At 61.3% G+C, this 57,671-nt stretch carries 50 protein-coding genes, 1 tRNA gene and 1 pseudogene (2 of these 52 only partly in view); 23 read left to right on the top strand and 29 right to left on the bottom strand.

What is annotated here, in order from left to right:
* Positions 1-982 carry the 3' portion of a class I SAM-dependent methyltransferase gene (locus QMO82_RS23520; RefSeq protein ID WP_183609952.1) on the top strand. It extends 35 nt beyond the left edge of the window, so only the last 982 of its 1,017 coding nucleotides appear in the window; the start codon falls outside the window, past its left edge; the stop codon is at positions 980-982.
* A gap of 101 nt (positions 983-1,083) precedes the next feature.
* Here QMO82_RS23520 and fabI read toward each other — a convergent pair whose 3' ends face one another.
* From fabI to fabA, 3 genes are read right to left on the bottom strand one after another with little or no spacing between them, the layout of a single operon-like run.
* On the bottom strand, positions 1,084-1,890 hold the full coding sequence (fabI, locus tag QMO82_RS23515; protein ID WP_183609951.1) for an enoyl-ACP reductase FabI: 807 nt from the start codon (positions 1,888-1,890) through the stop codon (positions 1,084-1,086).
* Positions 1,891-1,894: 4 nt separating this feature from the next.
* Positions 1,895-3,127, bottom strand: a complete 1,233-nt coding sequence (gene fabB / locus QMO82_RS23510) for a beta-ketoacyl-ACP synthase I (RefSeq protein WP_183609950.1) — start codon at positions 3,125-3,127, stop codon at positions 1,895-1,897.
* A gap of 44 nt (positions 3,128-3,171) precedes the next feature.
* Positions 3,172-3,687, bottom strand: a complete 516-nt coding sequence (gene fabA / locus QMO82_RS23505; RefSeq protein WP_025417454.1) for a 3-hydroxyacyl-[acyl-carrier-protein] dehydratase FabA — start codon at positions 3,685-3,687, stop codon at positions 3,172-3,174.
* Positions 3,688-3,988: 301 nt separating this feature from the next.
* Here fabA and irrA point away from each other — a divergent pair, with 301 nt between their 5' ends.
* On the top strand, positions 3,989-4,408 hold the full coding sequence (gene irrA / locus QMO82_RS23500; protein ID WP_183609949.1) for an iron response transcriptional regulator IrrA: 420 nt from the start codon (positions 3,989-3,991) through the stop codon (positions 4,406-4,408).
* A gap of 24 nt (positions 4,409-4,432) precedes the next feature.
* Here irrA and QMO82_RS23495 read toward each other — a convergent pair whose 3' ends face one another.
* Positions 4,433-5,068 (bottom strand): trimeric intracellular cation channel family protein, encoded by a 636-nt coding sequence (locus QMO82_RS23495; RefSeq protein ID WP_183609948.1) that lies wholly within the window; start codon positions 5,066-5,068, stop codon positions 4,433-4,435.
* Positions 5,069-5,239: 171 nt separating this feature from the next.
* On the opposite strand from QMO82_RS23495, the gene QMO82_RS23490 reads away from it, so the two are divergent.
* Positions 5,240-5,713 carry a hypothetical protein gene (locus QMO82_RS23490; protein ID WP_183609947.1) on the top strand — a complete coding sequence of 158 codons (474 nt, stop codon included), beginning with the start codon at positions 5,240-5,242 and terminating at the stop codon, positions 5,711-5,713.
* Between the two features lie 3 nt (positions 5,714-5,716).
* Here the strand turns inward: QMO82_RS23490 and QMO82_RS23485 are convergent, their stop codons facing one another.
* Together QMO82_RS23485 and QMO82_RS23480 are read right to left on the bottom strand one after the other, a co-directional pair.
* Positions 5,717-6,505 carry a YdcF family protein gene (locus tag QMO82_RS23485; protein WP_183609946.1) on the bottom strand — a complete coding sequence of 263 codons (789 nt, stop codon included), beginning with the start codon at positions 6,503-6,505 and terminating at the stop codon, positions 5,717-5,719.
* Positions 6,506-6,573: 68 nt separating this feature from the next.
* A complete protein-coding gene (locus QMO82_RS23480; RefSeq protein WP_183609945.1) occupies positions 6,574-7,296 on the bottom strand; it encodes a YoaK family protein in 723 nt (240 codons plus the stop codon).
* Between the two features lie 236 nt (positions 7,297-7,532).
* Here QMO82_RS23480 and QMO82_RS23475 point away from each other — a divergent pair.
* A pseudogene (locus tag QMO82_RS23475) lies at positions 7,533-7,762 on the top strand (DUF2798 domain-containing protein).
* A gap of 56 nt (positions 7,763-7,818) precedes the next feature.
* Here QMO82_RS23475 and QMO82_RS23470 read toward each other — a convergent pair.
* The 3 genes from QMO82_RS23470 to QMO82_RS23460 form a co-directional block, all read right to left on the bottom strand.
* Positions 7,819-8,058 (bottom strand): GIY-YIG nuclease family protein, encoded by a 240-nt coding sequence (locus tag QMO82_RS23470; protein ID WP_183609944.1) that lies wholly within the window; start codon positions 8,056-8,058, stop codon positions 7,819-7,821.
* Between the two features lie 120 nt (positions 8,059-8,178).
* A tRNA-Ala gene (locus tag QMO82_RS23465) sits at positions 8,179-8,254 on the bottom strand.
* A gap of 152 nt (positions 8,255-8,406) precedes the next feature.
* Positions 8,407-8,790, bottom strand: a complete 384-nt coding sequence (locus QMO82_RS23460; protein WP_125846734.1) for a TIGR02300 family protein — start codon at positions 8,788-8,790, stop codon at positions 8,407-8,409.
* Between the two features lie 337 nt (positions 8,791-9,127).
* Between QMO82_RS23460 and cmk the strand changes: the two genes are divergently transcribed.
* Together cmk and rpsA are read left to right on the top strand one after the other, a co-directional pair.
* The gene (gene cmk / locus QMO82_RS23455; protein WP_183609943.1) at positions 9,128-9,775 is read left to right on the top strand and encodes a (d)CMP kinase; all 648 of its coding nucleotides are present in this window, start codon (positions 9,128-9,130) and stop codon (positions 9,773-9,775) included.
* Between the two features lie 176 nt (positions 9,776-9,951).
* Positions 9,952-11,655: a 30S ribosomal protein S1 gene (gene rpsA / locus QMO82_RS23450; RefSeq protein WP_064681614.1), complete on the top strand. Its 1,704-nt coding sequence runs from the start codon at positions 9,952-9,954 to the stop codon at positions 11,653-11,655.
* A gap of 94 nt (positions 11,656-11,749) precedes the next feature.
* Here the strand turns inward: rpsA and QMO82_RS23445 are convergent, their stop codons facing one another.
* The 3 genes from QMO82_RS23445 to QMO82_RS23435 form a co-directional block, all read right to left on the bottom strand.
* Positions 11,750-13,300, bottom strand: coding sequence for a hypothetical protein (locus tag QMO82_RS23445; protein WP_183609942.1), 1,551 nt, complete (start codon positions 13,298-13,300; stop codon positions 11,750-11,752).
* A gap of 229 nt (positions 13,301-13,529) precedes the next feature.
* Positions 13,530-14,156, bottom strand: coding sequence for a ribonuclease D (locus tag QMO82_RS23440; protein ID WP_183609941.1), 627 nt, complete (start codon positions 14,154-14,156; stop codon positions 13,530-13,532).
* A 172-nt stretch (positions 14,157-14,328) separates the two neighbouring features.
* On the bottom strand, positions 14,329-15,138 hold the full coding sequence (locus QMO82_RS23435) for a MerR family transcriptional regulator (protein ID WP_183609940.1): 810 nt from the start codon (positions 15,136-15,138) through the stop codon (positions 14,329-14,331).
* 165 nt (positions 15,139-15,303) lie between these two features.
* Here QMO82_RS23435 and QMO82_RS23430 point away from each other — a divergent pair, with 165 nt between their 5' ends.
* Positions 15,304-16,584 carry a 4-aminobutyrate--2-oxoglutarate transaminase gene (locus tag QMO82_RS23430; RefSeq protein ID WP_183609939.1) on the top strand — a complete coding sequence of 427 codons (1,281 nt, stop codon included), beginning with the start codon at positions 15,304-15,306 and terminating at the stop codon, positions 16,582-16,584.
* A gap of 65 nt (positions 16,585-16,649) precedes the next feature.
* Positions 16,650-18,131: an NAD-dependent succinate-semialdehyde dehydrogenase gene (locus QMO82_RS23425; protein ID WP_183609938.1), complete on the top strand. Its 1,482-nt coding sequence runs from the start codon at positions 16,650-16,652 to the stop codon at positions 18,129-18,131.
* Positions 18,132-18,179: 48 nt separating this feature from the next.
* On the opposite strand, the gene QMO82_RS23420 is transcribed toward QMO82_RS23425, so the two are convergent.
* A complete protein-coding gene (locus tag QMO82_RS23420) occupies positions 18,180-18,389 on the bottom strand; it encodes a SlyX family protein (RefSeq protein WP_183609937.1) in 210 nt (69 codons plus the stop codon).
* Positions 18,390-18,569: 180 nt separating this feature from the next.
* Between QMO82_RS23420 and uxaC the strand changes: the two genes are divergently transcribed.
* Both uxaC and QMO82_RS23410 read left to right on the top strand, forming a co-directional pair.
* Positions 18,570-19,985 carry a glucuronate isomerase gene (uxaC, locus tag QMO82_RS23415; protein WP_183609936.1) on the top strand — a complete coding sequence of 472 codons (1,416 nt, stop codon included), beginning with the start codon at positions 18,570-18,572 and terminating at the stop codon, positions 19,983-19,985.
* A complete protein-coding gene (locus tag QMO82_RS23410) occupies positions 19,982-21,439 on the top strand; it encodes a mannitol dehydrogenase family protein (protein ID WP_183609935.1) in 1,458 nt (485 codons plus the stop codon). Before uxaC ends, QMO82_RS23410 begins: the two co-directional genes overlap by 4 nt.
* A 6-nt stretch (positions 21,440-21,445) precedes the next feature.
* Here QMO82_RS23410 and QMO82_RS23405 read toward each other — a convergent pair whose 3' ends face one another.
* From QMO82_RS23405 to QMO82_RS23375, 7 genes are all read right to left on the bottom strand, one after another.
* A complete protein-coding gene (locus tag QMO82_RS23405) occupies positions 21,446-23,896 on the bottom strand; it encodes an FAD-dependent oxidoreductase (RefSeq protein WP_183609934.1) in 2,451 nt (816 codons plus the stop codon).
* Positions 23,897-24,772: a choline kinase family protein gene (locus QMO82_RS23400; RefSeq protein ID WP_183609933.1), complete on the bottom strand. Its 876-nt coding sequence runs from the start codon at positions 24,770-24,772 to the stop codon at positions 23,897-23,899.
* A gap of 64 nt (positions 24,773-24,836) precedes the next feature.
* Complete coding sequence (locus tag QMO82_RS23395) at positions 24,837-25,913, bottom strand: ABC transporter ATP-binding protein (RefSeq protein WP_183609932.1); 1,077 nt, start codon at positions 25,911-25,913, stop codon at positions 24,837-24,839.
* A 31-nt stretch (positions 25,914-25,944) separates the two neighbouring features.
* Positions 25,945-27,018 (bottom strand): Gfo/Idh/MocA family protein, encoded by a 1,074-nt coding sequence (locus QMO82_RS23390; RefSeq protein ID WP_183609931.1) that lies wholly within the window; start codon positions 27,016-27,018, stop codon positions 25,945-25,947.
* 23 nt (positions 27,019-27,041) lie between these two features.
* Positions 27,042-27,920 (bottom strand): carbohydrate ABC transporter permease, encoded by an 879-nt coding sequence (locus tag QMO82_RS23385; protein WP_183610052.1) that lies wholly within the window; start codon positions 27,918-27,920, stop codon positions 27,042-27,044.
* A 1-nt stretch (position 27,921) separates the two neighbouring features.
* Positions 27,922-28,881 (bottom strand): carbohydrate ABC transporter permease, encoded by a 960-nt coding sequence (locus QMO82_RS23380; protein WP_179874056.1) that lies wholly within the window; start codon positions 28,879-28,881, stop codon positions 27,922-27,924.
* A 6-nt stretch (positions 28,882-28,887) separates the two neighbouring features.
* Positions 28,888-30,174, bottom strand: a complete 1,287-nt coding sequence (locus tag QMO82_RS23375) for an ABC transporter substrate-binding protein (RefSeq protein WP_183609930.1) — start codon at positions 30,172-30,174, stop codon at positions 28,888-28,890.
* Positions 30,175-30,440: 266 nt separating this feature from the next.
* On the opposite strand from QMO82_RS23375, the gene QMO82_RS23370 reads away from it, so the two are divergent.
* The 5 genes from QMO82_RS23370 to QMO82_RS23350 all read left to right on the top strand — a co-directional run bounded on the left by QMO82_RS23370 (position 30,441) and on the right by QMO82_RS23350 (position 35,780).
* On the top strand, positions 30,441-31,118 hold the full coding sequence (locus QMO82_RS23370) for a TetR/AcrR family transcriptional regulator (protein WP_183609929.1): 678 nt from the start codon (positions 30,441-30,443) through the stop codon (positions 31,116-31,118).
* Between the two features lie 167 nt (positions 31,119-31,285).
* Positions 31,286-32,434 carry a Gfo/Idh/MocA family protein gene (locus QMO82_RS23365; protein ID WP_183609928.1) on the top strand — a complete coding sequence of 383 codons (1,149 nt, stop codon included), beginning with the start codon at positions 31,286-31,288 and terminating at the stop codon, positions 32,432-32,434.
* Positions 32,435-32,437: 3 nt separating this feature from the next.
* On the top strand, positions 32,438-33,601 hold the full coding sequence (locus QMO82_RS23360; protein ID WP_183609927.1) for a dihydrodipicolinate synthase family protein: 1,164 nt from the start codon (positions 32,438-32,440) through the stop codon (positions 33,599-33,601).
* Positions 33,602-33,629: 28 nt separating this feature from the next.
* Positions 33,630-34,460, top strand: a complete 831-nt coding sequence (locus tag QMO82_RS23355; RefSeq protein WP_183609926.1) for a sugar phosphate isomerase/epimerase — start codon at positions 33,630-33,632, stop codon at positions 34,458-34,460.
* A 42-nt stretch (positions 34,461-34,502) separates the two neighbouring features.
* Complete coding sequence (locus QMO82_RS23350) at positions 34,503-35,780, top strand: Gfo/Idh/MocA family protein (protein WP_183609925.1); 1,278 nt, start codon at positions 34,503-34,505, stop codon at positions 35,778-35,780.
* Between the two features lie 30 nt (positions 35,781-35,810).
* Here QMO82_RS23350 and QMO82_RS23345 read toward each other — a convergent pair whose 3' ends face one another.
* The 3 genes from QMO82_RS23345 to QMO82_RS23335 are packed head-to-tail and all read right to left on the bottom strand — an operon-like array spanning position 35,811 to position 39,714.
* Positions 35,811-36,824 (bottom strand): hydroxyacid dehydrogenase, encoded by a 1,014-nt coding sequence (locus QMO82_RS23345; protein WP_183609924.1) that lies wholly within the window; start codon positions 36,822-36,824, stop codon positions 35,811-35,813.
* The gene (locus QMO82_RS23340) at positions 36,821-38,677 is read right to left on the bottom strand and encodes a DUF2264 domain-containing protein (protein WP_183609923.1); all 1,857 of its coding nucleotides are present in this window, start codon (positions 38,675-38,677) and stop codon (positions 36,821-36,823) included. Before QMO82_RS23340 ends, QMO82_RS23345 begins: the two co-directional genes overlap by 4 nt.
* 5 nt (positions 38,678-38,682) lie before the next feature.
* Entirely contained in the window at positions 38,683-39,714 is a 1,032-nt protein-coding gene (locus QMO82_RS23335) for a LacI family DNA-binding transcriptional regulator (protein ID WP_183609922.1), read from the bottom strand.
* A gap of 144 nt (positions 39,715-39,858) precedes the next feature.
* Between QMO82_RS23335 and QMO82_RS23330 the strand changes: the two genes are divergently transcribed.
* A complete protein-coding gene (locus tag QMO82_RS23330) occupies positions 39,859-41,145 on the top strand; it encodes an ABC transporter substrate-binding protein (protein WP_183609921.1) in 1,287 nt (428 codons plus the stop codon).
* A gap of 65 nt (positions 41,146-41,210) precedes the next feature.
* Here QMO82_RS23330 and QMO82_RS23325 read toward each other — a convergent pair whose 3' ends face one another.
* Genes QMO82_RS23325 through QMO82_RS23305 form a run of 5 tightly spaced genes read right to left on the bottom strand, consistent with a single transcriptional unit; the run spans position 41,211 to position 46,612 of the window.
* Positions 41,211-42,179, bottom strand: a complete 969-nt coding sequence (locus tag QMO82_RS23325; protein WP_183609920.1) for a glycoside hydrolase family 26 protein — start codon at positions 42,177-42,179, stop codon at positions 41,211-41,213.
* Positions 42,180-42,182: 3 nt separating this feature from the next.
* Positions 42,183-42,704: a DUF995 domain-containing protein gene (locus QMO82_RS23320; protein WP_183610824.1), complete on the bottom strand. Its 522-nt coding sequence runs from the start codon at positions 42,702-42,704 to the stop codon at positions 42,183-42,185.
* Between the two features lie 38 nt (positions 42,705-42,742).
* Positions 42,743-44,608, bottom strand: a complete 1,866-nt coding sequence (locus QMO82_RS23315; protein ID WP_183610825.1) for a glycosyltransferase family 2 protein — start codon at positions 44,606-44,608, stop codon at positions 42,743-42,745.
* A complete protein-coding gene (gene galE, locus QMO82_RS23310; protein ID WP_183610826.1) occupies positions 44,605-45,588 on the bottom strand; it encodes a UDP-glucose 4-epimerase GalE in 984 nt (327 codons plus the stop codon). Before galE ends, QMO82_RS23315 begins: the two co-directional genes overlap by 4 nt.
* Position 45,589: 1 nt before the next feature.
* Positions 45,590-46,612, bottom strand: coding sequence for a UDP-glucuronic acid decarboxylase family protein (locus tag QMO82_RS23305; protein ID WP_183631851.1), 1,023 nt, complete (start codon positions 46,610-46,612; stop codon positions 45,590-45,592).
* Positions 46,613-46,998: 386 nt separating this feature from the next.
* On the opposite strand from QMO82_RS23305, the gene QMO82_RS23300 reads away from it, so the two are divergent.
* Positions 46,999-47,319, top strand: a complete 321-nt coding sequence (locus QMO82_RS23300; protein ID WP_183631857.1) for a hypothetical protein — start codon at positions 46,999-47,001, stop codon at positions 47,317-47,319.
* A 113-nt stretch (positions 47,320-47,432) separates the two neighbouring features.
* On the opposite strand, the gene QMO82_RS23295 is transcribed toward QMO82_RS23300, so the two are convergent.
* Positions 47,433-48,215 (bottom strand): response regulator transcription factor, encoded by a 783-nt coding sequence (locus tag QMO82_RS23295; RefSeq protein ID WP_183724967.1) that lies wholly within the window; start codon positions 48,213-48,215, stop codon positions 47,433-47,435.
* Between the two features lie 834 nt (positions 48,216-49,049).
* Between QMO82_RS23295 and QMO82_RS23290 the strand changes: the two genes are divergently transcribed.
* The 6 genes from QMO82_RS23290 to QMO82_RS23265 form a co-directional block, all read left to right on the top strand.
* Complete coding sequence (locus QMO82_RS23290; RefSeq protein WP_183609919.1) at positions 49,050-50,003, top strand: fibrinogen-binding protein; 954 nt, start codon at positions 49,050-49,052, stop codon at positions 50,001-50,003.
* 144 nt (positions 50,004-50,147) lie between these two features.
* Positions 50,148-52,193 carry a hypothetical protein gene (locus QMO82_RS23285; protein WP_183609918.1) on the top strand — a complete coding sequence of 682 codons (2,046 nt, stop codon included), beginning with the start codon at positions 50,148-50,150 and terminating at the stop codon, positions 52,191-52,193.
* A gap of 25 nt (positions 52,194-52,218) precedes the next feature.
* A complete protein-coding gene (locus QMO82_RS23280; protein WP_183609917.1) occupies positions 52,219-54,555 on the top strand; it encodes a type I secretion system permease/ATPase in 2,337 nt (778 codons plus the stop codon).
* Between the two features lie 5 nt (positions 54,556-54,560).
* On the top strand, positions 54,561-55,910 hold the full coding sequence (locus tag QMO82_RS23275) for an HlyD family type I secretion periplasmic adaptor subunit (protein ID WP_183609916.1): 1,350 nt from the start codon (positions 54,561-54,563) through the stop codon (positions 55,908-55,910).
* A 133-nt stretch (positions 55,911-56,043) separates the two neighbouring features.
* Positions 56,044-56,535 (top strand): hypothetical protein, encoded by a 492-nt coding sequence (locus QMO82_RS23270; RefSeq protein WP_183609915.1) that lies wholly within the window; start codon positions 56,044-56,046, stop codon positions 56,533-56,535.
* A gap of 270 nt (positions 56,536-56,805) precedes the next feature.
* Positions 56,806-57,671, top strand: the 5' portion of a protein-coding gene (locus QMO82_RS23265; protein WP_183609914.1) for a GNAT family N-acetyltransferase. The gene runs 787 nt beyond the window's last position; only the first 866 of its 1,653 coding nucleotides appear in the window; the start codon lies at positions 56,806-56,808; its stop codon lies beyond the right edge, outside the window.

Raw genomic sequence — 57,671 nt, 5'->3', positions numbered from 1 at the left:
CTTTGCCAGCGGCACAGTCCAGGCGCCCGGCGAGGGCGAGCGCGTGCTTTTCCTCGGCGCCGAGGCAGGCTTTGCGCTGCCGGAGGGTTTTGCCGCCTCGCTCAGCGCCGTCCAGGGCTTCCGGCCGCTCTACCGGCAGCTGCTGGCGCAGCGGATCGAAGCAAAGCCCGAGATCGACGGCGAGGACTACGATGCCGCCCTGGTGCTCTGCACCAAGCACAAGGGCGAGAACGAGGCCAATCTCGCCGCGGCGATCGCCCGCACGCGGCTCGGCGGTCTGATCGTCGTTGCCGGCGCGAAGGAAGACGGCATCCAGCCGCTGCGCAAGCGGATGGAAGGTTTCAATCTCGCAGTCGACTACATGCCGAAATATCACGGCGTCGCTTTCTGGTTCGGCCGGCCGGCGGATGCCGACGAGATCATTTCCAAGCTGGCAAAAGCGCTGGTGCGCGTCGACGGCCGTTTCAATGCCACCGCCGGCATGTTCTCGCATGACCGGATCGATGCCGGATCGGAACTGCTCGCCTCGCGCCTGCCGCAGGATTTCGCCGGCGACGTTGCGGATTTTGGCGCCGGATGGGGCTATCTCTCCGTCGAACTGGCGCAGAGATCGCGTGGACTGACCCGCCTCGACCTCTACGAGGCCGATCACGCGGCTCTGGAGGCCGCCAGAGACAATCTAGCGGAGAATTGCCCGAACGCGCCTGCGCGCTTCTTCTGGCACGATCTGGCGGGCGAGCCGGTCAAGGACAAATACGATCTCGTCATCATGAACCCGCCCTTCCATGAGGGGCACGCAGCCGAGCCGGCGCTCGGCCAGGCCATGATCAAGACCGCCGCATCCGCCCTTCGCGGCGGCGGCCGGCTGATGCTGGTCGCCAATCGCGGCCTGCCCTACGAGCCGGTTCTGGCGGCGAATTTCCGAGAAAGCGGCGAAACCTGCCGCAACGCCCGTTTCAAGGTTCTCTGGGCGAAGAAGTAAGCTCTACGCGGCTTCGACCGATCCGGTCATTCTATCGATAGAACAAAAAGGCCGTGCGCAACATCCGCGCACGGCCTTTGAGTTTCAAATCGGAGCAGCGTTTACTCGACGTCTGCCCTGCGCAGCGTTTCCAGTGTCGGCATCGAGGTGACGTTGAAGCCGGCGTCGACAAAATGGATCTCGCCGGTAACGCCGGCGGAAAGATCGGAGAGCAGGTAAAGAGCCGAATTGCCGACCTGATCGATGGTCACGGTCTTGCGCAGCGGCGCATTACGCTGGTTCCAGGAGAGGATCGCGCGCGCATCGGAGATGCCGGCGCCGGCGAGCGTGCGGATCGGACCGGCTGATATGGCATTGACGCGGATGCCGCGCGGGCCGTAGTCGGCGGCGAGATAGCGCACCGAAGCCTCGAGTGCTGCCTTGGCGACGCCCATGACGTTGTAATTCGGAATGACGCGGGTCGAGCCGTTATAGGTCAGGGTCAACATCGCACCGCCGTCTTCCATCAGCGGAGCGCAGCGCTTGGCGATCTCGGTGAAGGAGAAACAGGAAATGACCATGGTGCGGCTGAAATTCTCCCGCGTCGTATCGGCGTAGAGACCCTTCAGCTCGTTCTTGTCGGAAAAACCGATGGCGTGGACGATGAAATCGAGCTTGCCCCAGCGCTCACTGAGCGCGTCGACCAGGGCATCGACCGAGGCGACATCTTCGACATCGCAGGGCAGCACGAAATCCGAGTTGACCTCGGCAGCCAGCGGCTTGACGCGCTTGCCGAGCGCATCGCCCTGATAGGTGAAGGCGAGTTCCGCACCCTGCGCGGCGAGCGCTTTTGAAATCCCCCAGGCGATCGAATGGTTGTTTGCGACGCCCATGATGAGGCCGCGCTTACCCTGCATGATTCCCGTCATTTTGTTATCCGTTATAACGCTGGAAGACCAGCGTGGCGTTGGTGCCGCCGAAGCCGAAGGAGTTGGAGAGGGCAATGTCGATCTTCGCATCGTCGATCCGCTTGCGCACGATCGGCACGCCTTCGAATTCGGGATCGAGTTCGGTGATATGGGCGCTTTCGCCGATGAAACCGTGCTGCATCATCAGCAGGGAATAGATCGATTCCTGCACGCCGGCAGCACCCAGCGAATGACCGGTCAGCGACTTGGTCGACTGGATATGGGGGATTTTGGAGCCGAATACCTCGCGGATGGCGCCGATTTCCTTGCTGTCGCCGACCGGCGTCGACGTGCCGTGGGTATTGACGTAGTCGACGTCGCCTTTGACCGAGGCAAGCGCCTGGCGCATGCAGCGGATGGCGCCCTCGCCGGAGGGGGCGACCATGTCGTAACCATCCGAGGTTGCGCCGTAGCCGACGATTTCGGCGTAGATCTTGGCGCCGCGGGCCTTGGCGTGCTCCAGTTCCTCGAGCACCAGCACCCCGGCGCCGCCGGCGATGACGAAACCGTCGCGGTTGACGTCATAGGCGCGCGAGGCGGTGTCGGGCGTATCGTTGTACTTGGAGGACATGGCGCCCATGGCGTCGAAGAGGTTGGACATCGTCCAGTCGAGATCCTCGTGGCCGCCGGCAAACATCACGTCCTGCTTGCCCCACTGGATCATCTCGGCGGCGTTGCCGATGCAATGCGCCGAGGTCGAGCAGGCCGACGAGATCGAATAGTTGACGCCGTGGATCTTGAACCAGGTGGCGAGTGTGGCCGATGCGGTCGAGGACATCGCCTTCGGCACGGCGAAGGGGCCGATGCGCTTCGGGCTGTTGTTCTTGACGGTGATCTCGGCCGCCTCGATCAGGGTGCGGGTCGACGGACCGCCGGAGCCCATGATGATGCCGGCGCGTTCATTCTGAGCGTAGTCCTTCTCTTCCAGGCCTGAATCGGCGAGTGCCTGCTTCATGGCCACATGGTTCCAGGCGCCGCCCTGCGACAGGAAGCGCATGGCGCGACGATCGACCAGTTCGGCCAGTTCCGCCGCGCCGAGCTTGGGGCTGCCCCAAACCTGGCACTTGAAGCCGTGCTCGGCGAAATCGCTCGAGAAGGAAATACCCGACTTTGCCTGCCGCAAGGATTCGGTGACTTCGGCGGCGTCGTTCCCGATCGAGGACACGACACCCAGACCCGTGACAACTACCCGTCTCATCTGATCAAACCTTTTTTGTTTCGTGAACCGCTTGAGATGCGGTTTCAGGCCGTCTTGTCTTTAGAGAGACCGACGCGAAGGTCGGCCGCCTGATATATGGTCTCGCCGTCCGCCTTCAGCCAGCCGTCGGCCGTGCCGAGGACCAGACGGCCGCGCATGACACGCTTGAAGTCGATGCCATATTCGATCAGCTTCGTATGAGGCTTGACCATGCCCTTGAATTTCACTTCGCCGGTTGAAAGCGCCATGCCGCGGCCTTCCTCGCCGAGCCAGCCGAGGAAGAAACCGGTCAGCTGCCACATGCCGTCGAGGCCGAGGCAGCCCGGCATGATCGGATTGCCTTCGAAATGGCAGGGGAAATACCAGTCGTCGGGACGCACGTCGTATTCGGCCCTGAGATAGCCTTTGTCGAAGGTCCCGCCGGTTTCGGAAATGTCGGTGATGCGGTGAACCATCAGCATGGGCGGCAGGGGAAGCTGCGCATTGCCGGGCCCGAACAGCTCGCCATGTGCGCAGGCGATGAGTTCGTCGTACGAGAAGCTGGACTGTCTGGTCGTCATAAAGTTTCTTTTTCCCCCCGCCTGAAGCCGATGGATGTGAACGTGTAGTCCAAGTTCTTCAGAAAATGAAGCATCAGCAAGGCAGCTTCATTCATCGCCCCGGACCAGGCTTACGTCATTATTTGGTGGTCGAATACAGGAAGGCCAGGGCCGCGACCAGACCTATTTGCACCAAAAGCCCGTTTTTGCCGCGTTTATCAGGCTCTTGTCCCCATTGAACTATTGAAAGGCTCCGGTGCAAAAGTTATACCGCTTGAAGAAACATGATTGCTTTATGCAGGAATAACCGGAGTTGGTCTTGATGACGGGTGCACTCCCGATCGCAATAGAGGTAAGGCTGCGCGGTGCGGGCCTGCGCCCCACCCGCCAGCGTGTCGCGCTCGGCGACCTCCTGTTTGCCAAGGGCGACCGGCATTTGACTGTCGAGGAACTGCATGAGGAGGCGGTTGCCGCCGGCGTGCCGGTCTCACTGGCAACCGTCTACAACACGCTGCACCAGTTCACCGAAGCCGGCCTCATCCGCGTTCTCGCCGTCGAGAGCGCCAGGACCTATTTCGACACCAATGTTTCCGACCATCACCATTTCTTCATCGAAGGTGAGAACGAAGTGCTCGACATTCCCGTCAGCAACCTGACGATCGGCAATCTTCCGGAACCGCCTGAGGGGATGGAGATCGCCCATGTCGACGTGGTGATCCGCCTGCGGGCAAAGCAGGGCTGACGCCACCCAAGGCCACCCAAGTCTTCACATGACATCGTCGGGATGCCGGCCGGGCTTGTGCCTGTAAGTCGGGAAGGTCCAGCCGAACCACAGGGCGCCGCCGCGCACGGCAAAGGCTGCGACGACACCACAGGCAGACGCCAGATAGAGCGGCATCCCCAGCGCATTGGCGAGCGTGAATACGCCGGCGCCGATGAGGGCTGCGGTCACGTAGATTTCCGGCCGCAACAACACCGAAGGCTCGTTTGCCATCAGATCGCGCAGAATGCCGCCGAAGGTCGCCGTCAGCGTGCCGGTGACGATCGCGATCGTCGGCGAGCCGGTGGCGGCGAGGCCCTTGGCAGCGCCGATCACGCAATAGGCGGCAAGGCCGATCGCATCCAGCCAGATCAGCAGGCGATAGCGCGATTCCAGCAGGTGGGCGGTGAAGAAGACGATGACGCCCATGATACAGCAGACGAGGATATAGGCGGGGTTCAACACCCAGAAGACCGGCACGCGGCCGAGCACGATATCGCGCACGGTGCCGCCGCCCGTTCCCGTCACCATGGCGAAAAACAGAAAACCGATCAGATCCAGCTGCTTGCGCGAGGCGGCAAGCGCGCCTGTCGCGGCAAACAGCGCAATGCCGGCATAATCGAGATAGACGAGCAAGGACATGCGGCCCCCGGAACCGGCGAACAATTTTCGGACAAGAAACACGGCGGCAAGGGCGGCGCAAGGCGGCGCGGCCATAAAGCTGAAGTCTTTGTTCAATGCATGTCGTTGTCCCAAAACCGCTGCACACTTTGGGCGACATGCATTGGGCGCCTTTATCCAAAGAGGAAAGCCGTGAAAACGCTGCTGCTCGCCGTTCTGAATATCGTCCTGCTGCTTGTCATGCCGGCTGTCGCCTTCGGCCAGCAATCGCTGATTTCCGATCCGGAGATCTACGAGAAGAAACATTTCCAGGAGCAGTGCAAGACGGCCGAATTCGCCGACGGCTTCATCACCCGCCAGGACATCAACAATGACGGCCTGATCGATGCGGTGGTCAACGAGGGCCAGCTGACCTGCGACGGGCAGAAGGGGCCGCAATGCAATGACGACGGCTGCACCTATAATTTCTATCTGCAGGTTGCTGAAGGCGGTTATTTCATGATCGCGACGGCGCAGATCTATGGCTACGATTTCGTCCAGCGCTTCGGCAATATGGTGCTGGCAATGAAGATGCATCCGCGCTTCTGCGACCGCACCGAAGGTGATCCCTGCATCGTCACGGCCCGCGTGCGCGGCACGAAATTCGTCACCATCTCGAAGAAGTAAATCTCAGCTCGGATAGAGTTCCGACGTGCGGCCGGCGAGATAATAGCCGACCAGGCCGTACCATTCGCGGATCGCAGTCGCCATGTTCTGCGCATTGAGATTCGGCTGAGTGAAATCGAACCCCGGCCTCACCTCGCCGTCGGTGCGATAATCGGTCGGCCAGGGCACGATATCGATGCCGAGTTTGCGGAAGATGCCGACGGATCGAGGCATATGAAAACCCGAGGTGATCAGCAGGCAATGGGAAAGCCCCTGGCTTGCCAGGAATTCCTTGGTGTTGATGGCGTTTTCGAAGGTGGTGCGCGATTGCCTCTCCTCGATCAGGCGATCCTTGCCGACGCCGAAGAGCGGGAAGAAGCGCGCGGATGCCGCCGCATCGCCTTCATAGATGCCCGAGATGGAACCGTCGCCACCCGATACCAGAATGCGTGACTGCGGAAATTTCTGCGCGAGCCGCAGGGCTTCGACGAAGCGGTCGGCCGCGGGGTTGAACTCTATGCCGTGACGCGCCGTGTTCACCTCGTTTTCGAAGGCGCCGCCGAGCACGATCATGCATTGCAGGTTCTCCGGATCGGCGGCGGGCTTTGCGAAGCGCTGCTCGAGACCTTGCATCAGCAGGTTGCCGGCGGTGGTGTAGAGCGTGATGAAGAGGATGAGGGCCGACCCCGCGGCGCCGAGGATACTTAAGGTCCGCCAGCGCAGAAGGCCGGCAAGCAGGGCAAGGAAGACGAGGAAGAATGCCAGCGACAGCGGCTGAGCGAAAATCCAGACAAGCTTCGAAATGACGAACAAGACGTACTCCTCAAGGATGGGCGGCGATCCTTCCTATCCGATTCGACGATGACAGGAATGCGACGGTTCTATCTCACGCGCTGGGCGGCCGATCGGTGCGGCGCGAGCTTCTGGTTGAAGCGCCGCTGCAGCGGCCTGGGAATGAACATGGCGGCAAGCGCCAGCGCCATGGCGAAGAGGGAGACCAGCCATAGCGCAGATGCTCCGGTCAATCGCGTCAGCAGGGCGCCGACAATGGCGCCGAGCACCATGCCGCCCCAGGGCACGATCTGGATCGTCCATTCGATATGGCGGTCGCCGATGATCCAGCGACCGATGCCGCGGCCGAAGCGCGACAGGGCACCTGTGACATAAGTCAGCCCGATCGGCAGGCCTTCGATGTGCTCGACTGCCGCGTTCACCATCCCCATGGAAAAAACGATCATGTAGAACCGCTCGAACAGCATGTTCTGCACCGTCATCATCGAGGCCAGCGCCAGGACGAGACCGACGCAGCCGAGCACCACGAAGATTCGGCGCTCTGATACATGAGCGATGACGACGCCAGCCGCATTGCCGAGCACGAAAACGACGATGGCGGAGATCAACACCGCCGCGTGATAAAGATTGCCCTCGCTCAAGGCCAGCGCGGCCCGCGTCGTGTTCCCCGTCATGAAGGAGACGAAATCGCCGGTCAGCAGAAGACCGGTCGCATCGGTCATGCCGGCCAGAAACGAGATCGAGCCGACGAGGGCGAGTCCGGTTAAGGTTCGTCGGGTGCGGATGAGACGGCGGCGTCTTGCTCTGGTCATTGCTCAAGGGTCCTGAAGCCGAATCGCTGAGATTGCGGCAACAAGGATAATTCCTTTCGTTGAGGAATTGGCAAAGACGATCGGAAGGGATGGGGCGGACTTGAACGGCAAGGCATTTTCGGCCATGGAGATGGCGTTGCTTCAGATCGACGCTCCGTAAGCGTTTACGTCAATCAACGCGCAACCCGCCGGTCGGCGCTGCGCAATTGTCTGATCGGCATCTTACGGAGATCAAAATGCCCAAAGGCAAACTCCCCAAACGCTACAATACGATCGTCATGCCGCTCATCCTCTCGCTGCTGATGACAGCTCGGCGATCAGCATCCTAAGAGCACAAGGCCTGACCGCGCCTGCCCTTGCGATGTGGCCGTCGGCATGGGCGCTCTCCTGGGCGATCGCCTTTCCCGTCCTGTTGTTGGTGCTGCCGGTGGTGAAGCGGGTCACGGCTGTTATCGTCGAGATGTGAGGAGCGCGAGGCGCCAAGCGGGCTGTGGGGGCGGCCTGCCGGAGTTGAGGTGTCGGCTACAGTCGTTTCTTTGCGAATGCCCTGCCCGAAGCAGACTTCAGATATTTCTCAAAAGCAAAGGCCTGTGTTTCATCGGAGAAAGCGAGATACGTCTTGAGAGACCAAGGGGCATATTTCGAGGTATGAGAGACCGCTCCGGCGTTGTGTTTTGCCAGGCGCGACTTCAGGTCACTCGTCACGCCAACGTAATAGCGATCCGGAAATTCGACACTATGGAGAATGTAGACATACTTCATGGAGGGATCATAGCCCGCCTACGTTGCTTCGCAACTTCGGCGCGGCAGCCTCCGCTTCCTTCTCGCCCTCGTCCCGTCAAGCCTTCCGGCTTGCCGAGCCGAAGCTCGAAGAGCGTAGGCTGGTGGAGCTAAGCGGGATCGAACCGCTGACCTCTTGCATGCCATGCAAGCGCTCTCCCAGCTGAGCTATAGCCCCATCAAGGTGGTCCGGCTCAGGGCCGGTCCTGGGATGCTCCTCAAGGCGCGTGCCCTGCGGAGTGGCGGCTTATTACTTCCGGTTTTCGGAGATAGCAAGCCTAAAAAATCCGGCCCGGAGAATTTTTTCCTCACCGGGCCGAAATGCAGTCGTCAGACTTCGTCTTCGTCGCCGGTCACGCCGATGATGTCGCTCATGTCGTCGTCGTCATCGTCTTCGTCGGGTGTGAGGAAGGTATCGTCGTCGTCATCGCCTTCGATTTCGACATCGTCGTCGCCGATATCGGGGATGTCGTCGCCGGCGGCGGCGTCATCGGCATCCTCGAGCGAAACCAGTTCGACTTCGGTGTTTTCGGTATCGACTTCCGCAACCTCGTCTTCCTCGGCAACGTCGGCGATCGCCGAGGTTTCTTCGAAGAAGGACAGAGGGTAGGACTTGCCGGTATAAGGAGAGACGATCGGATCCCGGTTCAGGTCATAAAACTTCTTGCCGGTTTCCGGATCGGTACGCTTGGTTCCAAGTTCCGCTTTCGCCACTATAAGCCTCGTGAGAATGACCGAATGCGAGATTCGGCAAATGCCGTTCAAGCCGGCGTTCCATCGGAATTTATAAGCCGGTCCCCTTAATCGCTGTGGCTTCCCATGTCAAAGCCAAACTTTATCATCAGAGCGCCGGGTTTTTCCCGCAGCGGCGGATGACCGGTCGGCGCGGATATGGTAACGAGCCGCAGCGGCCGCAGAAGCGGGCGAAGATTGTCGCCGAAAAGGACGGCATTGCAGAGGAAATGCTACGCCTTTACAAAGGCTTACGCTACGCACGGCTCCGCCTGAGGCCTGCCGCCGTCCGTAAGTCCCCTGCCGCAGGATGGATCACATGACAACCAAGACGTTCACCATCGCCATCGATGGCCCGGCGGCGGCCGGCAAGGGCACGCTTTCGCGCCGGATCGCCGAGCGATACGGCTTCCATCACCTCGATACCGGCCTGACCTATCGTGCGACCGCCAAGGCGCTGCTCGACGCCGGCCTGCCGCTCGACGACGAGGCGGTGGCCGAAAAGATCGCGCGGGAGGTTGAACTTGCCGGACTGGATCGCGATATACTTTCGCAACACGAGATCGGCGAAGCCGCCTCGAAGATTGCCGTCATGCCGGCGGTGCGCCGGGCGCTGGTCGAGGCGCAGCGGCGGTTTTCGGAAAAGGCGCCGGGAACGGTGCTCGACGGGCGCGATATCGGCACGGTCGTCTGCCCGCATGCGCCGGTCAAACTCTATGTGACGGCGTCGCCGGAAGTGCGGGCAAGACGCCGTTTCGACGAGATCCTCGGCAAGGGGGTGACGGCCGATTTCGATGCGATTTTCGAGGACGTCAAGCGGCGCGACGAACGCGACATGGGACGGTCCGACAGCCCTTTGAAACCAGCTGATGATGCGCACTTGCTTGATACGTCGGAAATGAGTATAGAGGCCGCGTTTCAAGCTGCACAATCGATCATCGATGCGGTCTTGAGCCGAAATGCCTAAATTCAAGCGATTTTGCATGCTCTGAGCATGGATCGCTTCTCATACAGCAGCCTGAAATTCCGTCCAAGCGCCGGATTGCCTTCGTGAGAGAGGGCGGACTGGGTTCAGGCCCGTTCAACGCAAACCAACCGGCGCATACGTGTCCGCTTCCGTATCCAGGACACGCAGGAGATTTTATGTCAGTAGCTACCCCCTCCCGCGAGGATTTCGCGGCTCTTCTCGAAGAGTCCTTTGCCAAGAACGACCTGGCCGAAGGCTATGTCACCAAGGGCATCGTCACGGGTATCGAGAAGGACGTCGCCGTTGTCGACGTCGGCCTCAAGGTTGAAGGCCGCATCGCGCTCAAGGAATTCGGCGCACGCGCCAAGGACGGTTCGCTGAAGGTCGGCGACGAAGTCGAAGTCTATGTCGAGCGCATCGAAAACGCGCTTGGCGAAGCCGTTCTGTCGCGCGAAAAGGCTCGCCGCGAAGAAAGCTGGATCAAGCTCGAAGCCAAGTTCGAAGCCGGCGAGCGCGTCGAAGGCGTGATCTTCAACCAGGTCAAGGGCGGCTTCACGGTCGACCTCGACGGTGCGATCGCCTTCCTGCCGCGTAGCCAAGTCGATATCCGCCCGATCCGCGACGTCACCCCGCTGATGCACAATCCGCAGCCCTTCGAAATCCTCAAGATGGACAAGCGCCGCGGCAACATCGTGGTTTCGCGTCGTACGGTTCTGGAAGAGTCCCGTGCCGAGCAGCGTTCTGAAATCGTTCAGAACCTCGAAGAAGGCCAGGTTGTCGACGGCGTCGTCAAGAACATCACCGATTACGGTGCGTTCGTTGACCTCGGCGGCATCGACGGCCTGCTGCATGTCACCGACATGGCATGGCGCCGTGTGAACCATCCGTCGGAAATCCTGAACATCGGCCAGCAGGTCAAGGTTCAGATCATCCGCATCAACCAGGAAACCCACCGCATCTCGCTCGGCATGAAGCAGCTCGAGAGCGATCCGTGGGATGGCATCCAGGCCAAGTATCCGGAAGGCAAGAAGATTTCCGGTACCGTCACCAACATCACCGACTACGGTGCGTTCGTCGAGCTGGAGCCGGGCATCGAAGGCCTGATCCACATCTCGGAAATGTCCTGGACCAAGAAGAACGTTCACCCCGGCAAGATCCTGTCCACGAGCCAGGAAGTCGAAGTCGTCGTTCTCGAAGTCGATCCGTCCAAGCGCCGCATCTCGCTCGGCCTCAAGCAGACGCTGGAAAATCCGTGGGCAGCATTCGCCCGCAGCCATCCGGCCGGCACTGAAGTCGAAGGCGAAGTCAAGAACAAGACCGAATTCGGCCTGTTCATCGGCCTCGACGGCGATGTTGACGGCATGGTGCACCTCTCCGACCTCGACTGGAACCGTCCGGGCGAACAGGTCATCGAGGAGTTCAACAAGGGTGACGTCGTCAAGGCCGTCGTTCTCGACGTCGATGTCGAGAAGGAACGCATCTCGCTCGGCATCAAGCAGCTCGGCAAGGATGCAGTCGGCGACGCCGCTGCATCGGGCGATCTGCGCAAGAATGCAGTCGTTTCCTGCGAAGTGATCGCGGTCAACGACGGCGGTGTCGAAGTGAAGCTCGTCAACCACGAGGACATCACCTCCTTCATCCGCCGTGCCGACCTCGCCCGCGACCGCGACGAGCAGCGCCCCGAGCGCTTCTCGGTCGGCCAGGTGTTCGACGCCCGCGTCACCAACTTCTCCAAGAAGGACCGCAAGATCATGCTGTCCATCAAGGCTCTGGAGATTGCGGAAGAGAAGGAAGCCGTTGCCCAGTTCGGTTCGTCCGACTCGGGTGCTTCGCTCGGCGACATCCTGGGCGCAGCCCTGAAGAACCGCGGCGGCGAATAAGCCTCGCATCCGCCTATGAATTGAAGAACCCGCCGGAGCGATCCGGCGGGTTCTTCATTTTCAGGCGGTGAAAAGCTTTAAAGCGTGTCTTGCTCTATTCCCACCCGACCATCCGCTGATACAGCGCATAGACAGGATCGGCAGCCGTTCCCGGCTGATGCGGCGTCGGCTCGGCATCGATCATCCTCGGCGTCCGGCGTTCGGGTGCCGCACTGGCCGCTTCGGCATCGGGCGTGGCATCCTCGCTGCCGGACTGGGCCTGCTGATCATCTTCCTGATGCTGGTCCTGGGGCGCGCCGCCATGATGATGCTGGTGGCTCGTTTCGCCTGCCGTCTCGTTCGACGGCGTATCCTTGGCGAACTGATAGGGCAGCTGGGTATAGGCAAGGCCGTCCGGCATCCGTGCCGCGAGCGGCACATAGGCAGCCTCGACCGTCTCTTGCATCGGCATCGTTTGCGGCTGCGCGGCAATGTCCTTCGGTTGCCGGACAGCCGGAGCCGCGATCTCGCCATCCATCTGCGACGGGCGGGGTGCTGCCGACTGGCGAGCATCCGGCACTGCGAACTCGGCCGGCTGCCGGATCAAGGTTTCGGTCGCGTCGCTGATGACGGCTTCATCGAGGATCGTATCGATCTCCACTGCCGCTTCGACGGCAACATCCTCCAGCACGGTTTCGACGTCCTGCTCGCGAATGATGGTGGCGATCATCTCGGAGGCCTCTTCGGTCATCGAGGCGACAATGCCTGTCCAGTTCCTCGGAATGACAGGATCGCCCTTTTCCGACATCGCGCGGGGCTGGACGGCAGGCGGCTCGGTCGTCTGCCCGACGTCGTCGGTTGCGGCTGTCTCCGTCGATAGAGCTTGCCTGGCCTCGATCTCCTGCGGCGCGGATTTTTCCGACACGACTTCCCTTGCCGTTACCGAAGCGGTCTGAGGCCGATTTTCAAGCTGCGGCGTGGGATCACCAACTTCCGCGGCTTCGGCGATGACCGCTTGCTCGGCGGTCGCAAGCTCTGCAGCCTCGACCGGGGGATCGGCCGGCACCGGTGCCTTTTCCGCCGCTTGGCGCATGACGGCAGGCAGGCTGTCCTCATGCAGCTGAATCTCGGGGCGGGCTTCGGCGCGCATCGGCGAAGCGTCGTTCTGGCCATAGGAACGCACGACGGCGCGGGCGGCGAGATCACGGTCCTTGTAGCGGACGATTTCCAGATAGGCGACGATCCGGGCTGCTTGCGGGCCTGTCGGGTTCTTCAGGGCTTCGGCGATCATCCTGAGCGGCAGGCTATGGCCTTCGCCGGTGAGCTGGCGCTCGACCTCATCGATCCTGGCGGCCGGCAGCCCCCGGATGGCGTCGGCGAGCCGGGACGCAAAAGCAAGATTGGTCTCGTCCTCGCCGCGATCCAGCGAGATCGAGCGGCCTGCCGCGTCGATGACATCGAAAAGGGCCTCGACCATGCGTTCGCGTGCAGCCAGGAGCAGAATATTGAGCTTTCCGGCAATGGCGGAATTCAGATCGGTGGCTTCGACGGCGTTGACGGGCGCGGGCGCAACCACCGAATGGCCGAGACCGCCGGCGACGATCGCCGCGGTCTGGCCTTGGGACGAAAAGCTTGCATTGGACGCTGCACGAACAGGATTCAACATGGCATGCTCCTTTCGCAAAAAGACTGTGAAAGCAGGCTCCACAAAAGGACCGTGCTCATCCGGCCCCTTGCATTCCAGCAGATCCTCCTGTCCGCATGACGCAATTCCGGCGTCATCGCCAGCGTCATCGAATGCATAAAAATTAACGGGAATTTTAGAAAAGATGCGTTAATGAATCGCTAACGCCCACGGGCAACCCCTGCCCCGCTGTTCTCAGTAGGCAATTTAATCAGCTATGGGCGAAAATATCGGCCTCTTCCCAGCCGAGCAGGTCGAGCTTGGCGCGGGTCGGCAGGAATGCGAAACAGGCCGTCGCATGGTCGAACCGACCGTCGCGGATCAGGCGCGCCGTCAGCTTGTCGCGCAAGGCATGGAGGTAAAGCACATCGGAGGCGGCATATTCGAGCTGGGCCGGAGACAGCGTCTCGGCGGCCCAGTCGGAGGACTGCTGCGCCTTGGAGATATCGACGTCGAGCATCTCCTTGAGATTGTCCTTGAGACCGTGGCGATCGGTATAGGTCCGACAGAGGCGCGAGGCGATCTTGGTGCAGAAGACCGGGGTCGTGGTGACGCCGAAAGTATGGAAGAGCACGGCAATATCGAAGCGGCCGTAGTGAAAGATCTTCTGATGGGTCGGATCTTCGAGCAGGGCGACCAGATTGGGGGCCTCTTTCTGGCCGGCAGCGATGCGGACGACATCGGCGGTGCCGTCACCCGGTGAGAGCTGGACGACGCAGAGACGGTCCCGCCGCGGCACCAGCCCGAGCGTTTCGGTATCGATGGCAATCGCGCCGGTGTAGCGGGCGGCATCAGCTACGGAAATATCGCCTTCGTGATAACGTATGGTGGCGGCCATGAGACAATCTTTCGTTCGAAACTCCCCCTGGCGCTATAGCGCAAAGGCGCAGAGTGCGAAACCGCTTTCCTCTTGCTAGAGCGCCGTGCGTCCTCTCGGACGCACTACCTCTTTTAATCTCCGCATCGTGTTTTCCGAAAATCGATTCCGATTTTTGGGCCGATGCGGTGGCTCAGAAGGTCGGCGGCGTGTTGATCCAGAGAAGCACGGTTTCGCCGTCGTGGCGGTTGCGCCAGGAATGGTAGCGGCGGCTTTCGAAATACAGTGAATCGCCCGGGCCGAGATCGAAGAACTGATCGCTGTCGAGCACCAGTTCGAGCCGGCCGGACAGAACATGCATGAATTCCTCGCCCTCGTGGCGATAGGCGCCTTCGCTGGCAGCACCCGGCGCCAGCACGAAACGATGACAATCCATCATCCTGCGGCCTTCGGCGAGAAGCTGCACCGTGACACCCGGCGTCGTTTCCGGCCAGGTGCGCCATTCCCCGGTGCGGATCATTGCCGGCACCTCGCCGCTTTCCTCGCCGGAGAGGCGGGAGACGGTGGTGCCGTAATATTCGGCAAGGTCGTGCAGCGTCTTGAAGCTGACGCCCTGCGAGGTGCGCTCCAGCGTCGAGAGCGTCGAAGCGGTGATGCCGATATCGCCGGCCACCTGATCAAGCGTCTTGCCGCTCGCATGGCGCAGGCTGCGCAGCTTGCGGCCGAGGCCGGTGCCCTGGCCTGCCTCGGCGCCATCGGCCGAAGGCTCCTCGCCCTCCAGCGCCTCGCGGATGGCTGCGGGATTGAGACCACGCTCGACGCGATACCAGGAGATGCGCTTCAACCGCGCCACATCATCGGCGCTGTATTGCCGATGACCGGTTTGCGAACGGCCGGGAACCAACAGACCCTGGCTTTCCCAGAGCCGCAGCGTCGAGGCCGAAACGCCCGCCAGCCGTGCAGCCTCCGCCACCTTGTAGCGTACCGGCCCGTTCTCGTTCATCCCATATCCCCGATTCCAATCGCCCGCGAGCATTCATCAAAACGCGTGATGTTTGAAGCAAAAAATCCCACTTGTTTTCTTGCAGGAAAAATGTAGGAGTTTTCTATATGTCTTGCAGAATTTATGCAAGATAGTTCTCAAGCTTTTCAAAACAGGAGCGCATCGATGACCGCGACCAGCCTTACGGACCGGAAGAACGCCGCTATTTCCCGCGGCGTCGGCATGACGACCCAGATCTATGCGGATCGCGCAGAAAATGCCGAGATCTGGGACAAGGAGGGCCGCCGCTATATCGATTTCGCCGCCGGCATCGCCGTTCTCAACACCGGCCACCGCCATCCCCGGGTGATTGCGGCCGTCAAGGAGCAGCTCGATCACTTCACCCACACCTGCCATCAGGTGGTGCCCTATGAAAACTACGTGCATCTTGCCGAACGGCTGAATGCGCTGGTCCCCGGCGACTTCGAGAAGAAGACGATCTTCGTCACCACAGGCGCCGAAGCGGTCGAGAACGCCGTCAAGATTGCGCGCGCCGCGACCGGCCGCTCGGCGGTCATCGCCTTTGGCGGCGGTTTTCATGGCCGCACCTTCATGGGCATGGCGCTGACCGGCAAGGTGGTGCCCTACAAGGTCGGCTTCGGCGCGATGCCGGGCGACGTCTTCCACATTCCCTTCCCGGTCGAGCTGCACGGCGTCACCGCCGACCAGTCGCTTCAGACACTGAAAAAACTGTTCGCCGCCGATGTCGATCCGCGGCGCGTCGCGGCCATCATCATCGAGCCGGTGCAGGGCGAAGGCGGTTTTTATCCGGCGCCCGCCGCCTTCATGAAGGCGCTGCGCGAACTCTGCGACCAGCACGGCATCCTGCTGATCGCCGATGAGGTGCAGACCGGTTTTGCCCGCACCGGCCGCATGTTCGCGATGGATCACCACGAGGTGGCGGCCGACCTGACGACGATGGCAAAGAGCCTTGCCGGCGGCTTTCCGCTTGCCGCCGTCACCGGCCGCGCCGAAATCATGGATGCGCCGGGGCCGGGCGGGCTCGGCGGCACCTATGGCGGCAATCCGATCGGGATCGCTGCCGCTCATGCCGTCCTCGACGTCATTGCGGACGAGGATCTCTGCAACCGCGCCAACCAGCTCGGCGGGCGGCTGAAGCAGCGGCTGGAATCGCTGCGCGAGACGGTACCGGAGATCGTCGATATCCGCGGGCCGGGCTTCATGAACGCCGTCGAATTCAACGACCGGACGAGCGGATTGCCGAGTGCCGAATTCGCCAACCGGGTGCGGCTGATCGCGCTCGACAAGGGCCTGATCCTGCTCACCTGCGGCGTCCACGGCAACGTCATCCGCTTCCTCGCGCCGATCACCATCCAGGACGAGGTCCTCGGCGAGGCGCTCGACATTCTGGAAGCCTCGATGCTGGAGGCGAGCGCCGGCAAGTGACCGCACCGGAACCGCATTCAATAGCTGCCGGCAACCGGCAGTCTCATTCCCAATGAGGATATGACATGACTTTCACCACCGCACTGACCAGACACGTTACTTTCTCTTCTCCTCTCCTGCGCGACGCCGGCTATATCAACGGCGTCTGGACCTCAGGCGATGCCGAAAAGACCTTCGACGTGCTCAACCCGGCAACCGGCGAGTTGCTTGGCTCCCTGCCCGACATGGGTGCGAGCGAGACGCGGACGGCGATCGATGCGGCCCATGCCGCCCAGCCGGCCTGGGCTGCCCGCCCGGCCAAGGAGCGCAGCGCCACCTTACGCAAATGGTTCGACCTGATGGTCGCCAATGCCGACGAGCTCGCGGCGATCCTGACCGCCGAAATGGGCAAGCCGTTCCCGGAAGCGCGCGGCGAAATCCTTTATGCCGCCGCCTATATCGAATGGTATGCGGAAGAGGCCAAGCGCATTTACGGCGAGACGATCCCGGCGCCATCCCAGGACAGGCGCATGATCGTCATCAAGCAGCCGGTCGGCGTCGTCGGCACGATCACGCCGTGGAATTTCCCGGCGGCGATGATTGCCCGCAAGGTCGCGCCGGCGCTTGCCGTCGGCTGCACCGTCGTGTCCAAACCCGCCGAACAGACGCCGCTGACGGCAATCGCCCTTGCCGTGCTCGCCGAACAGGCAGGTATTCCCCCGGGCGTCTTCAACGTCATCGTCGGCACCGACGGCCCGGCGATCGGCCGCGAGCTCTGCGGCAATGAAAAGGTGCGCAAGATCAGCTTCACCGGCTCGACGGAGGTCGGCCGCATCCTGATGCGGCAGTGCGCCGACCAGATCAAGAAGGTGAGCCTGGAGCTCGGCGGCAACGCGCCCTTCATCGTCTTCGACGATGCCGATCTCGACGCCGCCGTCGAAGGCGCGATCGCCTCCAAATACCGCAATGCCGGCCAGACCTGCGTCTGCGCCAACCGCCTCTACGTCCAGTCGAACGTCTATGACGCCTTCGCCGCCAAGCTTGCCGCCAAGGTCGCCGCGATGTCGGTCGGCGACGGCTTCATGGCGGGTGTCGAGATCGGGCCGCTGATCGACGAGCAGGGCCTTGCCAAGGTGGAAGACCATGTCAGCGACGCGCTGGCCAAGGGCGCCAAGGTGCTGACCGGCGGCAAGCGCATCGACGGCGCCGGCACCTTCTTCACCCCGACGGTGCTGACCGGCGTGGCGCGCGGCATGAAGGTGGCGCGCGAGGAAACCTTCGGGCCGGTGGCGCCGCTCTTCCGCTTCGAGACGGTCGAGGACGTCATCGCCCAGGCCAACGACACGGAATTCGGTCTCGCTGCCTATTTCTATGCCAGCGACCTGAAGAAGGTCTGGCGGGTGGCGGAAGCGCTTGAGTATGGCATGATCGGCATCAATACCGGCCTGATGTCGTCCGAGACGGCGCCTTTCGGCGGCATCAAGCAATCCGGCCTCGGCCGCGAAGGCTCGCGCCACGGCGCCGACGATTATCTGGAAATGAAATATCTCTGCATCGGCGGCGTCTGATCGTCACTCACGGTGCACCGGGGGCACGCGGCCTTCAGCCGCGTGCCGTCAATAATGCGGCGGGCGGGTGATACCAGGCGCGTCCAGCGACTGCTCCTCCAGCGACAGGAACCGTTCCGTCAGCCGGTCGAGCTTGGTGCGCATCTGCTCGACTGTCTTCCATTGCTCGGCGAGCTGATCGGAAAGCTCTTCGATCGTCTTTGCCTGGTAGGCCAGCATTTCTTCCAGCCGGGTGATGCGGTTCGTCTCGTCGGACATGGATCCTCCTTTGCCGAAACCGGCAGAACAGATGGTCCTCCCAAAGCGGAAATAGGTCGACTCGTCAATGCTTTCCATGCCCGGCGCGGCCATGCGCAAAACTGTACCGTTTGGTTACTAAAAGACCTTGCCGCGCCTGGTGTTGTGGGGTAGGCCGTTATCCATCAGGGAGGAATACTGATGGATGCAGGAAACGGCTTTCTTCATCCGGACCGGCTTTTTCCGGCTGATCCGGCAACACGGACCATCGCGCGCGACCTCTACGAGACGGTGCGCGATCTTCCGATCGTCAGTCCGCACGGGCATACCGAACCCTCCTGGTTCGCCGACGACAAGCCCTTTGAAGACGCGGCCTCGCTGCTGGTCATTCCCGATCACTATCTCTTCCGGATGCTGCACAGCGTCGGCGTCACATTGGACGAGCTCGGCGTGCCGCGGCTCGACCGCAAGCCGGTGGCTGAGGGGCGGGCGATCTGGCGGACATTTGCCGCGCATTATCACCTCTTCCGCGGAACGCCTTCGAGCCTCTGGGTCGATCACGCCATGTCGGCCGTGCTCGGCTGCACCGAGCCGTTGACATCGGACAATGCCGATGCGCTCTACGACCATATCAATGCCCAGCTCGCCCGTCCCGAATTCCGGCCGCGGGCGCTGCATCAGCGATTCGGCATCGAAACGATCGCGACAACCGAGGGGGCGCTCGATCCGCTGGCGCATCACCAGAAGATGGCGGCCGACGGCTGGATCGGCAAGGTCCGCACCACCTACAGGCCGGATAGCGTCACCGATCCGGACGCCGTCGGCTTCCGCGACAATCTCGTCAAGTTCGGGGAGATCACCAGCGCCGACGTCACGCGCTGGGACGGCCTGATCGAGGCGCATCGGCGCCGGCGCGCCTATTTCCGCCAGTTCGGCGCCACCGCGACCGACCACGGCGTGCCGACAGCCTTCACCGCTGATTTGCCGCTTGCGGAAAAACAGGCGCTGCTCGACAAGGCGCTGAAGGGTCCGCTTTCGGCTGCCGACGCGGAGCTTTTCCGCGGCCAGATGATGACCGAGATGGCGGGGCTTTCGGCCGAAGACGGCATGGTGATGCAGATCCATGCCGGCTCACGACGCAATACCGACAGCGGGCTGTTTGCGACGCGCGGCCCCAATATGGGCGCCGATATCCCGACTCGTACGGACTGGGTCGGCGGCCTGAATGCGCTGCTTTCCAGATACGGCCATGCGCCGGGGCTCAGGGTGCTGCTGTTCACGCTCGACGAGACGACCTATGCGCGCGAGATGGCGCCGATGGTCGGCCATTGGCCCTGCCTGATGATCGGCCCGCCCTGGTGGTTCCACGACAGTCCGCTCGGCATTCGCCGCTATCTCGACCAGGTGGTGGAAACGGCCGGCTTCGCCAATATGGCAGGCTTCAACGACGATACGCGGGCGCTGCTTTCGATCCCGGCGCGGCATGACGTCTGGCGCCGCGAAGTCTGCCGCTTCCTCGCCCAGCTCGCCGCCGAGCACCGGATTTCCAAGAAGGACGCCGCGATCGTCGCGCGCGAACTCTCCTATGACAATGCGAAGAAGGCCTACAAGCTGTGAGCGATAGACTACAAAACCTGACCGGCCTTGCGCCGACGGCGAAACTTCCCGCCTATGACAGGAATGCGCTGAAGGCCGGCATCCTGCATATCGGCCCGGGCGCTTTCTTCCGCGCCCATTTCGCCCCCTTCACGGACGGCGCGCTTGCAGCCGCAGGCGGCGACTGGGGCATCGAGGTGGCAAGCCTGCGCACGCCCGATGTCGCCGACAATCTGAGCGCCCAGAACGGGCTCTATACGGTGCTGATCCGCGATACTTCAGGCACGACGGCTGAGGTCATCGGCTCGATCCTGAAGGCACATGTGGCGCCGCGCGATCCGGCCGGCCTGCTGGCGCGGCTCGAAGACCCCGATATCCGCATCGTCAGCATGACGGTGACGGAAAAGGCCTATGGTTTCGATCCCGCAACCGGCGGCCTCGACCTCAAGCACCCCGATATCGTCGCCGACCTTGCCAACCGGCATGCGCCGCGCGGCGTCATCGGTTATCTCGTCGAAGGCCTCGCCCGCCGGCGGCAGAAGGGCGTCGCGCCCTTTACGCCGCTCAGCTGCGACAACCTGCCGAGCAACGGCGCGGTGCTGAAGCGCCTGGTGCTGGAATTCACCTCCCGCATCGATCCCGACCTGCATGGCTGGATCGAGGCGAATGTGCCCTTCCCGTCGACGATGGTCGACCGCATCACGCCGGCCAGTACCGAGGCGACCTATGCCGATGCCGAGCGGCTGACCGGCCGTACGGATATGGCGGCGATCGAGACGGAACCCTTCACGCAATGGGTCATCGAAGACCATTTCGCCAATGGCCGGCCAGCTTGGGAAAAGGTGCGCGGCGCGCTGATGGTCGAGGAGGTCTCGGCCTACGAGAAGATGAAGCTGCGGATGCTGAACGGCGCGCATTCGCTGCTTGCCTATCTCGGTTATATCGGCGGCTATGAATTCATCCGCGACGTGATGGACGATACGGGCCTGGCAGCACTCGCCTACCGTCACATGCACGCGGCCGCGCGAACGCTCGACGCTGTGCCCGGCATCGATCTCGATGCCTACGCCCATGAATTGATAGCACGCTTTGCAAATAAGGCGATCGCCCATCGCACCTATCAGATCGCCATGGACGGCACGCAGAAACTGCCGCAGCGGCTGCTGGAGCCGGCATGCGAGGCGCTGGCCCATGGCGACCGGGCAGAGACCTATGCGATCGCCGTTGCGGCGTGGATGCGCTATGCGATCGGCGAGCACGGCAACGGCGAGCGCTACGAGCTGCGCGATCCCCGTGCTGGCGAAATCGCCACTCTCATCGCCGATGTCCCGCGCACCGGCCTTGCCATTTCGGCGGCTCTTTTCACCCTTCCAGGACTCTTCCCGGCAGCTTTGACAGGACACCGCGCGTGGACGCAGGACGTCTCCGACAAGCTGGAGATCCTGATTCAGGACGATCGGCTGCCGCTTTTCTAGATCCGGCTACGCTTTGATGCGCGCCATATCCGGATCGTAGAGCGGCGACAGCGACACCTTGCAGGGGATGCGTTCCCGCGCGACATCGAGTTCATAGGTGCCGGAGAGGACGAAATCCTCGGTCACCCCTTCGGGATTGCGGACATAGCCGTAGCCGATCGGCTTGCCCAGCGTATAACCGAAGCCGCCGCTCGACAGCCAGCCGACGCGCTTGCCGTCGCGATAGATCGTTTCGCGGCCGAGCAGCACCGCATCGGCATCCTCCGGAATGAAGCAGGTGAGGCGCTTCTTCACGCCGCCCGAAAGCTGCCGTTCGATCGCCTCGCGGCCGCGGAAGGGAATGTTCTTGCGCATCTTCACCGCCCAGCCGAGGCCGGCTTCGACGGGCGTGTGGTCGGGACCGATATCCGATCCCCAGGCGCGATAGCCCTTTTCCAGGCGGCAGCTCTCGATAGCGCGGTAGCCGGCATTGACGAGGCCGAGCTCGCCGCCTGATGCCATCAGCACGTCATAGACCGTGGTGGCATATTCGATCGGAATATGCAGCTCGTAACCAAGCTCGCCGACATAAGTGATGCGCAGCGCCCGCACCGGGCAGCCTGATATGCCGATGGTTCTGACCTGGCCGAAGGGGAAGGACGCATTCGAGACATCGCTGCCCGTCACCTTTTCCAGCACGGCGCGGGAATTCGGTCCCATCAGCGACAGCACGGAATAGGCTGAGGTGACGTCGACCAGCTCGGCATGTGTCTCCGCCGGTATATTGCGGGCGATCCAGTCGAAGTCATGGGTGGCGAAGCCGGTGCCGGTAACGATGTAATATTCGTTCTCGGCGATCCGGGCGACCGTCACGTCGCATTCGATGCCGCCCTTGTCGTTCAGCATCTGCGTGTAGACGAGCGATCCCACAGGCCTTGCGACATCGTTGGAAGCGATCCAAGAAAGGGCTGCCTCGGCATCCCTGCCCTTGAGTACGAATTTGGCAAAGGAGGTCTGGTCGAAGATGACGGCCGCTTCGCGTACCGCCTTATGCTCGCGGCCGACGGCATCGAACCAGTTCTGCCTGGTGTAGCTGTAGACATCCTTCGGCTCCTCATTGGCAAAGAGATCGGCAAACCAGTTCGGCCGTTCCCAGCCGAGCTTTTCGCCGAAACAGGCGCCCTGCGCCTTCAGCCGGTCATAGAGCGGCGATTTGCGGCAGGGGCGGCCGCTCGAATGTTCCTCGAAAGGCCAGGCCATGGTGTAATGTTTGCCATAAGCGTCGAGCGTGCGGGTGCGCACCCAGTCGGTATCGAAATGCGGACGACCGAAACGGCGGATATCCACCGGCCAGAGATCATAGGGCGGTTCGCCCTTCGTCACCCATTCGGCAAGCGCCATGCCGGCGCCGCCGGCAGAGGCGATGCCGAAGGCATTGAAACCAGCGCCGACGAAGAAATTCCTCAGCTCCGGCGCCTCGCCGAGAATGAAGTTGCCGTCGGGCGTGAAGCTTTCCGGGCCGTTCAGCAGCTGCTTGACGCCGACATTTTCCAGCGCCGGAACGCGGCCGAGCGCCTGCTCCATGATCTGCTCGAAATGGTCGAAATTGCTGTCCAGCAGCGTGTAGTGGAAACCATCGGGGATGCCGCTTTTCGCCCAGGGAATGGGGTTCGGCTCGTAGCCGCCCATGACGATGCCGCCGACTTCCTCCTTGTAATAGGTCAGGCGATCGGGATCGCGCAGCGTCGGCAGATTGGAGGGCACGCCGAAGGATTCGGTGATGATATATTGATGCTCGACGGAGACCAGCGGCACGTTGACACCGAAGCGGGCGGCAAAGGCACGCGTCCATTGGCCGGCGCACACGACGACGCGCTCGCATTCGATGCGGCCCTCGGCGGTGACGACGGCGCGTATCCGCCCCTTGTCGATTTCAAGGTCGAGAACTTCGGTATCCTCGAAGATCGAGACACCCGACATGCGGGCGCCCTTGGCCAGCGCCTGGGTGATGTCGGAGGGATTGGCCTGGCCGTCTGTCGGAAGGAAGGCGGCGCCGACGAGATCGTCAACCGTCATCAGCGGCCAGAGATCGAAGGCCTCCTGCGGCGTCAGCAACTGCATTTCGAGGCCAAAGGATTGGGCGGTGGTCGCCTGGCGGCGGACTTCTGTCCAGCGCTCCTCGTTGCAGGCCAGGCGCAGGCCGCCATTCATCTTCCAGCCGGTGCCGAGGCCGGTTTCATCCTCCAGCCGCTTATAGAGATCGACGGAATAGCCGAGCAGCTGGGTGATGTTGGCGCTGGTGCGCAGCTGGCCGACCAGGCCGGCGGCATGGAAGGTGGTGCCCGACGTCAGCTTCTTGCGCTCCAGCAGGACGGTATCGGTCCAGCCGAGCTTGCCGAGATGATAGGCTGTCGAGCAGCCGATGATGCCGCCGCCGATGACCACGGCTTTCGCCGTCTTCGGTAATTCTCTCGTCATTTATCGATCCTGTTCAAAGGCCTGATAGGCGCGTTCGAAGCGCCCGAGATTTTCGGCCGTATAGGCGGAATAGTCGAAATCGATGGTGGAATGGATTTCCGAAATCATGCTCCAGAGCGCCTCGCGCAGCAGCGAGGCGCATTTCATCGCGGTATAGCGGCGGCGGAGATCATCGGTGAGCGGCCGGTCGAAATAGCTCTCCAGCATCATTTGCTCGGCCGCTTGCGAGAGTTCGTTGTTGGAGGCCAATCCGCCGAGATCGAAAAGCGGCGTGTTGAAGCCGGCATAATCCCAGTCGATCAGCCAGAGCCGCTTGCCGTCATCGAGAAAATTGGCGGCGAGCAGATCATTGTGGCCGAAGGCGATCTCGAAAGGCCCTGCCGCGTCTTCCAGCGCCTCGGCCCGGCCGATGAGACCTGGCAGCAAAGCAAGATAGGGGCTCTCGGATGCCTTCAGACTGGCGGCATAATCGCGGATGACGTGGAAGACCCAGAAGATCATCGCCTGGCCGCGAAAATGCCGGGCAATGTCGCGGTGGCAGGCCCGCACCAGCGGCACGACCCGGGCCAGCGTATCCGGCGTCCTGATATCCTCCGGCGAAAGCGCCCTCGCCTCGATATAGTCGAGCACCAGCACGCCCGGCGAATGGTGGATGACGGCGGGCGATATGCCCGCTGCATGGGCGGCATAACTTGCGGCAAGCTCGTTCTGCCTGTTGATGTGATGGATCGGGATATCGGTGCCGAGTCTCACCACGCAGCGCGCGACGGCATCGCTGACCAGATAGTTCCTGTTGGTGATGCCGCCTGCTATCGGCGAAATGTCGATCGGGCCTTGCCAGATGCCGAGCGCATGAATCCTATCCTCAGGCGTCATGCTTATTCCCCTTCAGCCCCTTCCGAAAGGATGAGGCAGAGGAGGATCTGATGTCAAGCAGCGCTTAGATGGTCTTGCCCGAGGCATCGAAGACGTGGCAGCGGACCGGATCGAAGAAGGTCGTGACGTTGGTGCCGCGCTCGACCTTCTGCTGGCCGTCGAGCGCGATGGTCAGGAGCTGGCCATCCGGCGTCGTGGTGTAAAGCATAGTGGCGCCGCCGAGATTTTCGACGAGGTCGACATTGACGGTCGAAAGCGTGATGGCGCCGCCGGTCAGGGAAAGATGCTCGGGGCGGATGCCGAAGGTGACCTCATGGCCGGCTTCGCCGTTCAGCCGGCGTGGCAGGTGAACGGAATTGCCGCAGACATGGATGCTGGTTTCGGCCACGCCGACCTGCTCGATGCGCGCCCTCAGGAAATTCATCTTCGGGCTGCCGATGAAGCCGGCGACGAAGCGGTTGGCCGGATTGTTGTAGAGATCGAGAGGCGCGCCGACCTGCTCGATGCGGCCGGAATTCAGCACCACGATCTTGTCTGCCATCGTCATGGCTTCGACCTGGTCGTGGGTGACATAGATCATCGTGTTGCCGAGGCTGCGATGCAGGCGGGAAATTTCGACGCGCATCTGCACCCGAAGTTCGGCATCGAGGTTCGACAGCGGTTCGTCGAACAGGAAGATGCGCGGCTCGCGCACGATGGCGCGGCCGATGGCGACACGCTGGCGCTGGCCGCCGGAGAGCGCCTTCGGCTTGCGCTCCAGCAGCTTCTCGATCTGCAGGATCTCGGCGGCGCGTTTTACCTTGGGCTGGATCTCGGCCTTCTTGTAACCCGCCGTCTCCAGGCCGAAGGCGAGGTTCTTGTAAACCGACATATGCGGATAAAGCGCGTAGGACTGGAACACCATGGCGATGCCGCGCTTGGCCGGCGCCACCTCGTTCATGCGCTCGCTGTCGAGCAAAAGTGCGCCGCCCGAGATCTCTTCGAGACCGGCGATCATGCGCAGAAGGGTTGATTTTCCGCAGCCGGAGGGGCCGACGAAAACGACGAATTCGCCGGGATCGATCGTCAGGTCGATGCCATGGATCACATCCATCGCGCCGTAGCGCTTCTCGACCTTCTGAAGAACGACACTGGTTGCCATCTTCTCAAAACCCTCTCGTTTTATTTATCGGTTACTTCGTTCTTGCGCGCCAATCGGCGTATTTCGGACTGTCGGGACCGACCGGCAGTGGCACTTCGGCGCCGCTGTCGGAAGACTGATAGATCGCGGTCACCAGTTCCAGCGCGCGGCGGGCATCCACCGTCGTCACCGGCAGCGGCCCATGGCCGCTGAGGAAGGCGTGGAACTGGCCCATCTGGGTGGTGAAACGCGGCGCAACCGGCTGCCAGTCAGCAATCACCCGGTCGATCTTCTGCCGCACGTCATCATTGGCGGCGATGATCTTCCACGGATCCTTGCCTGGGGTGTAGGGCTCGTGGCTGCTTTCGAAAGTGACATTCTCGAAGTGCAGCCTCAGCCGGCTCAATTGTTCCTGCGAACCAAGCGTGCAGGACAGCGAGACAAAGGCACCGTTTTCCATCAACAGGCTGGCGGAGGCGCAATCCTCCACCTCGATATCGTTGACGCGGGTGGCGACACGGCCGAAGACCCTTGCCGCCGGGCCCATCAGATGCATCATCATGTCATGCAGATGCAGCGCATGGGTGACGAGCACACCGCCCAGTTCCGTCGCCCATTTGCCGCGCCAGGGCACAGCATAATATTCCGGCTTGCGCAGCCAGAAGGTTTCGACCGAAGCCGTATAGGCTTTGCCGGCAATGCCGGCGTCGATGATCCGTTTGGCCTTCTGGATACCGTCGCCGTAACGATATTGGAAAATCGGCATCAACACGCCCGGGGCCGCTTTTTCCGCTTCCATGATCGTATCGACGCCGGCAAGCGAGCCGGTCAGCGGCTTTTCGCAAACCACATGTTTACCGGCGGCAAGCGCTGCGACCACCTGTTCCAGATGGATGCCGGGCGGGGTGCAGATATCGATGATGTCGATCGTCTCGTCAGTCAGCAACTCCAAAAAGGAGGTGGTGCGGCGTTCGATGCCGAACTCGTCGCCGACCGAAGCTAGGCGCTGCTCGTTCAGGTCGCAGATCGCCACGACCTTGAACTTGTCGGAATGCGGCAGATAACCCTCGACGATATGCGAGCGGCCGATGCCGCAGCCGACGATCGCCACCGTCTTCACGCCCATGTCACTCTTTCCCATTGCCGCCGTCAACGCTTCATGCCCGTCGTGGCGATGCCCTCGATCAGCAGGCGCTGGAAGAACAGGAAGAAGAAGAACACCGGCACGAGCGTCAGGGTCGACATGGCGAACAGGCCGCCCCAATCCGATGCGCTGGTGGAGTCGACGAAGGTGCGCAGACCGAGCTGGATCGTATAGGTGTTCATGTCGTTCAGGTAGATCAGCGGACCGAAGAAATCGTCCCAGGTCCAGATGAAGGAGAAGATCGCGGCCGTCGCCAGCACCGGCAGCGACAGCGGCAGCATGATCTTCCAGTAGATGCGCCAGGCGCTGCAGCCATCCATCATCGCCGCCTCGTCGAGTTCGCGCGGGATACCGCGGAAGAATTGCACCATGAGGAAGATGAAGAAGGCGTCGCTTGCCAGGAATTTCGGCACGACAAGCGGCAGGATGGTGTTCACCCAGCCGAGATCGAGGAAGAGCACATATTGCGGGATCAGCGTCACGTGATAGGGGATCATCAGCGTCCCGAGCATGATCGCGAACCAGAAGTTCCGGCCGGCAAAGCGCAGCCGCGCAAAGGCGTAGGCCGTCAGCGAACAGGCAATCACATTGCCGGTCACCACCAGCAGAGAGATGACGAGCGAATTCCAGAAGAACCGGCCGAAGCTGATATCGAGGCCATTCCAACCGCGCGCATAGGAGGAGACATCGATCGACGACGGGATCAGCGAGGTCGACGAAAAGATCTCGTTTTCCGGCCTGACCGATGCCGAAACCATCCACAACAGCGGATAGAGCATGAGAAGCGAAGCGGCGATCAGCAGGGCGTGGATGATGAGCGACGCCGGCAGGCTGCGTTTGGTGATATCGGATGGCGGCCTGGCCGCAGTGACGGAAGCGGTCATCTCAGTCATCGTAGTGCACCCAATAACGCGAGGTCAGGAAGGAGAAGGCAGTGAAGATCGCGATGATCACCACCAGGATCCAGGCGAGCGCCGAAGCATAGCCCATGCGGAAATTGCCGAAGGCTTCCTGATAGAGATAGAGCGTGTAAAAGAGCGTCGAGTTGATCGGACCGCCCGTGCCGCCTGATATGATGAAGGCGGGCGTGAAGGCCTTGAAGGCTTCGATCGTCTGGACGACGGCGTTGAAGAAGATCACCGGCGTCAGAAGCGGCAGCGTGATCTTGTAGAATTGCCGGAATTTCGAGGCGCCGTCGAGGCTGGCCGCCTCATACATATCCTGCGGAATCTGGCGCAGGCCGGCCAGGAAAATAATCATCGGCGAGCCGAACTGCCAAACGGACAGCGCCACCAGCGTGTAAATCGAATAGCTCGGATGCGAGATCCAGCTCGGACCTTCGATGCCGAAATGCGAGAGCGCGGCATTGACGAGGCCATCACTGGCGAAAAGCTGCCGCCAGAGCACGGCGATCGCCACGCTGCCGCCGAGCAGCGACGGCAGATAAAAGATGGCGCGGTAGATCGGCAGCCCGCGCAGGCCGCGGTTCAGCGCCATGGCGACCAGCAAGGCGAAGGTCAGTTTGAACGGCACCGAGAAGACCACGTAGGTCAGGGTGACGTGCATGGCGGCCGAGAATTTCGGATCCGCCGTGGCGATGCGCACGTAATTCGCGGTCCCCACCCACCTCGGCGACTGCAGCATGTCGAAGTCGGTGAAGGAGAGATAGAGCGAAATCAGGGCCGGCCCGAGCGTCAGCCCGAAAAAGCCGACGAGCCATGGCAGAAGGAAGAGATAGCCGGGAGCATTGGCATTCCAGAGACGCCGGAAGCGTCCTTCGGCCACGGCCCCCTGATATCTTTCCACGGATATGGCCCCTGCGGGCGTGCGCATCGCATTGCTCATACGGGATCAGCCTCGTGCGAGAATCTGCGTAATTTCGGTGACAAGCTGCTTGCCGCCATCCGAAGGAGATAGCTGTCCGAAGGCCACCTGTTCGGCGATGTTGCGCAGAATAAGGGTGCCTTCGCCTGCGCCGGTCGGCGGCGGAGGCGGCAGCGGGCCGGCAAGATCACCGAGGCCGGCAACATAATCGAGCGGAACCTTGCCGATTTCGTCGAGTTTGGTGGCGACGACATCGCGCATTGCCTTCGATTCCGGAATGCCGCGCTCGACGTCGAGGATCACCGCGGCATCCGGATTCTTGACGAAGAAGTTGACGTAGTCGACCGCCTGATCCATCACCTTCGACTGCGCCGAGACGGAGAAGAACATCGATGGCTTGCGGTAATGGCCGCCCTTCGAGTCCGGCGTGATGCGCATGTAGTTGGTCAGCGCCAGCTTGTCCTTGACCATGGCCTGGTAGCCGACGAACTGGTTGCTATGTGCGTAGTCGCAAGCAGCCTTGCCGACGGTGAGCGGGCTGGTGTCGATCGTATCCTTGTAGAGAGCCTGGATATCAGGGGTGACGCAAGCTCCGGCTTCGCGGAACTTGGCCCACATATCGAACCATTCAGACGCTTCTTCAGGACCGAAAGCGATCTTCGAGTCGGCCGTATAGAGCGCCTTGCCGCGTTGGCGGAGGTAGTTTTCAAGGGCCGGTTCGACACCGCTGCCGTCGGCAAAACCGAAATAACCCTTGCGCTTACCGGCCTTGGTCATCTCGGCGCCGATCTTGCCGAATTCTTCCCAGGTCGTCTTCTGCGTCGGCATATCGATGCCGGCCTCTTTGAAGGCCGCGGCGTTCAACACGGTTGCGGCCGAGTTGGCGCCGAGACTGACACCATAGAGATGGCCATCGACCTTGCCGCCTTCTATCTGCGCAGGATCGAAATCCTCGAGCTGCAGCTTCGACGGCATGTAGGATTCCAGCGGAGCGAGGGCGCCGCGCCGGGCATATTCGACGATATAACGGTAGTCCATCTGGATGATGTCAGGGGCGTTGCGGCCGGCGACCTGGGTCGCAAGTCGTGGCCAGTAATCGGCCCATCCGAGAAACTCGCCGTTGATGGCGGTGCCAGCATTCTTCGACTTGTAGAGTTCCGACACCTTGTTGGTGCGGTCTGCACGCGGCTGCGAACCCCACCACAGCAGACGCAGGCGCGTTTCCTGTGCCATGGCGCTGGTTCCGAGTGCCGCGAGCGACAGAAGCGTGGCTCCTCCCGCAACGAAATTACGTCTGCTTACACGTAGGCTCATTTTTTCCTCCTCCAAAGGGAAGCGCCTCCACACGCTTCCGACCAGTTACCCTTGCATAAATAACTAATTGGTTACAAGCTACGAGCAAAGCGGCAAGCGTGTCAAGCGGTGTCGGCCAGAGCATGATGCCGAAAAGGTGTGAGCGGCTTTCGAACGGCATCATGCTCTCACTATTCACACTGGAACAGGGCCGCGCTTCTGAATTCGGTTTTTACAATTTCGCACTGAAGGCTTATGAGCGCAACAAGCGAGACGGAGGTGGAGAGATGAACGACAGCGGCGAGCATGGGGAGAAAAAAAAATCGCGGCGCCCATCTCAGGAACGGACGGCCCAGCGCGATCCGGAGCGGACACGCGCCGCAATCCTTGAAGCAGCCACCCGGGAATTCGCCGAAAACGGCATGGGCGGGGCCCGCGTCGACGCCATCGCCGAGCGCGCCGGCACCAACAAGCGCATGCTCTACCATTATTTCGGCGACAAGGAGCAGCTCTATCTCCGCGTGCTCGAAGAAGCCTATGTCGGCATCCGCACCGCCGAGCGCGCGCTCCATATCGGCGACCGCAGTCCGGAGGAGGGCATCGGGGAACTGGCGCTCTTCACCTGGCGCTATTTTCTCCAGCACCCGGAATTCCTCAGCCTGCTCGGCACGGAAAACCTGCATCGGGCCCGGTGGCTGCGCCAATCCGTGCGGCTCAAGGAGCTCCATTCGCACCTGATCGGCGAGCTGACCGATGTGCTCGAGCAGGGAAAGAAGCAGGGCGTCTTCATCGAGACCGCCGACCCCCTGCATGTCTACCTGACGATCGCCTCGCTCGGTTATTTCTACCTTTCCAACCAGTACACGCTTTCGACGATCTTCGGCCGCGACCTGATCGAGCCGACCCATCTCAATGCCTGGGAAAAACATATCGTCCACGTCACGCTGACCTCGATCAAGCGCTAGATGTGAGCCTTCTGCAGCCTGACCCGGAAAGGCGCTGGTCTCGAAAGTCGGATTCGACTCTTGACAGCGGCGCCGCTCTTCTGCCATCAAGTAACTGTTTAGTTACCGGCTTGGGAGGGCCGGGCCGGATGCCCGCTCCCGCCGCAAAAGATTCCAGGGAGGAAAAAATGGCACGCTTGGGGATCATCTTGCACGGCGTTACCGGCCGCATGGGCTACAATCAGCACCTGGTGCGTTCGATCCTCGCCTTCCGCGACCAGGGCGGCATCACGCTGCAATCGGGCGAAAAACTCGAGATCGACCCGATCATCGTCGGCCGCAACGGCGCCAAGATGGAAGAGCTGGCGAAGAAGCACGGCATCCAGCGCTGGTCGAGCGATCTGAATGCCGCGCTCGCCAATCCCGACGACACGATCTTCTTCGACGCTGGCACGACGCTGATGCGTGCCGAGCTGCTGTCCAAGGCGCTCGATGCCGGCAAACATGTCTATTGCGAAAAGCCGATCTCCGACGACCTGCAGGTGGCGATCGATCTCGCCCGCAAGGCGCGGCGCTCCGGGCTCAAGCACGGCGTCGTGCAGGACAAGCTCTTCCTGCCCGGCCTGCGCAAGCTGGCGCTGCTGAAAGATTCCGGCTTCTTCGGCAAGATCCTCTCGGTGCGCGGCGAATTCGGCTACTGGGTTTTCGAAGGCGATTGGGGCGTGCCGGCCCAGCGTCCCTCCTGGAATTACCGCAAGGGCGACGGCGGCGGCATCATTCTCGACATGCTCTGCCACTGGCGCTACGTGCTCGACAATCTGTTCGGTGAAGTCAAAGCCGTCTCCTGCCTCGGCGCCACGCATATTCCGCGCCGCATCGACGAGCAGGGCAAGCCTTATGATTGCGACACAGATGACGCGGCCTATGCGACCTTCGAGCTCGACGGCGGCGCGATCGCGCAGATCAACTCCTCCTGGGCTGTGCGCGTGCGCCGCGACGACCTCGTCACCTTCCAGGTCGACGGCACGCATGGTTCGGCCGTCGCCGGCCTGACGAAATGCTGGAGCCAGCACCGCGTCAACACGCCGAAGCCGGTCTGGAACCCAGACCAGCCGCAGACGATCGACTTCTACAAGACCTGGGACGAAGTCCCGGACACCCAGGCCTTCGACAACGGCTTCAAGGCGCAGTGGGAAATGTTCATCCGCCATGTCGTCGAAGATGCGCCCTGGCCCTATGGCCTGGAGGCCGGCGCCAAGGGCGTACAGCTGGCCGAACTCGGGCTGAAATCCTGGGCCGAACGCCGCTGGCTCGATGTTCCGGCACTGGAGTTCTGAGCCGTGACGACGATCAATCTCCCCCTCGACGGCAAGGTCGTCCCCTATGCGCTGACCGGCACGCCGATCGAGCTGAAGCAGCGCGACGCCAACAGCTTCCCGCGCATCGCCTTTGCCGCCGCCCATGTGGTCGCCGATCCGCTCGGCGACAATGATCCCTGGCTGACGCCGGCGATCGACTGGGAGCGGACGCTGGCCTTCCGCCACCGGCTCTGGGATCTCGGCCTCGGCGTCGCCGAGGCGATGGATACGGCCCAGCGCGGCATGGGCCTCGGCTGGCCGGAAGCGCGCGAGCTGATCCGCCGGGCGCTGAGCGAAGCGGCCGGCCGCAAGGATGCGCTGATCGCCTGCGGCGCCGGCACCGATCATCTGACACCCGGACCCGACGTCACGATCGATACGATCCTCCGGGCCTATGAGGAGCAGATCGAAACGGTGGAGGCAGCCGGCGGCCGCATCATCCTGATGGCGAGCCGGGCGCTGGCTGTCGCCGCCAAGGGACCGGACGATTATGTGAGGGTCTATGACCGCATCCTTCGCCAGGTCAGGGAACCTGTCATCATCCACTGGCTGGGCGAAATGTTCGATCCGGCGCTTGAGGGATATTGGGGCAATGGCGATCACCTGAAAGCCATGGAAACCTGCCTTGAGGTGATCGAAGCCAATGCCTCCAAGGTCGACGGCATCAAGGTCTCGCTGCTTTCCAAGGAGAAGGAAGTGACCATGCGCCGGCAACTGCCCAGAGCCGTGCGCATGTATACCGGCGACGACTTCAATTATGCCGAACTGATCGCCGGCGACGAACAGGGTCATTCGGACGCGCTGCTCGGCATTTTCGATGCGATCGCCCCGGCAGCGTCCGCAGCACTCGACGCGCTCGGCCGCAAGAGCAATCACGAGTTCTTCGATCTGCTTGAGCCGACCGTGCCGCTGTCGCGCCACATCTTCAAGGCGCCGACCCGCTTCTACAAGACCGGTGTCGTCTTCCTCGCCTATCTTAACGGCCTGCAGGATCATTTCACCATGGTGGGCGGCCAGCAGAGCACCCGCTCGCTGACGCATCTGGCCGAACTCTTCCGCCTGGCCGACAAGGCGCGGGTGCTGGCCGATCCGGACCTCGCGACAAGGCGGATGAAACAGGTGCTCGCCGTCCACGGCGTCAACTAAGCGCGAGACGGCGCGGGAGGAGAATGACATGCAGGTCGAAGGGCTTTCGATCAATCTGGCGACGATCCGCGAGCAATGCGGCTTTGCCGAGGCCGTCGATATCTGCCTGAAGCACGGCATCACCTCGATCGCGCCCTGGCGCGACCAGGTCGCCAAAGCCGGGCTCGACGAGGCGGTGCGGATCGTCAAATCGAACGGCATTAAGCTGACCGGGCTTTGCCGCGGCGGCTTCTTTCCGGCGGCAAACGATGCCGACTGGCAGAAAAACCTCGACGACAACAGACGTGCGATCGACGAGGCGGCAGCCTTCGCAGCCGATTGCCTGGTGCTCGTCGTCGGCGGCCTGCCGGGCAGCTCGAAGGATATTGTCGCGGCACGGCAGATGGTGTTCGACGGCATTGCCGCCGTGCTGCCGCATGCGCAGGCAGCCGGCGTGAAGCTCGCCATCGAGCCGCTGCATCCGATGTATGCCGCCGACCGGGCCTGCGTGAACACACTCGGCCAGGCGCTCGACATGTGCGAGCCGCTCGGTGAGGATGTCGGCGTGGCGATCGACGTCTATCATGTCTGGTGGGATCCCGATCTTGCCAACCAGATCGCCCGCGCCGGACGGATGAAACGCATCTTTGCCCATCACATCTGCGACTGGCTGGTGCCGACCAAGAACATGCTGCTCGACCGCGGCATGATGGGCGATGGCGTCATCGACCTCAAAGGCATAAGACGGATGATCGAAGCTGCCGGCTTCTTCGGCGCACAGGAGGTGGAGATCTTTTCGGCCGAGACCTGGTGGAAACGCCCGGCCGACGAGGTGATCGCCACTTGCGTCGAGCGCTTCCGGAGCTGCTGCCAGATCTGATTTTCAATATTTGTTTCATCACGCATGCAGGAGGATCATTCGATGGAGAAACGCCGTTTTGCCCTCATCGGCACCGGAAACCGCGGCACCACCATGTGGGGCAAGGATCTGCTTGCCGGCTGGCGCGAACATGTCGACCTCACAGCCATCGTCGAGAAGAATTCGCTTCGCGGCGAGCGCGCCCGCAACATGATCGGCAGCAATGCGCCGCTCTATGACAATATCGATTCCATGCTGACCGAGCAGAAGCCGGATCTGGCCATCGTCTGCACGCCCGACCATACGCATGACGATATCATCGTGCGGGCGCTGGAGTCCGGCATCGACGTCATCACCGAAAAGCCGATGACCACCTCGATCGAGAAAATTCGCAGGATTCTGGATGCCGAAAAGCGCACCGGCCGCCGGGTCGACGTCTCCTTCAACTACCGCTATGCGCCGACGGCGGCCAAGATCAAGGAATTGCTGAATGCCGGCGAGATCGGCCGGGTGACCTCGGTCGATTTTCACTGGTATCTCAACACCAAGCACGGCGCCGATTACTTCCGCCGCTGGCATGCCTATACGGAAAATTCCGGCAGCCTGTTCGTCCACAAGGCCACCCACCATTTCGACCTGCTGAACTGGTATCTCGACAGCGATCCCGAGTCCGTCACCTCCTTTGCCGACCTGCAGAATTACGGCCGCAAGGGCCCGTTCCGCGGCCCCCGCTGCAAGCTCTGTCCGCACACGCAGGAATGCGACTACTATCTCGATCTCGAAGCCGATCCCTTCCTCGATCAGCTTTACGAGGATCCCTCTGAGATCGACGGCTACTTCCGCGACGGGTGCGTCTTTCGCGAGGATATCGACATTCCCGATACGATGGTGGTCAGCCTCCGCTACCGCAACAATGTCCACGTCTCCTATTCGCTGAACACCTTCCAGCCGATCGAAGGCCATCACCTCGCCTTCAACGGCACCAAGGGGCGCATCGAGCTTCGCCAGTATGAGGCTCAGCCCTGGGAAGAGCCGAAGCAGGACACGATCCAGCTGATCCGCAATTTCCCCAACGGCAGAGAGGCGGTAGAGCGCATCGTCGTTCCGCATTTCACCGGCGGCCATTACGGCGGCGACGACCGGATGCGCAACATGATCTTCAAACCCGACATGGAAGACAGGCTCGCTCAGCGGGCCGGCACGCGGGCGGGCGCCATGTCCGTGCTCTGCGGCATTGCCGCGCTGACGAGCTCGCGCACCGGTAAAGTCGTCGATATCGCCGAGCTGATGCCCGAGCTTGCCAATGACGGTTCGCCCAATTCGCTGAGGACACCACGCTGACGCAGAACCCCGCTGGACGGGGAATAAGCGTCAGGCGATGTTTTCCAGATTCTCTCGGCGGATCTGGTAGAGCAGCGGCCGGCCGGTCATAAAACGCTCGACCTCGTCCACCGCCATCTCGCCGAGGCGCCCCCGTTCCAGCCCGATGGCGCCGGCGATATGCGGCGTCAGGAAGACGTTGGGCAGATCGTAGAATGCGGAACCCGCGTCCGGAATCTCGGGATCGGTCACGTCGATGACCGCGTCGATGCGGCCGGTCTTCAGCTCCGAAAGCAGGGCGGCCTCATCAATGAGGATGCCGCGCGCGGTGTTGATGAGCGTTGCCCCGTCCTTCATCAGCGACAGTCTCCGCGCATCGATCATATGCTGCGTCGACGGCAGCGACGGCGCGTGCAGGGAGATGATATCGGCTCGCCGCATCAATGCGTCGAGATCGACCTTTTCCGCTCCCAATCCGGCTGCCTCGACGGCATCGAGCATGGGATCGAACAGCAGCAGCCTGTAATCGAAGGGTTTCAAGAACTCGATGACGCGCCTGCCGATGCGCGAGGCGCCGACGATGCCGAGAGTGCGGCCATAATTCCCGATCGCCTGGCGCTGCATCGGATAGGTCCGATCGCGGTTGCGGTCGGCGACGTAGAGATCGCGGAAACGGAAGGCGCGTTTGCCGGCGAAGAGGATCGCGGCGAGCGTGAATTCGGCAACCGGCACGGCATTGGCCTCGGCCGAATGGCTGACCGCTATGATGCCGGTTTCGAAGATGGCTTCGTCGATGATGCCCTTCACCGTGCCCGCCGCATGGACGATGAGGCGAAGCTGCGGTGCGGCCGCGGGAATCTCAGGCCCGACATAGGGCGCGCCCCAGCCGGTGATCAGAATTTCGGCTTCGGAGAGCAGGCGTCTTGCCCGCGCGTCGTCCAAGCGCTGCAACGGCTCGGGGTCCAGCAGGCGACCGATGGTATCGAGCCGGCGCAGGACCGCATCGGGCAGGACATGCTCTGTGCGCGATGGCTCCATGGCAAGGACGATTGCCGGACGACTCATGGCATCTGTCCGGGCGCTTCGATGGCGCTGACGGCGACGCCCTTTTCCCGCACCAGGGCCTCCAGCGCCGCAATATCAGGCGCTTTCGGCGGCCGCGTCCACACAGACGAGACGGCAGCGGGATCGCCCAGCGCCAGCACCGCCGTCACCAAGATGGTTTCACCAGCCGGAATCTGGCCGCGCAGTTGCGGCACGATAGTCTTGGCGACGATCACATTGGTATTGGGCTGCGCCTTCTGCGCCAGCCCGGCGCGTTTGACCGAGGAGCCGAGGTCGAGAATGCCGGTAAAATCGGCTTCGCCGATCGCATAGGCGACGCCCTCCGAAGCCGACAGCGTGTCCTGCTCAAAATCCCGGCGGCCGATGGCAAAGCCGCCTTCGGCGATCCGAAGCGGCCGGCCTGCCCTGATCCGATGGAGGCGGATATGCCAGGGAGCTGCGGGCACCAGCCAGGTTTCGACACCGACATCGGGGAAAGGCGACCATTTCGCATAAAGCACGTCGCCTGCGAGCCTGGCCTGCTCATTGGTTTCGCGCACGCGGTAGTGCAGGCCGTCATCGCTGAAGGCCAGCATCGAATCGAAGGCGGCGAGGCCAAAGGCGCGTTCGTCGGATTCGACGCTGAAGCCGTAGCGGGTGGAATAAGCGAACTTCGCATATTTTTCGGTGCCGAAACGCATCTGCAGGTTTTCCTGGCCTGATGACAGCGCCACGACATCGCCGCCCGCCGGCATGATCACCATGCCCGGATGACGCTGGGGAACGACATCGGGGCTTTGCTCCGGCGCCTTTTCGCTCGCCATCCAGAACGGATGATCCGCGGCGATCGCGAGCGGCAGGAAAGCCTTGAGCGCCCAGTAGGGCGAGCCGGCGGAATTGTAGCTTTCCGACATCAGCAGGTTCGGATAGCCGAAACCGATCGACAGCACGCCGTCGCGATCGGCAATCGGCTTGTCCTTCCACCAGCGCAGATGCTGCAGGCAGAGATGCTTGATCTCGCCCCAGGGCAGAGCCTCAAGATCGGCAAAGGCGAGTGCCGACCAGAAGCCGGCGCAGGCAAAGCGATAGGTCAGACTGCGGCCGAAGGGGATGGTGGCACCGTCAGCGGCAAACCAGTGGCGGAAATCCCGGGCAAAGAGGATCGCGCGTTCGCGGTAGCGTTTCGCGTAGTCGTCGTCGACGAGCTTCGAATAAATCAGGCCATAAAAATGCATGGCGAAGGGAATGTAGTGGTCGATGCGGCGCACGTTGCCGTCGCGATACCAGCCGTCGCCGATATAGAAGCCTTCGAGCTCCTGCAGATATTGTTGCGTCAGGCTGCGGTCGAAATCGACGCCGAGGCGATCAAGCGCGATGTCGACGAAAATCCTAAAGAATTTCCAATTGTTGTCGGCATAGTCGAACTGCCTGACATGTTTGAGGTAGGCGACGACGTTGCCGCGGGCGCGCGCGTCGAGCGGCTCCCAGATCTTTTCCGGCACCAGCGCCAAAGCAAAACCGAGAGCGGCAAGCTCGACCATCCGCTGATCGCGGCCATTGACCGTTCCCCAATATTCAGGATGGGCGGGATCGGTGCCGTTTGCGAGACCTTCGGCAAAACGATGCCAGTGAGCGAAGTCGCCGCCCCCGGCGCCAAGCGGCGCCAATCCCCAGAGCGGGCGGGCGAAGCCTTCGAGATCGGCCGCCGCCCGGTCGAAATGGGCGGCGGCGCCGCTCAGCCTGACGCGGGCATTGCCTTTCGAGAAACAGGCAAGCAGCGGATCGAAGAGCGCCAGAAGAGCGCGGCTCATATCGGCGCGGGTTTTAAGCGGATTGCCTGCAAGCGGATTGGCGCTGGCGGGATCATAGGTCATCGGCATCACTCACGGTTTTCAGCATTCGGAACGGTCCCTCCCGGAACGGGAATGACGGCCTGGCAGATGTGGCGCGCCGGCACCGCCCTGTTGCGGAAACGGGACAGCATCAGCGAAACGGCCTCGCGCCCGATGGCGGCGCGGTCGACGCGCATGGTGGAAAGCTGCGGATTGGTCATCAGCGCACAGGGCAGATCATCGAAGCCGACGATCGCAAAGTCCTCCGGTACACGCAGACCGGCTTCGGTGACGGCCTCGAGCACGCCGACGGCGATGAAATCATTCATGCAGAAGGCGGCGGAAAAGCCGGCATTCTCGGCAAGGATCGCGGCCGTGCGTTCATGGGCCTCGTGACTGGCGCCGCCCTGCAGCGCCAGGGGCACGAAACGACCCTCGGCGCCGGGGACGGCGGCGATTGCCGCCTCGAAACCGCGGATGCGCTCCCGGATCGTATGGCGGTGGGAGCCGCTCAAATGCAAAATTCGGCGATGACCTGCCTGCGTCAATCGCGTGGTCGCCTCATAGGCGCCGAAGAAATTAGCCGGCGAAACGCCGTCGAATTGCATCCTCGGATCGGTGCCGTTGACGAGCACGGTCGGCGTCATATTGCCCTGCAGCCAGTTGCGCAGCATCTCGTTCGGATCGATGCCGACGAGAAAGAGACCGTCAGCCGCTGCGGCCTGCATATAGTCGCGAATGGCGTCCGGGGTGGTGCGATCCTCGCGGACCATCCGGATTTCGAAGGGCATGCCTGCTTCGGCGGCCCCGGCACGCAGGCCGTCGACGATCGCCTCATAGAAGACGCTGAGACCGCCGGTGACACCGTCGCTGGCAATCAGCGCCAGTGCTCCGGCAACGGTCTCCGAAGCCGGTTTGACCGGATAGCCGTGCTCGGCGGCCACCTTCAAGATCTGACGGCGCACGGTTTCGCTGATACCAGGTTCGTTGGCGAGCACGCGCGACACCGTGGAGACGGAGACGCCAGCCAATGTGGCGATATCGGCCTGACGTGGCCGCCTGATTTTCTGATCGTTCATGGGCAAATCTTATGCAAATTATGCAAATTTGCAACATGAACGTTATTTGTTGCAATAATTATTTTTTTGCGTACCCTTCTCATCGAAATGCCCGCCGAAGCCATTGGAGGATGGCAGCAGGCATATTGGGACAAGGAGGATATCATGCAGGTCAATCGCCGTTCATTCCTGATGGGCTCAGCGGGTGCCGCCGCCGGTCTCGCCTTCGGTGCGGGAAGCGCCTTTCCGGCCTTTGCCGAGGACGCTTCGTTGCGCGCCATGTGGTGGGGGTCCAACGACCGCGCCAAGCGCACGCTTGACGTCGCCAAGCTCTATCAATCGAAAACGCCTGGCGTCACGATCGTCGGTGAATCGCTTTCGGGCGACGGCTACTGGACGAAACTCGCGACGCAGATGGCCGGCCGCTCGGTCGCCGACGTCTTCCAGCTCGAGCCGGGAACGATCTCCGACTATTCCAAGCGCGGCGCCTGCCTGCCGCTCGATGAATTCGTCCCTTCGACGCTGAAGGTCAGCAGCTTCGGCGCCGATATGCTGAAGCTGACCACCGTCGACGGCAAGCTCTATGGTGTCGGCCTCGGCCTCAACTCATTCTCGATGTTCTTCGACACGGTCGAATTCGAAAAGGCAGGCATCCCGCTGCCGACGGCCGACCTCACCTGGGATGAGTATGCCAAGCTCGCCGTCGAACTCGCCAAGTCCTCGGGCAAGGGCGGCGGCCCCTATGCGGCGCGGTACGCCTATGTGTTCGATGCCTGGCTGCGCCAACGCGGCAAAAGCCTCTTTTCCAAGGAAAGCGTCGGGTTCGGCTTCGCCGCGGACGATGCCAGGGAATGGTTCGACTACTGGGAGAAGCTGCGCAAGGCGGGCGGCACCGTTGCTGCCGACGTGCAGACGCTCGATCAGAACACGATCGACACCAATTGCCTCGGTCTCGGCAAATCGGTGATCGGCATGGCCTATTCCAACCAAATGATCGGCTATCAGCTGATCATCAAGAACAAACTCGGCATCACCATGCTGCCGCGCGAAAAGAAGGGCGGCCCCTCCGGTCACTATTATCGTCCGGCGCTGATCTGGAGCGTCGGCGCCACGACGAAGAACGGCGAAGCGGCCGCGAAATTCATCGACTTCTTCGTCAACGATGTCGAGGCCGGCAAGATTCTCGGCGTCGAGCGCGGCGTGCCGATGTCGCCGACCGTGCGTGAAGCCATCCTGCCGCAGCTCAACCCGACGGAGCAGGAAACGGTCAAATACGTCAATCTTCTCAAGGATCAGGTCGGCGAATATCCGCCGCCGGTGCCGATGGGCGCAACCCAATTCGACCAGCGTGTGCTGCGGCCGATCTGCGACGAACTCGCCTTCGAACGGGTTTCGCCGGCCGATGCGGCGACCCGGCTCATCGAAGAGGGTAAGGCGACGATCAAGGGATGATCGATCGCCTGACATGAGAGGAGAGGCCCGCAAAACCCCGGCGGGCCTCTCTCGTTTTCAGGCGATCAATTGCCCACGCTCTTGACCACGCGCCAGTCCGGCCGGCCGAGATCGAAGGGCCAGGCGTGCACGTCCCGGTCGTTGAAATAGACCACCTCCTGAAGGTTCGGAAAAGCGCTCTGCTTCAAGGTGGCAGTTTCGATCCACGGCCTGATATAGGCGTCGCCGCCTTCATAACCGAGCTCCGCCACCCAGATGGGCTTTCCGTAGCCGGCGACGAGATCATAGCCCTGCTTCAACGCTTCCGAGAACGTCCGGTGCTCATTGCGGGCAAGCTCGTCGTAGCGCTGCAGGCCGAAGACCGAGAGCCCGACGAGATCGACATAATCGTCACCGGGATAATAATCCTGCAAGCCCGGCTCGCCCTTCGGCGACCACATGAGTTCGGTGCCGGGCGCCTCCTGGCGGACGATATCCATCATCCGCTTATAGGCGGCGATATAGTCCTGCGGATTCCAGCCGGACCAGGAAAACCGCCCCGACTTGTCCTCCATCTCCTGCCCCCAGCGGACGATCACCGGGCTTTTCAGCTGGGATATCATCTGCGCGATCGCACGCATGTTGACATCGTAATCGCCGCGCAGGACCTTTGCGCGAAGCGCGGCCGAGGTCAGCCGCCAATCGACGTCCCAAGACCAGGGCTCCACCGTTATCAGCAGGTTGCGACCCCTTGCCAGCGCGTAGGCATCGGCCACGCGCAGCGTCTCGAGGTCGACGTCCTCCCACGGCAGGAACAGGGCTTCGGTCGCGACATTCGCCTGCGCGCCGAAATCCCCGTGCGGATCGTAGGCTCCGAACTTGATGCCGTCGGCATGAAGGACGGGGCGCTTGTCGATGATCGCCCGCACGCTTGCCGCCGGGTTCGGGGCAATGCCGGCATATTGCACCTCGCTTCGGCCCGGCAGATCCGCGGCACACAACATCAGCAGCGCGATCGCGGCGGTCGAGAGTTTGTTTTTCATCAGCTTCTTCATGGCTCAACCTCCTTTTCGGGCTACTTCCTGACTGAGCAGGAACTGCTTCAGGTCATGCGCCTTGGCGCTGACCGTATCCATGGGAACAAGCTTGCGAAACTCGTCATCCCCTCGTACCGATGCATGGCGGAAGACGTACCAGTTGCCGTCCGGCTGGCGCCGCTGATAGATCGTATTGCCGATCTTGCGATGGCCGAAACAGGTGCTGGCGCGGGCTGCACCCTCGGCATTGGTCCAGGTGGCGCGCATGCAGAGCTGGCCGAGATCGTCGACCACCCATCGGCCTTCGGCGAAGGACTGCTTGCCCTTGTTGTCGGTCCAGGCGACGAAGCGCCGGCCCTCATCGAAGAAGCGGCCGCCGCCGGTGTCCCATGTCCAGGTCTTGTCACCGTAGATCCGATAGAGCTCATAGGCGCTGAGCGGCGTTGGCGCCTTCTCCCCCACCACCTCGGCACCCTGCGCTGCCACCGGCAGACACAGGCTGAGAGCAAGGGCTGCCCCATATAATCTCGATCCGATACTCATTACATCCTCCTACTCAACGCTTTGCCGGTTCCGCCGGCTCAGACACCTTGTTGATCCTGTGCCGTGTTTCCGAACCCATTCCATCTGATGCGGAACTTCACCGTCCTGGTCTTGCCGCCGAGGCCGGCACCGGCGACGGCAAACTGCGATTGGCTGAAACTGATGATGGTCTGGCCGTGAGAAAGGGCTTCGAGGCTGCGCAGACCGTGGCTGCCGGCCTGCATGCCGCCGGTGACGCAGATCGCCAATCCCGTGGCCGTCGCAAACCAGAGCCCGCGTGATTGCGGCAGCAGCGGCAGACCGTTTTCGATCGCATGGCGCATGACGATCAACACTGTCAGCGACAGATAGATCGCGAGGTTCATCGCGGCGAAAATATAAAAGCCCTGGGCCGATGCGGCCTCGTTGGGAATCGCCATGGCGGCAGCGCAAAGCCCGGCGAGTCCGATATAGGGCGCGACGACGCGCAGCGGCAAAGACTGCTGCTGCTGCCTTCCCTTCGGGGTGATGCGAAAGTCGACGAAGGAACCGGAGATGTGATCGCGAACGGCCGCCAGGCTGCCGGCGAGCGACCAGGGCCAGCGCAGGAAGATGAAGGCAAGCCCCTCCCAACCGAACAGTTTCGCATTATGCGGCCTGAATGTTCTCGTCGCCCGCCAGAAGAAGGCAAACAGCGTCAGCACGATCGATATCGGCGCGAAATGCAGCAGGAAATCCGGATAGGTGACGGCGACGAAGACATGGCCCGTCAGCAAGGCGGCAACCGGCAGCAGGAACATCACGGCCATGAAGGCGGAAAACAGCGGATACCACAGCTGCGAAAACACGAATTGCAATCTCAGCCGCAACGGCAGACGCATGACATAGCGGCGGGAATGTTGCAGCAGAATGGTGACGAGGCTGCGCGACCACTGGAATTCCTGGACGACGAGATCGGCGAAATTCGCCGGGCCGTCGCCATGGGCGATGGCATCGGCGGCGTGCACGCCACGCCAGCCGCCGGCATTCATCATCAGCGTCGTCGAATGGTCTTCGGCAAGTTCGGGGCCGAGGCCGCCGATCTCACGCAGCGCTGATGTGCGAACCGCATAATGCGAGCCGATGCAAAGCGGTGCCCAGCCATTGTTGTATCCGGTCTGCAGCGAACCGTGCAGGCTCGCCTCGGCATAGAGCCTGCCGCGTGCCGCCCAGCTTGCCGCTGCATTCGCATCGCAGATGCTGGGCGCTGAGACATAGCCGATCCCGGGATCGGCAAAGGGACGCAGGACCTCGCGGAGATAGGTGGGCGTCGGGACATGATCGGCATCGAACTGGGCGACGAAATCGTACCGCGCATAGCCGAAATGATCGTAGAAATAGGCGAGATTACCCTCTTTGCACCGCGTCCGGCGCGGCCAGGTGGTGCGATGATATTCCGCCACGCCTTTTCGGGTGGAGATCAGAACGCCGCGCTCTGCGCACCAGCGTCTGGTTTCCTCCGAAGGATCCTCGTCGGCGAGCCAGACATCGAAATCGACGGCGATCTGGTCGAGCATCGCCTGAAGCGTGGCGCGGACGACGGCGAAGGGTTCGGACGGCGCCTTGGTGACCACCATCGCCACCCGCCCCTCCGGCAAGCGTGCGCCAGGGCTGACTGTCTTCGCATCCAGGAAGATCAGGATGAAATAGGCCGGAACGAGCGTGATCCAGCCAAGCACGAGGCTGATGAGCACGAAGGCGGCCCAGGAAATAATATGGGCGGACTGGCACCACCAGATCCAGAAATAGCCGAGTGCGGCCAGCCAGCAGAAGATGCCGAAGCCGTAGACGGCACGGTTCCGGCCAGCGAAGACAGGATCGAATGCGTCCGCGCCGGCGGCTTTCGCCGCCCTTAGGCCGTAGCCGGCTTGCGAAACGTTGCTCACGCCCTCACCTCCAGTCCGAAGGTGGGGCCGGCGGTGCGGATGATCGTATCGATATCCGAGAGAGAGGGCGAAAAGCCGAGTTCGGCTCTTGCTCTTGCGGTGTTGGCAAAGAGGATCGGCGGATCACCGGCGCGGCGGGCGCGATAGCGCACGGGGACTTCACGGCCGGTCGCGCGATGGATGGCGTCGAGAATCTCACGCACCGAGGTACCCCGGCCGGAGCCGAGATTGACGCTCAACGAGCCGCCGTCCGCCATCAGATGATTGACGGCGGCAAGATGCGCCTGTGCGAGATCGCTGACATGAATATAGTCGCGCACACAGGTTCCGTCCTCGGTCGCATAATCGGTGCCGAAGACATCGAGCCATTCCAGCCTGCCGGCGGCAGCGAGAAGGGCGCGAGGGATGAGATGGGTCTCGGGTTGGTGGCGCTCGGCAAGCTCACCCTCCGGATCGGCGCCGGCCGCGTTGAAATAACGCAGCGCGGCGAAGCGGATGCCATAGGCGGCGGCAAAATCCTCGAGCGCCATCTCGAATATCAACTTGGTGCGCCCATAGGGGTTGACCGGCAGCTGCGGGCTTTCCTCGCGTATCGGCAGGGAGGCGGGAACGCCATAGGTGGCGCAGCTGCTCGAAAAGACGATCCGCTCGATATCCTGGTCGAGGCAGGCCTCGAGCAGCGTGAGGCTGCCGACGACGTTGTTCCGGTAGTATTTCCTCGGCATCTCGACGGATTCGCCGACATAGGCGTTGGCCCCACAATGGATGACACAATCGGGCGAAAACTCTGCGAGCGTCCGACGTAGCGTGGCCGCGTCGGCAAGCTCCGCCCGGATCAGCGGTCCCCAGCGGACACTGTCGGCATGTCCCGTCGAGAGATTGTCGTAGGCAACCGGGACCATGCCGGCGCGCGCCAGCGCTTTGCAGATATGACTGCCGATGAAACCGGCGCCGCCGGTGACCAGAATGTAGCGGGGCATCTCATACGACCTCCGCCTTCTCTGTGCCGGCAAGCACGCCGTCGAAATAGTCGACGGTGCGGGCCAGGCCGGTTTCGAGCCCGATGCGCGGCTGCCAGCCGAGCTCGGCCGCGGCCCGGGAAATATCCGGCCGCCGCTGGCGGGGGTCGTCGACGACCCGCGGCAGGTGGACGATCCGGGAACGCGAATTCGTCAGGTCCCGAACGATTTCCGCCAGGCGGCGAACGGTGAACTCGGCCGGGTTGCCGAGGTTGATCGGGCCGTTGCAGGCGCTGCCGGCGGCCGAGAACCGCAGGAAACCTTCGACGAGATCGTCGACATAGCAGAAGGAGCGGGTCTGCTCGCCATCGCCATAGATCGTCAGATCGGCATTGCGCAGGGCCTGCACGATGAAATTGGAGACCACCCGCCCATCGTCCGGGCGCATGCGCGGACCGTAGGTGTTGAAGATGCGGCCGACCTTGATGTCGATGCCGTAAGTTCTGTGATAGTCGAAAAACAGGGTTTCGGCGCCGCGCTTGCCTTCATCGTAACAGCCGCGCGGGCCGATCGGGTTGACATTGCCGCAATAGGATTCGTGTTGCGGGCTCTGGTTCGGGTCGCCATAGACCTCCGATGTCGACGACTGGACGACGACTGCACCGGTCTTTCGCGCGCAATCCAGGGTATTGACGGCGCCGAGTACGTTGGTCAGCAGCGTGCCGACCGGGTCCCGCTGATAATCGGGCGGAGAGGCGGGCGAGGCGAAGTTGAAGATGAGTGACGCCTCGATATCGAAAGGCCGGCGGACATCGTGCTCGACGATGTGGAAGCGGGTGTTCGAGGCGAGGTGATCGACATTCACGCGGCGGCCGGTCGAAAAATTATCGAGACATATGACTTTATGGCCGCGCTGCAGGAGTCTTTCGCAGAGATGCGAGCCGAGGAAGCCGGCCCCGCCGTTTACCAGGACGGTGCGCGGCTCCTGGGGCACCGGCATGCCTGATATTTGAGAATAGCCTTCGCTGGGAACGAAACTACGCATTACAAACCCCTTCCCATATTTTTAGTCTTTTGATTTGTTTATGCACTGCATGTCTACTTTATATTGCCGATATCCGCTTTATGGCCGCTACGACATGAATAACTTTTGAGTTATTCTTCTGTTAATAGAATTACTATTTAAATGATAAGACGATAACAGCCGTGGTCAACTTCAAAAACTCCAATTATCCGAAATAACTACGCAACTATTCTTCAAAATAACAGATGATTAATCACTTTCCGTCGATTTTGCACTTGCAACTTGCATCCGACAGAACTCAAGCTTCACTCAATGAAGCTGGTGTAGAAGTCATGGGGAAGGTTGGCCGCGCTGAATTGCGCGACCGGGCTTGCATCCGGAAACGCCATATGCGAGGGGTTTTGGCCATGTTGAAAAAACAAGATGCGACACAGCCGAAAGGCTGGCGTCTATTTCATATTGCGATCTTCGCCGGGGGAACGACGCTTCTTGCGATCGGACCGACGGCATGCACGGTCGCTAACGACGACATAGCCGCCGTCACCAAAAAGAACGTCGTCGTGGTCGAGGCGCCGCGTGTTTCGAAAGCCTATGCCTATCCGGCAAATCGGCCCGAACGCCCGGCTGCGGCAACGGTTCGCGTCGCCTATCACGGTTCAGCGCCCTACATCTGTTCTCCAAGCGGCTTCGGACAGAAGTCGCGCTGCTTTGCACGCCCCTCAATCTGAAGCAACAGGACCACTGCATAATTCCTTCAATCGGAATCTGTCCGCAAATCATGCAGCAATTCAAAGGGCTACAACGTGCTTCGCGCGCCTGAAAAGAGGCGCGGCGCTGCAGATCAATTGCGCCACCGGCCGGACATGTCGTCATCGCCGGCCGGATGCTCGTTGAAGAAACGGGATGCCGCCTCCGTGCGGTTTCGTACGTTCATCTTCTTGTAGATGTTGCGGACATGAACCTTCACCGTGTTTTCGGAAAGATGCAGCTTGTCGGCGATGATCTTGTTTTGCGTGCCCTTGCAGATGAGGTCCAGGATCTGGACCTCCCGGGTGGTCAAAGCGGAGATGCTGTCGCGTCTCAACTTCAGCGCATTGGTGCGCGCCGCATCGACCGACTTCGTCTGATAGAGCGAGGGCTCCAGCTGGGCGTTCTTGTTGGTCAGGCGATTGAGCAGCGCTGACGGAAAATGTTCGCCGCCCTTCATCAGCAGATCCACCGCGGCCATGAAGACATCGAGCCGCAGGTTGAGCGGCAGGACGCCGTCGATGATCCTTGCCTCGACCAGCCGGCTGACATAGGGCTCGAGCATGTCGATCGCTTCGACGACCAGTCCGACAGAGGTTTCCGGGTGGTTTTCTCGGGCAGCCTGCAGCGCCTCATGAAGCTCCGGCGCAGGTATATGATAGAATAAGACGAGCTTCATATCGCCGCTGTCCTTTTCCAACATCGGCTTTGTGCTCGTTATGCTTGACACTTCACAATTCGGAAATTTCTTCGCCAGCGCTTCTACCATGCATTCTGAAAACAGATCCGCCTTGGCGACCACCAGTATAGTATTTCCTGACGAACCCAACTTCCCTCCCTGGTCCGCATTCTCCATTCCTGAGCCTGTCATGAACATATTCGCCTCCCCTAGCGTTACACTTTACTCAAACGTGGAGCGATGGCGGGTATTAAATAGTATGAAATGCCGGCCCCTGATGTCACCGCTTTATTTTTTAGACATTTCTTAATTATGTTAATACGGATTGAGAAGGAAGGAAATGGCCCAAAGTGATTAGTTTTAGCGGGCAAAAAACGATAATATACAAAGCGTTGGTTGCATTTTTACTGTGATTGATACTTCAAGGTTATATTTGCTCTCACTATAGATGAGCGCTTGATGTAATATTTCAGTACAGATTGTTATATTTTCGGCATGCGTCAAGTGTCGGATATGAGACAGGCGATCGTCGAAAGACACCGCTCAACCCAGCGGCGAATGCAGGAGGCTCTGGGTTCTCGTGGCTCGGCCACGCCCCACCGAAGAGGTCTCGACCTAGCACCGACAGGAGGCTAGCCGGATGCGGCCGATATGCCTTAGCCCGAATTGATATCTATCGCATCCGCAATTTTTCCAGCAATCTGTGATCGTCTCCCAAGTGGCGACGTGGAAAAGCTATGTATCTGTGTGCGTTTTTGATACATGACCTCCATTTAGGGCAACTCAACGAAAAGAACGCCTGAATACTCCTTATCCGCTCCAGGATGAGGAGGTGGATTTGTGCGGCCTTGTACTGAGTACGTACGTTCCCAATACCATCGATTTGATCCAACAAATCGCGATCAAGCTGCAGATGACTGGTATCGAATACATCTGCCGATGTTAACCGCATCGGAGCGAGCGCGAGCAAAATCCCATTTGAGATGAGAGGGATTTCGAAAAGCTGCTCCGGTTTTTTTCTGGAGAGACTGCATGTCCGACGACCATAAGCCCGACCCGAAATCCCCGGGCGACGAAATCGAAATCACGAAGGTCGGGGCGCTGGCCGACGGTTTTGCCAACAGCGCTGTCAACTCCACTGAAGTCGACGACGGCTCGACCGGTTATGTCGGCGTCGCCAACGGCGATAATCGCGACAATACCGACAACAGCGTCGATGTGGACGTCAAGGCCGACATCGATGTGTCTGCCAATAACGGCGACAACCGCGACAACGACTACGACTGGAGCTACAAGTCCGACGACGATACGAGCACCAAGACCACGACGATCACCGATACCAAAAACGATTACGACTGGAGCTATGACAGCAAGTCGTACAGCGACAACGACATCGACATCAAGACGATCACCGACACCGATACCAAGACCATCACGGATACCGATACCAAGACAATTTCCGACAGCAATAATACGTCAGAGAGCTTCAACAAGACGGACACCGATTTCGCCGTCATCGAGGACGTTAAGGACTTCGACAACCTCGGCGTTGCCGGCCATGACCTTACCTTCAACCTCGGCGACGACTTCTCTTTCACACTCGACGTCGACAACATCCTCAACAATTCGCTGAGCGGCGCAGGCAACGACAGCGGTTTCAGCGCCGTCCAGGCGAACCATCTGGCTGACCAGGATAGTGCCTGGAACATCAAGATGGAGAACGAAGGCGCCCAGAACCACCTGAATGCCAATGCCGGCACCGCCGACAGCGCAGAAGGCATGGAGATGGACGGCAGGGGCTGGGATCTCAAGGCCGGCGACGACGCCACAGGATCGAGCGCGGCCGATGCTTCGGCAATCCTTGCCAATTCCGGCTTCCACCTCGAACTCGTTCAGGGCGCGAACCTGCTCAGCAACACGGTCGACTCCAGCGTCATCGGCGGCAATTCTCATGTCTCCGACGTCGGCGAGGATACCAGCACCTGACACTGACCTCCAACGACCAAGAGGAACTGCACCGGCTCCAGTCGGTGCAGTTTGACTGCTTGAAAACGGTTTGACGACCACACCACGGCTCCCGACGGGAGCCCCTCCAAGGCCGATCGTCATTTCGAATGGGAGGGCCGAACCATGCATATCGAGAAGATTTCGGAAATCATTGCCCACTTCATCGGTCTCTTCGAGATGACCACGGAAGAGATGAGGGCGCGCACCAAATATGCCGAAGGCGCAGGACCGGGCGAAGACGGGCCGGCTCTGCCGGATCAGGACGCTTTTACCGCGGGCTTCTCGTCCCATCTCCTGCTCAAGGACTACGATCCCGGCATCATCTACAAAAGCGGCAGTTACGATATCGAATATGGTCCGGCGCACCATTTGGGCCGCGTCTTCGAAGAGAGTCTCGAGAAGCTTGCGGCGATTGCGGCAAGGGACATACGGTTACCGCATTTCGGTGAGGCGACTGATATCGTGCTGTCGGATGAGCCGGAGCTGAACGTCTTTGCCGGGCCGGGTTCGGGGATCAGCCATGTCCTCCAGGTCAACGTCCTTTACGACGACGACTATCTCGATATGACAGACGGCATCCACGCTCCCCGGGACACGGCTTTCGTCATCGAGCGGCTGGCGGAGTTCAGTACCAAGGCCGAAGTCTTCACGCCGTTTTCGGACCTCCAGCGAATCGATACCTATGATGACGCGCTGAAGATCGCCCAGGATCTCGAAAACTATATCCAGAATGCCCAGAATACCGAGGACAGCGGGGACACCGAGGATACCGAGGACAGTGGAGCAACCTCGCCCAGCGCCGACGCCACGCATAGTTTCATCCGCGTCGATCCCGAGATCAACAGCATCTGCGTCAACGGCAAGGTCGAGGCCGAGATACCCGTCCTCGATGACTTCCTGCCCGACCGCGGTCTCGCCAAGATCCCCGAGGAACCCGACGACAGCAATTCATCCGTCGGGCAGACCGAGCCGAGCGGCAACAGCCTCGATGTAACGGCCGGTGCGAACGTCGTCGTCAACGTCGCCGCGGTGATCAACACCGGCGTCATCGCCTCGGTCACCGCCGTCATGGGCGACTACCACCAGATCGACGCGGTTTCCCAATCCTTTGTCTACAGCGATAACGACGAGATCGACGCGGCGCTGCGCTCATCGGGCCATTCGGCCGAGGAGGCGGGCACGATCGCCAAGAATATCGCCGTCTTCCAACAAAGCACCTTCGATACGTCGAGCCGTGCCGAAATCGATGCTGCCGATCCGACCTTCCCGACCAGCTGGCGCGTCAGTGTCATCGATGGCGATGTCTCCTTCGTACAGTGGGTCGAGCAGTATCATTTCGTCAGCGACAACGACACGATGACGGTCACCACCTCGGGATCCGAAACCACGGTTCTGACGGGCGGCAATACCTCCATCAACTTCTCCTCCTTTTTCGGGATGGGCATGCAGTATGATCTGGTGATCATCGGCGGCAATGTGCTCGACATCAACAGCATCACACAGATCTCGCTGCTCTACGACAATGACTGGGTGCGGGCGGAAGACGGTGCCGACATACAGACCGGCAACAACCTGATCTGGAATTTCGCCTCGATCCACAATGTCGGGACAGGCAGCCCGTTCGAGGCGATGCCGGACTATATGGTCGAAACGCAGAAGGCGATCGAGGATCGCGATCCCAATATGCCGGAAGGGCTGTCGTTCGATGTGAACTTCCAAGGATATGCCGGTCTCAACGTGCTCTACATCACCGGCAATCTCTACGACATGACGATCATAAAACAGGTCAGCATCCTCGGCGATTCCGACGATGTGACCCAGGCTGCATCGACGCTCCTCAAGAACAATCCCGACGCAATGGTGACGATCGACACCGGCAGCAATGCCGTCGTCAACATCGCCGAGATCATCGACTATGACAGTTTTGGCCAGACCATCTATCTGGCAGGCCAGCTCTATTCGGACGCCATCCTCATTCAGGGCGGCCTGGTGGAGCACGATACGACACAGCCGCAACCGGCCGACGACAGGCTCGCCAACGAAGTCATCGCCTTTCTCGATGACGACGATCCGTCGGGCGGCGATTCCGCCGATGGTTTGATCAATGCAGGACATGACCTTTCATGGTCGTCGCATCCCGTCGACGTCATGCAAGCCATCACCGCTTGACCCTAGATATTCCAAGGGAATCACGATGAACCAGATGTCGAAACAAGTCTTTGCCGCCGGCAGCGCCCTCGATTTGAGGTCGGGCAGTATACCTTCCACTGCTCCCTCGGAAGCGGCGACAGCCGCGCTGTGCATCTCGACAATCGACGAAGCGGTCGAGAACCTTCGCCGGCTCAGCGGCGTCTCCCCTTCAGCTCCATCTCCCGATCGCAAGCAGACGGCCCAAGTCGCAGCAAGCGCCGCTGCCGATACGGCGCGGGCAGCTGTGGTGCAGGCGCCCTTTCCGCAAATGACGGTCGTGCCGGCAGCCTCGCCGAAAGCCTCGCCGGAAGCCTCGAATACAGAAGCGGCGCCTCCCGCCGCGATGGCGCAGAGCCCGGCTGCAGCAAGAGCGGCGGAAGCACCCGTGCAGCCGCCGATCGAAGCGCGGGCGGTGCCCGAATTGCCGCCTGAACTGCCGAAGGAGAAGACCGAGCTCAAATCGAACCCGACGATGCCCTTCGGCAAGACCATCGAAGGCGAGCGTGGCCCGATCAGCGAAACCGACCGTCGGCTGCGTACCGGCGGCGGCGGAAACGGCAAAGATTCCGATCCCGGGGGCGGCGGGGGCGGGGGCGGGGGAAGCGGCGGCGGATTTCACAAGCGCAGCGAGCCTGTGAATTTCGCCGCCAGCCTCGCGCGCGGCATGGCGGCAGTCCGCCGCAACATGGTGGTGGTCATGATGTTCACGATCGCCATCAACGTGCTGCTGCTGGCAATCCCGCTCTATCTCTTCCAGATATCCGACCGCGTGCTGACCAGCCGCTCCATCGACACGCTCGTCATGCTCTCGATCGCCGTGCTCGGCGCCGTGCTGCTGCAGGCCTTCATGGACACCATCAGGCGCTTCATCCTGATGCGTACCGCGGTGGAGCTCGAAGTGCAGCTCGGCGCGCCGATCCTCAGCGCTGCGGCGCGGGCGTCGCTGCATGGCAGCGGCAAAGATTATCAAACGCTGCAGGATCTGCAGCTGCTGCGCGGCTTCCTGACCTCGGGCACGCTGATTGCGTTTCTCGACGCGCCGCTGATGCCATTCTTTGTGGTCGTCGTCTATTTTGTGCATCCGCATCTCGGCATCATCATCATGACCTGCTGCGCGGTGCTGTTCGTCATCGCTTATCTGAACCAGAAATTCACCGCCCGGCAATTTGCCGAATCCAACAGCTATCTCAGCCGGGCGAATTTCCACCTCGATTCCATGTCGCGCAATTCGCAGATCATCAATGCGATGGCGATGATCCCCGAGGCCGTAAAGATGTGGGGCCGGGAAACGGCGGGCTCGCTGAAATCGCAAGTCGAAGCACAGGACCGCAACATCATTTTCTCCGGCATATCGAAGGCCTGCCGGATGATTACCCAGATCACCCTGCTCGGCTGGGGCGCGCATCTGTCGCTCTCCGGTGAGCTGACCGGCGGTATGGTGATTGCGTCCTCGATCATCTCGGGACGCGCGCTGGCGCCGATCGAAGGCGCCATCGAAGGCTGGCACCAGTTCAACCGGTCGGCAGCCGCCTATGGCAGGATCAAGAGCCTGCTCTTGAACTCACCGTTGAACTTCCCGCGCCTGCGCCTTCCCAATCCCGAAGGCCGGCTGGATGTCGAACGCATCCTGTTCGTACCGCCGCCGCAGAAGAAGGTCATCCTCAACGGCATCTCCTTCTCGCTCAAGAAGGGGGAATCGCTGGCGGTCATCGGCAATTCCGGCTCCGGCAAGACGACGCTCGGCAAGATGCTCGTCGGCTCGATCGTCCCGACATCGGGAAATGTGCGCCTCGACCTGATGGATCTGCGCAACTGGGACCAGCGCCAGTTCGGCGAAAGCATCGGCTATCTGCCGCAGGACGTGCAGCTCTTCCCCGGTACGATCAAGGCGAATATCTGCCGCATGCGCGACGACATCGAAGATCACCAGATCTACGAGGCCGCGGTGCTGGCCGACGTGCATGAGCTCATCGCCAGCTTCCCGCAGGGTTACGAAACGGTCGTGGCGGCCGACGGCGCTCCGCTTTCGGGCGGCCAGAAGCAGCGCATCGCGCTTGCCCGCGCCTTCTTCGGCAATCCCAAATTCGTCGTCCTCGACGAGCCGAATTCGAACCTCGACACACAGGGCGAGGCAGCACTTGCCAGGGCGCTGATCCACGCCAAGAAACAAGGCATCACCACCGTCACCATCACCCAGCGCCCGGCCCTTCTCCAATGCGTCGACAAGATCCTCGTCCTCAAGGAAGGCACTGTCGCCATGTTCGGCGAGCGGATCGAGGTGCTGCAGGCGCTTTCCAAGAACGGCAATAGTGGTCAACAAGCACCGCGTATTCAGGGGTGAACGAGATGGGACGGAAAAAGCAGGAGACATCCGGTCCGGCGCAGCTCGAATGGTATAGCGACGTGCCGCGCTCGATCCGCATGCACAGCATCGTCGGCCTGACGGTTCTCTTCACCTCGTTCGGAGGGTTCGGCTTCTGGGCCGCAACGGCGCCGCTTGCCTCGGCCGTCATCGCGCAGGGAAGTTTCGTTGCGACCGGCAACAACAAGATCGTCCAGCATCTGGAGGGCGGCATCATCAAGGAGATGCGCGTCAGCGAGGGCGATACCGTGAGGGAAGGCGATATCCTGCTCACCCTCGATCCCACCGCCTCCCGCTCGAATGAGCGGATGCTGCAGCTTCGGCGCCTGCGCCTGGAGGCCGTTGTCGCAAGGCTCCGCGCCGAAGCGCAGGGTCTGCGGGAGTTCCAGCTTCCCGCCATCGTGATGAAAGAGGCAAGCGACCCGGACATCGGCGCGATCATCCAGAGCCAGAATGTCGTCTTCCACAGCAAGCAGATCAAGCTCGAAGAGCAGCTCAATCTGATCGAGAAGAACATCCAATCGCTGGAATTCCGCTTCGCCGGTTATACCGGCCAAAAGGAATCCTTCGAAAGGCAGCTGTCGCTGCTGACCGAGGAACGCGATTCCAAGGCCCGGCTGGTCAAGGTCGGCTATATGCGCAAGACGGATCTCCTGGCGATCGAACGGGCGATCGCCGATGCAATGGGCGACATTGCGCGACTGAACGGTGAGATCAACGAGAGCGAGGCAGAAATCGCCAAATTCCGCCAGGAAGCCGTCATCGCCGTCAACTCCAACAAGCAGGCGGCACTCGATGCGCTTGAGACCGCCGAATCCGATCTGGACAGCGTGCGCGAGCAGATGCGCGAGGCCGCAGGCGTGCTTGAACGCACCACTATCCGTTCGCCGGTGTCGGGAACGGTCGTACGCTCCTATTTTCATACCGCCGGCGGCGTGATCACCACAGGCAAGCCGATCATGGAAATCCTGCCGGCGCATGTGCCGCTGATCCTGGAAGCGCAGGTGCTGCGCACCTCGATCGACCAGCTGCATGAGGGGGAAACGGCATCGATCCGCCTGACGGCGCTCAACCGGCGCACGACGCCGGTTCTGCAGGGCAGGGTCTTCTACGTCTCGGCCGATTCGATCGAGGAGAATGCGGGGCTCTCGGTCAAGGATGTCTATATCGTGCGCGTCGAAATACCCGATTCCGAGATTGCGCGGGTACACAATTTCCATCCCGTTCCCGGCATGCCGGCCGAAGTGCTGATCCAGACGTCGGAACGCACCTTCTTCGAATATATAAGCAAACCAATCACCGACAGCATGTCCCGGGCTTTCAAGGAACGCTGACCGCGGGCGAGGCGGTTCGGCAAACGACGGCGGTCCGCTCAATATCAAGGATTTGCCCGTTGTTCTGATGTGATATCGGCATGTATCATCCCTTCGGGATGGATCGTCCCCTCGGGGGAAGAAAGGGGCTGGCATGGCGGCGATGTCCGATGTCCTGCTGCGGGTCGGCCGCTTGAATTATGTCTGGACGAACACCGAAAGCCTGCTGATCTACATCATCGCCCATCTTCTCCGGGTCGAAAAAGAGGCGGCGATCGTCGTCTTCCTGACGCTCAACACGACGCGCGCCCGCATCGATCTCATCGAACGGCTTGCCAAGCTCGCTTCGACCTCGCCTTCCGACCGGAAGGCGATCCTTTCGGCCATGTCGCGGCTGAAGAAAGAATCCAAGACACGCAACAAATACAATCACTGCATCTATTCCTTCGACGAGAAGGGAGATATCTCGAGCACGCAGCTGATGCGGTTGGTCGAGGACGACAAGGAGATCCGCTACGGCAAGATCGAGCAGATGGATGCACGTGAGATCGATCTTCTGGAGAAGTCGATCGCCGAAATCGTCGCCATCAGCCGGACGCTCTGGGCCTTCATCCATGCGAGCCCGCAGATCTCCGGTGGGCTTTGACCTAATCCGTATGGAGGTGGCGCTGCCAAACCCGCCGCATACTTCCGGGCGATGTGAATGGAAGCGCGGCGACGATGCGACGCCTTGAACGCTATGTCTTTGAAAAGATGCTTGATCTTAACTAAAAACCGATTCCGATTTTGGATTATGTGCCGGCTCAAGACTAATCATATTTAAGCCCTGCAAATCATCCGGGCGGTTTATTTGAAGATCGGCGTTTCCCATTAGAATGAAAGCTCCCAAGTGACGTATGGGGTATTGGGGGCGGCCATGCGCATAGATATCATCGATACCATTGCCGGGTTCGAGACGGTACGCGACAACTGGGATCAGGTCTTCATGGACGATCCCGATGCGCAGCATTTCCTCTCCTGGATCTGGCTGAAGAACTATCTCTCCCGCCGGCGCCGCTGGTTCATCCTCGCCCTTCGCGAACGCGATCCCGACGCACCCTATGTCGCTTTTTTCCCCTTGCGCCTCATCACGCATCTGAACGAGAAGACCGGGCTCTTCTACGACGAGATCATGATGGCCGGGAATTTTGCGGCCGATTATACCGGCTTCATCGTCAGGCCGGATTACGAACATCATGCCATCGCCGGTTTTGCTTCGTTTATCAAACATCAGAACTGGACCGACCTGAAGCTCGAATATTTCAGCGGCCCTGCCGGGCGGCGCGAGAAGATGATCGAGGCGCTGCGGGGGCCGGAGGTGATGTTTCGCGACAGCTCGCCTCAGAACAGCGAGAACATTGACAATACGATCTGCCCCATCGTCCCCCTACCGGCAAACTTCGACGACTATCTCGAACAGCGGATGAGCAGCCAGACGCGTCAGAAGCTCCGCCGCTTCCTGCGCAAGGTCGAAGGCGACGATATTTACCGGATCACCATGGCGACGCCTGAGACCATCCATCGGGACCTGGACATCCTTTTCAATCTCTGGCGAACCAAATGGAGTGCCCGCAAGGGCGCGGAGCGGACCGAGCGGCTGATCATCACCACGCGCGAAATGCTGATGGACTGCTTCAACAGCGGCAATCTCGACGTCCCGGTCTTGTGGCATGGCGACCAGCCGCTCGGCGCGCTGGCCAATATCGTCGATCGGCAGAAGAAGGCGATTCTCTTTTACATCAC

The sequence above is a fragment of the Rhizobium sp. BT04 genome (assembly GCF_030053135.1).
Classification (GTDB): Bacteria; Pseudomonadota; Alphaproteobacteria; order Rhizobiales; family Rhizobiaceae; genus Rhizobium; species Rhizobium binxianense.
Note: the sequence above shows the minus strand (reverse complement) of the source record. Positions and strands in the feature narration are given on the sequence as shown.

What these genes read in the sequence shown, in the direction of transcription:
- fabI (WP_183609951.1), bottom strand. Translation starts at nt 1,890, where the DNA reads ATGACGGGAATCATGCAGGGTAAGCGCGGCCTCATCATGGGCGTCGCA.
- fabB (WP_183609950.1), bottom strand. Translation starts at nt 3,127, where the DNA reads ATGAGACGGGTAGTTGTCACGGGTCTGGGTGTCGTGTCCTCGATCGGG.
- fabA (WP_025417454.1), bottom strand. Translation starts at nt 3,687, where the DNA reads ATGACGACCAGACAGTCCAGCTTCTCGTACGACGAACTCATCGCCTGC.
- irrA (WP_183609949.1), top strand. Translation starts at nt 3,989, where the DNA reads ATGACGGGTGCACTCCCGATCGCAATAGAGGTAAGGCTGCGCGGTGCG.
- QMO82_RS23495 (WP_183609948.1), bottom strand. Translation starts at nt 5,068, where the DNA reads ATGTCCTTGCTCGTCTATCTCGATTATGCCGGCATTGCGCTGTTTGCC.
- QMO82_RS23480 (WP_183609945.1), bottom strand. Translation starts at nt 7,296, where the DNA reads ATGACCAGAGCAAGACGCCGCCGTCTCATCCGCACCCGACGAACCTTA.
- QMO82_RS23470 (WP_183609944.1), bottom strand. Translation starts at nt 8,058, where the DNA reads ATGAAGTATGTCTACATTCTCCATAGTGTCGAATTTCCGGATCGCTAT.
- cmk (WP_183609943.1), top strand. Translation starts at nt 9,128, where the DNA reads ATGACAACCAAGACGTTCACCATCGCCATCGATGGCCCGGCGGCGGCC.
- rpsA (WP_064681614.1), top strand. Translation starts at nt 9,952, where the DNA reads ATGTCAGTAGCTACCCCCTCCCGCGAGGATTTCGCGGCTCTTCTCGAA.
- QMO82_RS23445 (WP_183609942.1), bottom strand. Translation starts at nt 13,300, where the DNA reads ATGTTGAATCCTGTTCGTGCAGCGTCCAATGCAAGCTTTTCGTCCCAA.
- QMO82_RS23440 (WP_183609941.1), bottom strand. Translation starts at nt 14,156, where the DNA reads ATGGCCGCCACCATACGTTATCACGAAGGCGATATTTCCGTAGCTGAT.
- QMO82_RS23435 (WP_183609940.1), bottom strand. Translation starts at nt 15,138, where the DNA reads ATGAACGAGAACGGGCCGGTACGCTACAAGGTGGCGGAGGCTGCACGG.
- QMO82_RS23430 (WP_183609939.1), top strand. Translation starts at nt 15,304, where the DNA reads ATGACCGCGACCAGCCTTACGGACCGGAAGAACGCCGCTATTTCCCGC.
- QMO82_RS23425 (WP_183609938.1), top strand. Translation starts at nt 16,650, where the DNA reads ATGACTTTCACCACCGCACTGACCAGACACGTTACTTTCTCTTCTCCT.
- QMO82_RS23420 (WP_183609937.1), bottom strand. Translation starts at nt 18,389, where the DNA reads ATGTCCGACGAGACGAACCGCATCACCCGGCTGGAAGAAATGCTGGCC.
- uxaC (WP_183609936.1), top strand. Translation starts at nt 18,570, where the DNA reads ATGGATGCAGGAAACGGCTTTCTTCATCCGGACCGGCTTTTTCCGGCT.
- QMO82_RS23405 (WP_183609934.1), bottom strand. Translation starts at nt 23,896, where the DNA reads ATGACGAGAGAATTACCGAAGACGGCGAAAGCCGTGGTCATCGGCGGC.
- QMO82_RS23400 (WP_183609933.1), bottom strand. Translation starts at nt 24,772, where the DNA reads ATGACGCCTGAGGATAGGATTCATGCGCTCGGCATCTGGCAAGGCCCG.
- QMO82_RS23395 (WP_183609932.1), bottom strand. Translation starts at nt 25,913, where the DNA reads ATGGCAACCAGTGTCGTTCTTCAGAAGGTCGAGAAGCGCTACGGCGCG.
- QMO82_RS23390 (WP_183609931.1), bottom strand. Translation starts at nt 27,018, where the DNA reads ATGGGCGTGAAGACGGTGGCGATCGTCGGCTGCGGCATCGGCCGCTCG.
- QMO82_RS23385 (WP_183610052.1), bottom strand. Translation starts at nt 27,920, where the DNA reads ATGACCGCTTCCGTCACTGCGGCCAGGCCGCCATCCGATATCACCAAA.
- QMO82_RS23380 (WP_179874056.1), bottom strand. Translation starts at nt 28,881, where the DNA reads ATGAGCAATGCGATGCGCACGCCCGCAGGGGCCATATCCGTGGAAAGA.
- QMO82_RS23375 (WP_183609930.1), bottom strand. Translation starts at nt 30,174, where the DNA reads ATGAGCCTACGTGTAAGCAGACGTAATTTCGTTGCGGGAGGAGCCACG.
- QMO82_RS23370 (WP_183609929.1), top strand. Translation starts at nt 30,441, where the DNA reads ATGAACGACAGCGGCGAGCATGGGGAGAAAAAAAAATCGCGGCGCCCA.
- QMO82_RS23365 (WP_183609928.1), top strand. Translation starts at nt 31,286, where the DNA reads ATGGCACGCTTGGGGATCATCTTGCACGGCGTTACCGGCCGCATGGGC.
- QMO82_RS23355 (WP_183609926.1), top strand. Translation starts at nt 33,630, where the DNA reads ATGCAGGTCGAAGGGCTTTCGATCAATCTGGCGACGATCCGCGAGCAA.
- QMO82_RS23350 (WP_183609925.1), top strand. Translation starts at nt 34,503, where the DNA reads ATGGAGAAACGCCGTTTTGCCCTCATCGGCACCGGAAACCGCGGCACC.
- QMO82_RS23345 (WP_183609924.1), bottom strand. Translation starts at nt 36,824, where the DNA reads ATGAGTCGTCCGGCAATCGTCCTTGCCATGGAGCCATCGCGCACAGAG.
- QMO82_RS23340 (WP_183609923.1), bottom strand. Translation starts at nt 38,677, where the DNA reads ATGACCTATGATCCCGCCAGCGCCAATCCGCTTGCAGGCAATCCGCTT.
- QMO82_RS23335 (WP_183609922.1), bottom strand. Translation starts at nt 39,714, where the DNA reads ATGAACGATCAGAAAATCAGGCGGCCACGTCAGGCCGATATCGCCACA.
- QMO82_RS23330 (WP_183609921.1), top strand. Translation starts at nt 39,859, where the DNA reads ATGCAGGTCAATCGCCGTTCATTCCTGATGGGCTCAGCGGGTGCCGCC.
- QMO82_RS23325 (WP_183609920.1), bottom strand. Translation starts at nt 42,179, where the DNA reads ATGAAGAAGCTGATGAAAAACAAACTCTCGACCGCCGCGATCGCGCTG.
- QMO82_RS23320 (WP_183610824.1), bottom strand. Translation starts at nt 42,704, where the DNA reads ATGAGTATCGGATCGAGATTATATGGGGCAGCCCTTGCTCTCAGCCTG.
- galE (WP_183610826.1), bottom strand. Translation starts at nt 45,588, where the DNA reads ATGCCCCGCTACATTCTGGTCACCGGCGGCGCCGGTTTCATCGGCAGT.
- QMO82_RS23305 (WP_183631851.1), bottom strand. Translation starts at nt 46,612, where the DNA reads ATGCGTAGTTTCGTTCCCAGCGAAGGCTATTCTCAAATATCAGGCATG.
- QMO82_RS23300 (WP_183631857.1), top strand. Translation starts at nt 46,999, where the DNA reads ATGTTGAAAAAACAAGATGCGACACAGCCGAAAGGCTGGCGTCTATTT.
- QMO82_RS23295 (WP_183724967.1), bottom strand. Translation starts at nt 48,215, where the DNA reads ATGTTCATGACAGGCTCAGGAATGGAGAATGCGGACCAGGGAGGGAAG.
- QMO82_RS23290 (WP_183609919.1), top strand. Translation starts at nt 49,050, where the DNA reads ATGTCCGACGACCATAAGCCCGACCCGAAATCCCCGGGCGACGAAATC.
- QMO82_RS23285 (WP_183609918.1), top strand. Translation starts at nt 50,148, where the DNA reads ATGCATATCGAGAAGATTTCGGAAATCATTGCCCACTTCATCGGTCTC.
- QMO82_RS23280 (WP_183609917.1), top strand. Translation starts at nt 52,219, where the DNA reads ATGAACCAGATGTCGAAACAAGTCTTTGCCGCCGGCAGCGCCCTCGAT.
- QMO82_RS23275 (WP_183609916.1), top strand. Translation starts at nt 54,561, where the DNA reads ATGGGACGGAAAAAGCAGGAGACATCCGGTCCGGCGCAGCTCGAATGG.
- QMO82_RS23270 (WP_183609915.1), top strand. Translation starts at nt 56,044, where the DNA reads ATGGCGGCGATGTCCGATGTCCTGCTGCGGGTCGGCCGCTTGAATTAT.